Genomic DNA, 47390 nt, shown 5'->3' with positions numbered 1-47390 from the left:
TCGCATTCCTGCCGGCATCATTCTGATGATGCGTTCCAACGCGCGTAACTGGCGTTACTACACGGTACCCCAGAAAGCCTTGAACAACCGCCAGATCTACATCCCGCGGGGCAAGACCCTGGGTGGCTCTTCAGCGGTGAATGCCATGTGCTACACCCGCGGCCACAAGTGGGATTATGACCACTGGGCATCACTGGGAAATGAAGGCTGGAGCTTTGACGATGTCCTGCCGGTGTTCAAACGCTGTGAACACTATGAGCCCGGGGAGAGCGAATTCCACGGCACCCACGGCAAGCTCAACATTGCCGACCTGCGTTTCACCCATCCTGTCAGCCGGGCCTTTATCGAAGCCGGCGTCCAGGCGGGCCACCCCGCCACGGATGACTTCAACAACGATGTCCAGGAAGGCATGGGCATGTACAAGGTGAATCAGAAGGACGGGGAGCGTTGTGGCGTATCCCGCGCCTATCTGCACCCGGTCATGGACCGGCCCAACCTGACCATCATGACCGGCGCCCTGGTAAACCGGGTTCTGTTCGACGGCAAGCGTGCCATCGGCGTGGAAGTGGAACACAACGGCCAGATCCGCACTCTCAAGGCCGACAATGAAGTGATTCTCTCCGGCGGTGCCATCAACTCCCCACAGATTCTCAAGCTCTCCGGCGTGGGCCCGGCGGCGGAACTGGCCGAGCACAACATCCCGCTGGTGCACGAACTCCCTGGCGTGGGCGAAAACCTGCAGGATCATCCGGACGCCCTGGTGGTCCACAAGAGCTTGCGCAAGGACACCCTGAGCCTGGCGCCGGGCGCCCTGCTCACTACCGGCCTGAAAGGCTTTATCGATTTCTTCTACCGTCGCACCGGACAGCTTACCTCCAACGTGGCAGAGGCCGGCGGCTTCATCAAATCCCGTCCGGAAGAAACGATCCCGGATCTGCAGCTGCACCTGACCGCCGCCAAACTGGATAACCACGGCCTCAACCTGCTGTTCAGCATGGGCTATGGCTATTCCGGCCACGTCTGCATTTTGCGTCCCAAGAGCCGGGGCAACATCACCCTTCGCGATGCCAACCCGCGCTCCCCGGCCCTGATCGATCCGCGCTTCCTGGAACACCCGGATGACATGGAAGGCATGGTCCGCGGCGTCAAGGCCATGCGCAAGATCATGGCCCAGGATGCGCTCAACGACTGGCGGGGTGATGAAATCTTCCCCGGCAACGATGTGGAAAGCGACGAGGACATCCGTAACTTCCTGCGTCAGAAATGCGACAACATCTATCACCCGGTGGGTACCTGCAAGATGGGCAACGACGACATGGCGGTGGTCGACAGTCAGTTGCGCGTGCACGGCCTGGAAGGCCTGCGCGTCATCGATGCCTCCATCATGCCCACCCTGATCGGCGGTAACACCAATGCGCCGACGGTGATGATTGCCGAGAAAGGGGCTGACGCCATTCTCGGGGAGTAACCGCTGCAAGCCTCAAGCTACAACGCGGGCCGGGCCGTGCTAATCAGATAGCGCCCTGCCCGCGTTTTTTTGTGGTAGGTTGCCCAGCCCCTCGCCGTTGGAGCCATGCTCGCATGGCGAATAGGTTCGCAGGTTGCTCCAGATTGGGGAGAAATGCATAGACCTGTCGAGCCCTGAGATTCCTGATCGCCCAGCGGGCGATTTCCGCGCAAGCGCGGTTCGCGGCTCAAGCTCCGCTCCTACAGAGGCTTCGTAGCAATGCCAGGGTCTCGGGAATTTCCCAACCTTTGCCTATCCAAATAGCCTGGCTTTGTAGCTTTCGACTTTTCACCTTCCTGTCATCTTTCTTTTACACACTGCCTCTTTTCGAATATCGCCTGATCCGATTGGGGGGATTTATGGTGGATGAAGTATCGTCTCCGCGTGCACAGCTTGTGGAATTGTTGTGGCAGCTGAAGCAAAATTTTGATCAGGAAAACGACAGCAGCCTGCGGTTTGTTCATTTCAATACGCTTCTCAACGACCCGGCCTATCGTGCTGAAGTGATTCAGCGGGCGGTCAATAGCGAGAACAAAAAAATCCGTAACCTGGGTCTGAAACTGCAGGATGCCAATCGCGACGGCATGCTGCTACACAAGCGGCCCTCAGCTCCCGGCTCCTCGCTGCCCATCACCAACCCGGACATCGCCGAAACCCTCGGCCATTCCTCCCTTGCCAGCAGCCGCAACGCAGGATTTCACTGGATGTACGCCTGGCTGGGACTGGCTGCGATCATGCTTGGTGTGATCGGCTACTTTGCCTATCAACCTCTGCACCAGATGATTGCCGGCAAACAGGTAATAAAAGGCGCTTTATTGGGTAACCAGACATGGCATGCCGGCACCACCTGGATTCTGGATGGCATCGTCTATGTGGAAGCCGGTGCCAGCCTGACCATCGAACCCGGTACCCGTATCGAGGGCCGACCCGGTTCTGCCCTGGTGATTACCCGCGGCGCGACCCTGTTTTCCCGGGGCCAGGAGACGGCTCCCATCGTCTTTACCAGCCATCAGCCTGAGGGGAGCCGTTCAACCGGCGACTGGGGGGGGGTGGTCATGCTGGGAAGCGCGCCGGTGAACAGGGCCGACGCACAGATCGAAGGGGTACCCCACGGGGATACCCGGGGCGCCTTCGGCGGAAGCGATGCCGGCTCGTCCTGCGGCATCATGGAATATACCCGCATCGAATTCGCCGGCTTCGAGGTATATGCCAACAACGAGCTCAATGGACTCACCCTGGGCGGCTGCGGTGATGGCACCATTGTTCGCCATGTCCAGGTACATCGCGCCCTGGACGACGGCATCGAAGTGTTTGGCGGCACCGTGGACTTGCAGAACATCGTCATCACCGGTGCCGGCGACGATTCCCTGGACTGGGATATGGGGTGGCGTGGCCGGGTGCAGTTTCTCGCCATTCAGCAACATGCGGATACCGGCGATAATGCCTTTGAGGGGGACAACCAGTCCGGCAACCCGGATGCGTCTCCTGTTTCTGCCCCGACCATGTACAACGTGACCCTGATCAGTCCCCGTAGCCACGACAGATACCACCGTGCCATGACACTCAAGGCTGGCTCCGGCGGGCATTTCCACAACATCATCATCGATGGCTTCTCCGGTGAAACCATCGACCTGAAAGGCACGGAAACCGTAGCGCGCATTGAGCAGGGAGAATTGAGTTTCCAGAGCATGATGGTAAACCGGGTGGGCAGTCGCGGGCTGACCTTCTTCGACCCGGAAACCGGTGACAACGACGATGATGGTGATTTTGACGAGCGCCGTTACTTCCAGAGCAGCGCCGTGGCCGCCCAGTTTGGCACCGACCCGCTGTTGACCCGTGACGCCACCAGCGCCTCCCACCCGGACTTCGCCCCCACCTCCCGGTCTCCGGCCCGCAACGGCGCCAGCCCCATTCCCCAGGGAGAATTCTGGGACGAAGCCGCCAATTATCTGGGGGCAGTACGCCCCGGTAGCGTACAGAACTGGACCGACGGCTGGACCGCCTATCCGCTGAACTAGGAAAGCCTCTGAAAATTTCGTGGGAGCCATGCTCGCCATGGCGAAAAGCCTCAGCAACATCGAGCATGTTCGCCATGCAAGCGTGGCTCCTACAGGGAGACGGGGCGCCAGGGCCACCAGCCTAATTGGCGAAAAAACGTGCAATAACTCCTGTACACGCGTATACTCCCGCGTCCTCGCCGACGCTCGCTCGGCCCCTCCTCCCAATCCATAGGTAACACATGTCAGATTCCCGTTCCGGGTTCGCCGATTTAGGCCTGCCCGAGGTATTGCTCGCTGCGATTGCCCGCCAGGGCTTCCAGGAGCCGTCGCCGATTCAGGCGCAAGCCATCCCGCTGTTGCTCGATGGTCACGACCTGCTGGGCCAGGCACAAACTGGCACAGGTAAAACCGCCGCTTTCGCCCTGCCACTGCTGGCACGGCTGGATGCATCCCTGCGTCAACCACAAATGCTCATTCTTGCCCCCACTCGCGAACTCGCTATCCAGGTGGCCAAAGCCTGCGAAGAGTTTGCCCAGGGCATCAAAGGACTCAAGGTACTGCCGATTTATGGCGGCGGTGAATACCGTACGCAGCTCAAGGGCCTGCGTGACGGCGCCCAGGTGATTGTCGGTACTCCCGGACGTGTCATGGACCACATCGAACGTGGCTCCCTGAACCTGACCAACCTGCAGGCACTGGTACTCGACGAAGCAGATGAAATGCTCCGCATGGGCTTTATCGACGATGTGAAATGGGTACTTGAACGGACCCCGGACGACTGCCAGCTGGCATTGTTCTCCGCCACCATGCCACCGGTGATTCGCAAGGTGGCCGACCAGCATCTGAAGAACCCCAAGCTGGTACGCATCGACAATGGCGGCGCCACCACCGGCACCAGCATTCGCCAGCGTTTCTGGCCGGTCGCCGGGCTGAACAAACTGGATGCCCTGTGCCGCATTCTGGAAGCCGAAGAGCACGATGCCGTGATCGTCTTTGTGCGAACCAAACAGGCAACCCTGGAACTGGCGGATCAATTGAACCGTCGCAATTTGCGCGCAGAAGCCCTCAACGGCGACATTCCGCAGCAACAGCGAGAAAAAACCGTTCAACGGCTGAAAGACAAGCGTTTTGACCTGCTGATTGCCACGGATGTGGTGGCCCGGGGCCTGGACGTTCCGCGCATCACCCATGTGGTGAACTACGACATGCCCGGTGACCCGGAAGCCTACGTACACCGTATCGGCCGTACCGGCCGTGCCGGTCGCGAGGGTGACGCGATCCTGTTCGTTTCCCGTCGTGAGCAACACGTGCTGCGTCAGATCGAGCGCACCACCCGCCAGAGCATCGAAAAGATGACCCTGCCGTCCGTGGACGACCTGAACGCCAAGCGCATTGCCCGTTTCCAGGAGCAGCTCACCACCGTACTGGAAGGCAGCGGTCTGGACGAAACCCGCGCTCTGGTCAATCAGCTACGCGACAGCATGGATGTCAGTGACAACGACATGGCCACTGCGTTGGCGGTGATGATGTTCAAACGTGAACCGCTGATTCTGAAAGAACCGAAAATGATCAAGGAAACCCGCTCCCGTCGCGAACCGGCCCACGCTGCCGGCGGCCGCCGCGAGGATCGTGCCCCCCGTGGCAACAGGGGCAAAAGCGACAAGACCATGCGTCGCTACCGGATTCAGGTCGGCCATGACCACGGTGTCAAGCCGGGCAACATTGTTGGTGCCATCGCCAACGAAGCCAAACTGCCCAGCCGCCTGATCGGCCCGATCAAGATCCACCAGGACCACAGCACCGTGGAATTGCCGGAAGACCTGTCTCCCCGCCAGCTCCACGTGATCCGCACCGCGCGGGTCTGCCAGCGTTCTCTGGATCTGGAAGCGGTTTAAAACCGTCGCGAGGACCGAGTTGAAAGAAGCAAAAACAGTCTCCAACGGATTGCTGTTCTTCGTTTCTCGAAACTCGCTCCTCGTAACGCGTTATCAAGACCCGGAAATCCGGAAGCCCACCTTCAAACTCACCTGATAATGCCCCACCTTGCCATCCACGATATGGCCGCGGGTTTCGGTCACTTCGAACCAGTCCATCATTTTCAGGCTTTCCCTGGCAGTGGCCAGAGCGTTGTCGATGGCGTCCTCAATGCCGGTTTTCGATGAGCCAACCAGTTCCACTTTCTTGTAAACGTGATGATCGGACATTTCGCTCTCCTTTTCTGTCCTCGGTCACTTCATCTGTGACACTCAAGACCCGGGATTACAAGGGTCACCTCCATGACATTGTTTAAAGATTAATCAAAAAACCATTGAAACCGGGGCGCACTTCCCTCAAAACAGACAGGGAAAGCACTTTCCTTTCGAGAAGGAGGTCATGCGATGGATATGCACAAAATGACGCCCTGGAACTGGTTGCGCCAGGAAAGCAGCCGGGAACGGCCGTTGCCGCAACGTCAACCTCGCCATCCGCTGTTGCGTTGGGAACGAGAGTTCGACAACTGGTTTGAACAGATGCTGGGCGATATGGCCTGGACGACGCCAGCGCCCCACGCCGAACCCAGCATCCCGTTTCGTCCCAACCTGGACATTCTTGAGCGTGATGATCATTACCTGATTACCGCAGAACTCCCGGGTGTGGAAAAAAAGGATCTGCGCATCACGCTTCATCAGGACGCCCTGACCATTGCTGGTGAAAAGCAGGAGGCACTGAGCTCGGAGCGGGATGGCTATCACTACAGCGAACGCCGTTTCGGCCAGTTCCAGCGCCTGCTCAATCTACCCACCGATGCGGATGGTGAGGCCATGGAAGCGGTGTTCCACAATGGCGTGCTGTCGCTAACCATTCCCCGCCACGAACACCATGGACAAGCCAGCAAGACCATCGAGATTCATTAAGACAGGGCAACCATGACTTCCCGTAGGGTGCACTGAGCCTAAGCGAACTGCACCAATCCAACGCCCGATGGTGCAGTTCGCTTAGGCTCAGTGCACCCTACGGAAATGAAAAACTCTTTCCCGGTGCCAACCCTGTCACACGGCCGATCGTAAACCGTCGTACCATGGGCTTCCTGATCCGGAGGTTCGTGATGCGCATCGTTGTTGCCCTGCTGGTATTGTTCTCCCTGCCTTTGCACGCAGATGAAATCCGACTCAGCGATGATCTGCAGGTCTACCCGCTGACCCAACACACCTGGGTGCACCGTTCCTGGGAAGTCATTCAGGGTCAGCGCTACCCCTCCAACGGACTGATTATCGTCGAAGAGAACGCCCTCACCCTGATCGACACCGCCTGGGGAGACGCCCCCACGGCGTTGTTGTTAGACTGGATCGAACAGCAGTTCGGCAAGGTGCCGGATCGGGCCATCCTCACGCACTCCCACGACGACCGCATGGGCGGCGCCAGAACGCTGGCGGAACGGGGGATTCCCGCCTGGGCGCATCCAGCCACTCTGGCCCTCGCCCGCAACGATCCCGATACCTTTTACGATCCGGACATTCCCCTGCCCCGGCTCCTCAAGGCTTTCACGGAGCAATCACGGATCACGTTCGCTAATCTGGAACTCTATTACCCGGGCCCGGCGCACAGCCCTGACAACATCCTTGTCTGGTATGCCCGCGATGAGGTATTGATCGGCGGGTGCGCTGTAAAGGGAGGCTCGGCCACTGCTATCGGCCACGTGGAAGGCTCGGACGCCAGCCACTGGCCTGTTGCCATGGACAATGTGTTGGCTCACTACGGTGATGCCAGTATCGTCGTCCCCGGCCATGGAGACATCGGCGATGCCAGCTTGCTTACCCATACTCGTAACCTGGCCGCGCGGGCTCTGGAGAATCCGTAACGCCCTGCTAACGGGGATGTTTGTCACCGCTGCCAGTTCGGCTGCCCTGGCTGACAACGATACGGTTTTGCGTTTCGACACCCCGGTGCAAATTGACGGTGAGGCCCGCTTTGATCGCGACAGCCCGCTGCAGCCCAACGCCAGCAGCTTTCGCATCCGGGAAGCCAACACGCTCAGCAGTGACAGCGGAGAACGCTGGGCCCTGGTCACCCTGGAGAACCGGGATGGAGGCAAGCGACTGCTGCAGAACAACTATCTGGTAGCAGAATTTGCCAACGGAGAGCGGCGCCACCCTACCGGCCTGGAAGGCTCCTTTGCCGCCGGGGAATCGCAACGCAAGATGGTTTTCTTTGGCTATCACCGCTTCCCCATTCTGCGTATCTTCACGGCACGCTGAGCATTATTTTTCCGGGATCAATAACGCATCAAGAGGCTGGCGGTCCGGCCGGAACTGGTTGATGCGGGTATCTGCCTCGTAACCCAGCGACAACCCGCACAGCAACTTGTAGTTGTCTGGCAACCGGAAATGCTGCTCCAGCGGCGAGCGCCACAGCCCCAGCGCCCCCTGGGCACAGGTGCCCAGGCCCGCATCGGTGGCCGCCAACATCAGATTCTGCAGAAAGATACCGGCATCCAGCGCACTGTAGACACCCAGACCTTCATGGATAAAAACAAACAACGCGACCGGAGCATTGAAGAAACGAAAGTTGTCACGCATCTGTTCATGGCGAGCTTGTTTGTCCTGCCGTCCGATATCCAGCAACTCATAAAGCCTGCGTCCGGTAGCCACTCGGCGGGGTTGCAGATCATCGGGATAATTCACAACCGGGCGAAAATCGCCGTCGGGAATGCCGTCCTTGCGCAACCAGGCCAGCACTTTTTTTGTCATGGGGGCTTTCTGTAGCGCCGCCAGTTTGTCAAAGCGCGGAGGCAATTCCTCTCGCAGACTCTCCAGTACCTTTCCCCGGGCAATGGCGATCTGATAAGGCTGGGTATTGGACCAGCTTGGGGCCGTGGTGGCAGCGGCAAGCAGCGCTTGCAGCTGGTCATCGCTCACCGGCTGATCGGTAAAGGCACGCACACTGTGGCGAGCCCGTATCACATCACTGAATTCCATTAACGTCTCCTGTTGCTGGTCATATCATGGCAGATGCCTACAATACGCAGCCATGACCAAGTCCGTCCCTACCCTGCAACGCAGCGCCAATTTTTCCCGTTGCCGCCAATATCGCTATGCCCTGTGGCGACACTGGGGCCCCGGGGATGATTTTTTATTGCTGATCGGTCTGAATCCGTCCACTGCCGACCATCGTCAGGATGACCCGACCATCCGCCGTTGCATGGGCTTCGCCCGGGACTGGGGCTACTCCGGCCTGTGCGTGGCCAACCTGTTTGCCTACCGGGCCACCTACCCGGAGGACCTGTTTGCCACCGACAACCCGGTGGGCCCGAAAAATGACCGATGGCTGCGCAAGCTGGCCCGTCAGGCGGACCTGGTCGTCGCAGCCTGGGGCAACCATGGCCGATTCATGAACCGTGCTCGCATCGTGTCTGATCGATTACCCGCCATGCACTGCATTCGCCTCAACGGCTCCGGAGAACCGGCCCACCCGCTTTACCTGCCCAAACATCTCACCCCCACACCCTGGAAGGTCCGCGAGCCAAGCCCCCTGAGAGCCTCTGAGTAGCGCCGTCCATACTCAGCGGTTCCCTTGTCTTCACCTTCACTCCGGGCGCAAGATAATAATGATATTCGCTAACATCATGGATGACCGCCTTGGGCCCTCATACCGTCAACAATATTCGCCGTGCACGCTGGCTCGCTTACGGTGGCTTGATCCCTTTCTACGGCCTTGCCGTACTGGCCTGGATAGAGACCTGTCGAGAGTGGGCACTGCAAGGCATCGCGGCCTATGCCGCCATCATCATTGCCTTTCTGGGTGCCGTTCACTGGGGGAGAGCCCTGCAGCAATTTGACCGCGGCAATCAGTTCCCCACCTTGCTATTCGGCATCATGCCGGCGGTACTGGGCTGGTTTGCCTTGCTGCTGCCGCTGGAGTTTTCCCTGCCCATGCTGGCTGCCGGCCTGGTTTTTGTCTGGGGCACCGAGCAGATGGTGTTCACCGAAGCCTTACCCGACTGGTATCGCCACTTGCGACACCAACTGACCGCCGCCGCCGTGATTGCCGTTTTGATAGGCTGGGCCGCCACCATGATCCCCATGTTCTGATACTCCCCTCAATGCAGTTTCTCCCGCTTTTCCCTGCACCGTTTGCCGCACAAGCGTAGCCACTTCGCACCGACACAGATAGACTGATTCAAATTCACAAGGAGACGGTGATATGTCCTTGTTTCCCCGATATCGGGTCTGTCTGAGTCTGTTTGCTGCGCTTTTTTTGCTGACGCCTGTGACTGCTGCCGAGCGGCCTCTCAAGTATCAGACCGATATTCAGCCTATTTTTGAAACCAAGTGTCTGGCTTGCCACGGCTGTTACGACGCTCCCTGCCAGTTGAAACTGGAAGCCCCGGAGGGGCTGGACCGGGGCGCCAGCAAGAACAAGGTCTACAATGGTGTGCGCACCGAATCCGTGCCGCCTACCCGCCTCTTTGAAGATGCATTCACCACCGCGCAATGGCGCGACAAGGGTTTCTTTTCGGTAATCGACAGCACCCACGGTATGGAGTCATCGCTGCTCTACAACATGCTCGAGCTGGGCAGAGAGCAGCGTTTTGCCGACAACGAAAAATTACCGGATGACATGGTATTGGGGCTGAAGCGAATCAACAGCTGCCCGACTCCGGCAGAATTCGACGATTACGCCGACAAGCATCCCATGGGCGGTATGCCCCTGGCCGTCACCGGCCTCACTGACCAGGAGTTTGCTACCGTCAGAGAATGGCTGCAGCAAGGCGCTCCGCTGTCTTACCAAACGTTTTCTCTGTCAGAGGATGAGCAGCGCCAGATCCTTGCCTGGGAGAAAATGCTCAACCAGCAAGACAAGCGCCATCAACTTGTGGCTCGCTGGCTCTACGAGCATCTGTTCCTGGCCCACCTGTATTTCGGCAATGACAGTGACAGCAAACCGGCTCATTTCTTCAAGCTGTACCGCTCCAGCACCCCTCCAGGCGAGCCGGTGAAGCCCGTTGACAGCGTGCGCCCGAATGACTTGCCCCCCGAGCACTTCTGGTACCGCCTGGCACCGGTGCGCGGTAGCCTGGTCCACAAGACCCACATCACCTTTGCCCTTAACGATAAAAAACTGGCTCGCACCCGCGAACAGTTCTTTGCCGGCGACTGGGAAGTGGAAAAGCTGCCTGGTTACAGCTATGAACAACAGGCCAATCCCTTCCTGACATTTGCGAATATCCCCGCGCGAGCGCGTTATCAATTCATGCTGGATGAGGCCGAATACTTTGTGCGCACCTTTATCCGAGGTCCGGTATGCCGGGGTCAGGTGGCCACCGATGTGATACGCGACCAGTTCTGGGCCGTGTTTCAGGATCCCGATCACGACCTCTACATCACCGACGCCAATTACCGCGCCAAGGTCAGTGGTCTTCTGGGTCTGCCGGGCCAGGAAGACAATTTGCTGTCACTGGGTCCCCAGTGGCTCAAGTACAGCGAAAATCGCAATGAATACCTGAACGCCCGGCACCAGGCCTATGGTGAAAAGGACCCGCAGGGACCCACCTGGGAGAGTCTCTGGGATGGCGACGGTGAAAACCGCAACGCCCTGCTGACCATCTTCCGCCACCATGACAATGCCTCGGTGCGCAAGGGACTGATCGGGGATCTGCCCCTGACCACCTGGGTGATGGACTACCCATTGTTCGAGCGCAGCTATTACAACCTGGTCGTCAACTTTAATGTCTTTGGTTCCGTCTCCCATCAGGCCCAGACCCGCCTCTACTTCGACCTGATCCGTAATGGCGCTGAACAGAATACCCTGCGTTATTTCCCCCGTGAGCTGCGCACACCGGTGGTGGAAAGCTGGTACCAAAACACTGGCAAGCTGCGTCTGTATGTGAGCTACGCATCAGTGGATACCAAGCATCCCACCGGCATCCAGTACCAGACCCGTACCCCGGTGAATGAATTCAACGATGCCCTGTTGAAACGTTTTGCCGCCATCAACGCCCGTCCTGACCCGATCAATCGGTGCGATGGGGAAGACTGTCATCGCAATGATATTGCTGACTGGTTAAAAGCGCCGGAAACCGCGCTGGTGGGTATTGCTTCCACCCTGGCCCAGGACCTGAAAGCGGTGAACTTCATGCCCGAAGTCACCATGCTGCGCGTGGAAAATGACAACGGTGAGCGGGAGATCTATACCCTGATTCGCAATCGGGCCCACACCAATGTGGCCTTCATGCTGGGGGAGTCGCTGCGCTACCAGCCCCCGCTGGATAGCCTGACGATCTACCCCGGTGTTCTGGCCAGCTATCCCAACTTCATGTTCAACGTGAAAGCGAAGGAGGTAGAGGATTTCGTGTCCGCCATGCAGGCGATCAAGAAAGAAAAGGATTTCACGGCACTGACCGCCCGTTTCGGCATCCGACGAACCCATCCACAGTTCTGGACCTACTTCCACGACCTGACCCGCTACCTGGAAGAACACGAGCCTACCGAAGCCGGGGTCCTGGACATGAATCGCTATGAAAATCTCTAGAGACAGCTGCAAGCCTCAAGCCAGAAGCTGCAACGCGGGTTGGGCCGTGCTAATTGGATGACGCCCTGCCCGCGCTCAACGGTACGACCCGGGCTGTAGGAGCGTCGCTCGCGGCGCGATTCGGCCACCAGTGCAGCCACCTTCCCCCCGTTGGAGCCATGCTCGCATGGCGAATAGGTTTGTGGTGGCACCGGATCGGGATGGTTTGGATAGACCTGTCGAGCTCTGCGATTCCTGATCGCCCTTCGGGCCGCACGGAACTACGTGCGTTACTCCGCTGCGCTCCGTTCCTACAGCGGCTTCGTAGAAATGATAGCCGTTACCAGCTTCCCTTCCATACCCTTCATCGCCCTTAGTTACCAGGCCTTTGGCGCCAACGTGTTGCTACTTGGCCCGACCCATCGGTCACACTGGTCAATGTGACTGAGCCCCTCCGGTCCATAATCGAGTGCAAATAGACACAACAACGAGGCGAACTCTCATGGCAAAAGATGCAGTTGGTTATGCGCTGACCGCGCTTAACCGCCTGGCCAGCTCGGAAGTGCTGGACAAGATCGGCATGCGCAAGACCGTGGAACGGCTTGCCTACACGCTCACCAAAAGCGGCTTCCAGGTGCTCACCACCACGGCCCGCACCTTCAAGTCCAGCAACCAGGGCAGCAAGCCGGAACGGCTGAATGCCCCGGGCCATACCCGCGACCTGTTCGATCTGGGTATCACCGACGAGCAGCAGATGATTCGCGATAGCGTGCAGTCCTTTGCCCGCGATGTCTTGCGTGACAAGGCCGAAGAAGCGGATGCCGCCCAGAAGACCAGCGATGAGGTGATTGCCCAGGCACTGGAACTGGGCCTCAACTATTTTGCGGTACCGGAATCCCTGGGCGGCGCAGCCACCGAGCGCTCCACCGTCACCAGCATGCTGGTAGCCGAAGATCTGGCCCACGGCGACATGGGCCAGGCCGTGGCGATCCTTGCTCCCATGGGTGTGGCCAATGCCCTGACCCAGTGGGGCACCGCGCAACAGCAGGATAAATACCTGAGCACCTTCGCGGAAGAAAGCCCGCCCAAGGCCACCATTGCCGTGTGCGAGCCTTATCCGCTGTTCGACCCCATGGCACTCAAGACCACCGCCCGCAAGGACGGTGACAGCTATGTCCTCAACGGTGAAAAGTCCCTGGTGCCGCTGGCCGCCGAAGCAGAAATCTTCCTTGTGGCCGCCCAGGCCGATGACGGCCCCGCCGTGTTCATCGTGGAAGGTGGCAGCGACGGTCTGGTGGCCGGCGATGATCCTTCCATGGGCATCCGCGCCAGCGGCCAGCGTCCGCTGAAGCTGGACAATGTGCGCGTGCCGGTGGAAAACCGCCTGGGTAACGGTGATTTCGATTACCGTGCCTTTGTTGACTTGGGCACCCTGGCCTGGTGTGCACTGGCCGTTGGAACCTGTCAGTCCGTGCTCGACTATGTGGTGCCCTATTGCAACGAGCGCACCGCCTTTGGCGAGCCCATCAGTTACCGTCAGGCGGTGGCGTTCATGATTGCCGACATCGCCATCGAGCTGGATTCCATGCGCATGCTCACCTACCGCGCTGCCAGCCGTGCCGAACAGGGCAAATCCTTCCAGCGTGAGGCCCATCTGGCCCGCACCCTGGTCAAGGACAAGGCCATGAAGATCGGCACCGACGGCGTGCAATTGCTGGGCGGTCACGGCTTCACCCATGAATATCCGGTGGAGCGCTGGTACCGGGATCTGCGTGCCATCGGTGTCGCCTTCGGCGGCCTGCACCTGTAAGGAGGGAGACAACCATGAATATCGAAATTCCCAAGAAGTTCAAACCCCTGATCAACAACGCCTATCAGGTGGCCCAGAGCACCCTCCGCCCGATCTCGCGCAAATACGACCGAGGCGAGCACGAATATCCGAAAGAGCTGGATATGCTGGCGTCGGTGCTGGATGGCTTCAACGAGGGTGATCCGGCCAACTCCGCCGGCGCCGCCACCACCGGTAGCGGCAAGGTGCAGGACGACGGCAGCGTGAAAAACGGCGCCAATATGGGCGTTTGCCTGGGTGCCATGGAAATGTGCTACGGCGATACCGGCTTCCTGCTGGCCATGCCCCGCCAGGGCCTGGGCAATGCGGCCATCGCCGCGGTGGCCAACGACGAGCAACTGGAGCGCTTCAAGGGCAAGTGGGCGGCCATGGCCATCACCGAACCCAGCTGCGGCTCCGATTCCGCGGCCATTCGCACCACCGCCAAAAAGGACGGCGATCACTATGTGCTGAACGGCGAGAAGATCTATGTGACCTCCGGCTCCCGGGCCGACTGTGTGGTGGTCTGGGCATCACTGGATCCGAAACTGGGCCGCGCTGCCATCAAGTCCTTTGTGGTGGACTGGGGCACCCCGGGCATGGAACTGGCGCGTCTGGAGAAGAAGCTGGGCATCCGTGCTTCCGACACGGCGGCCATTAACTTCAATGACTGCCGCGTACCGGCAGAGAACCTGCTGGGCAGCCCGGAGATCGATACCAAGAAGGGCTTTGCCGGGGTCATGGAGACCTTCGACAACACCCGCCCGCTGGTTGCCGCCATGGCCATCGGCTGCGCCAAAGCTTCCCTGGAGCGCATCAAGGAACTGCTGAAGGACAGCATGACCTATGATTACGGCAAGCCGGTGGACAACTGCTCCGCGGTGGAAGCGGAAATCTATCGCATGGAAGCGGACTGGGAAGCGGCCTACTGGCTGGCCGTGAAAGCCGCCTGGATGGCCGATAACAAGAAGGCCAACACCCTGGAAGCCTCCATCTGCAAGGCCAAGGCCGGGCGCGTGGGCAATCAGATCACCCTGCGCTGCGTGGAACTGGCCGGTAGCATCGGCTACACCGAAGACGAACTGCTGGAAAAGTGGGCCCGCGACTCGAAGATTCTGGATATCTTCGAAGGCACCCAGCAAATCCAGCAACTGGTCATTGCCCGCCGAGTACTGGGATTGAGCTCCAAGGAACTGAAATAATCCCACTCCCGGCAGTCATGCCGACCTGAAAGCCGCACCTCCGGGTGCGGCTTTTTTGTTGCGGGTCCCCGCCCTCTCCGTCCGCGCTTCCATGTCTTTCCTATTACTCACCACGGCTTTTATCGGCCGAAATCCCTAATGCATAAAGAGACATAACGATGATGTTGCGGTGACATCGTCTGTGCCACCATCCAGGGTGCCTCTGCAAGGAGTTATGCCGAGGCTCCCTGGTCGATGGAATGTAAAAAAACACTACACCCCGGTTACAGCTTTACTGACATTGCACAACAGGTCGGGCCAGTACGCCGCAGTAAGGTGTACGTGTAACAATAAAAAGGAAGGGATCCCCATGTCAGCACTGAAACTGCATCTGCTCGGTGCCGGTCTGGCGGGCTGTATGTTGCTCGGTCAGACTGCACACGCCAACCAGCAACAGGCCACCGTCATTCTCAGTCAGAGTTGCGAATACATGCTGCTCAATACCCGTGGCGGCATGGTGCTGGTCAAGCAACTGGACGGCACCACACCCCAGGCAGGCGACACCCTGAAAGGCAATATCGTTGCCGGCGACTTCACCAAATTACAAAACACCCGGGATCAGGCGTCCATGCAGGTCTGGGTGGATCTGGTGGATCCGCACAGCAGCAAGGCCCTGAGCCAGTACGGTCGCTACTGTACCTGAGCGTAGACTCGCCTGAACGAAAAAGGCCGCCCTGTTGAGTCGGCGGCCTTGAGACAGTGCGTGCGAAAAACTCCGCCTGCACTCAGTTCCTCACGGCGTATTTACCTGCCCCCAAAAAGAAAATGGCAACTGCGGTAAACAGGAAAAAGCCCTGTAATTCCAGCGCCCAGCCTCCGGTCTTGCTCAATGCAAACAGCTCGCCCATGTGCACCAGCACCAAAGCCACCAGCATATTGCCGGCGATCAGCACTGCGCCAATACGGGTATGCACGCCCAGGATCACCATCAACGGGGCAATAATTTCACCGATAAAAACCCCATAGGCCAGAAAGCCCGGCAGACTGTGAGATGCCAGCTCCGCTGAAATCCAGCCCACCCCATGCTGCAGCTTGCTGATACCGTGCAACAACATCAGTAACCCCAGCATCAAACGCAGCACCAACTTGCCGATATCCGGATTGTTGACCATCTTTACTCCCAGTGAAGAATTTCGTTGCCCGTCATTCAACCGGTTCGTCCGGGAAAAGAAAAGTGCCATCACCCTCAATACCATTATCTTCATGGCCCATTGAGCTCTGCCACGCCCCGTCCCATACTTTCGCTTTTGCGGCGGAGAACGGGATGAGCACTTTTCGTTACTGGCAGACACCCCGCGCCGGCAATATGGCGCGGCTGACGCTGCATACCGGTAACCTGCCCGCCCTGGCGGACAACCATGTCCGCATCAAGGTCCATGCCGTCGGCCTGAACTTTGCCGATATCTTTGCCCTCACCGGGCTCTATTCCGCCACCCCGCAGGGCGCTTTTATCCCCGGCCTGGAGTTTGCTGGCGAGGTACAGGAAGTCGGCCAGCAGACACAAGGGGTTGCCGTGGGCGACCGGGTCATGGGCGTCACCCGCTTCGGTGGCTATACCTCCGTCATCGACAGCGAAGCGGATTATCTGATCCCGCTGCCCCCCCAGTGGGACTATGCCCAGGGCGCCGCCTGGCCGGCACAGACCCTGACCGCCTGGTACGCCCTCACTCACCTCGGTGCCCTGCAAGCGGACCAGCAAGTGCTGATCCACAGCGCTGCCGGTGGTGTGGGCCTGCAGGCCATGAAACTGGCACAGGCGCTGGGCGCCCGCGCCACCGGCACGGTAGGTAGCGAAGAGAAAGCGAGCTGGCTGCGGCAACAAGGGTTTGCGGATGTACTGGTACGGGAGGCAGACTTTGCCCGGCAACTGCAACGGGATGAACGACGCTTCGACCTGGTGCTGGATGCCATCGGCGGCAAGGTCCAGAGCGCCAGCTTCGACGCCCTCAATCCCATGGGTCGGCTGGTAGTTTTCGGTGCCGCCGAGTTCACTCCCAGCCACAACCGCCCCAACTACCTGAAAGCCGCCTGGCGCTATCTGCGCCGCCCCCGCTACGACGTGATGGAGATGATCAGCAGTAATCGCTCAGTACTGGCGTTCAACCTGATCTGGTTATGGGAACAGAAAGACAGGATGCAGGCGCTGCTGGAAGAATTGCAAACGATTGCCCTGCCACCGCCCCACGTAGGGCACCGCTTTGCCTTTGACGATGCCCATGGGGCATTGGCTCTGCTGCGCTCGGGGCAGTCGGTGGGCAAGGTGGTGCTGGAAACATCTAATCCCGTTGAACCGTAGGAGCTATGTTTGCATGGCGAACAGAAACCAGAAGGAAAACTATTTGTTCTTTCGGGAATCAGCGATCAGCAAGAAAATAAAAAAGCCGACGGCAATAAAATGAAATAAGGCCACCCAACCAAAACCCATATTTTGGGCCACCTCAAAGATCCAAAGAGAACTCCTCCTCTGAGATAATGGTTCATCAGGCTCACTAAAATAATACAGCCCCTGCACCAAGCCAAAAAAAGAGATCACCAAATAGCCAAATTGCCTGGCGGCCAACGATTTCACTTACCTTTCCCTGCCATTCCTTGGCGCTTTTATGAATTTGCAGTAAATATTATCTATTTTCTCTCGTAGGATCGTCGTCAGCGACACTCTTACGGGAAAAGCTGGCGGATCTGTTCAGCACTGGTGGGACGCACCACACGGTCTATTTCCTGACCGTCACGAACCAGAATCAGCGTGGGCCACAGTTTGACTCGGTAACTACGCCCCAGGGGACGGCCCGGGCCATCGGCAATCTTTTCGTGGTTCACCTCTGCTCGGGAGGCCAGGACGGTTTCAATGTCCTTCTGGGCCGCGATGCAGTAACCGCACCAGTTGGCACCGAACTCCAGCACCCAGGTGCCCGACCGTTGCTCCACGGCGTCGCGGCTGAGAGTTTCCTCTTCGTAGGTCTTCACATAACTCATTTCATAATTGCTCGCGCAGAAATTCCACAAAGGCCCGCACCTTGGCCGGGGTATGCCGCCCCGGCGGGTAGACCGCGTAAATGCCACCTCCGGGAAGATCCCAGTCAGGCAGAACTCTTTCCAGCTCGCCCCGCGCCAGTGCTTCTGCGGCAATGGAGTCCGCCAGCACCGACAGGCCCGCCTGTTGCAGCAGCAACTGCTTGGTCACTGCCGTGGTGTTGGCTTTCAGAGCCCCCTGCATGCGTACTGTGCAACGCTCGTCTGCCCGGGAAAAAGTCCAGGTCAACGGTGACGGTAAAGGAGTAAACGTCACCCAGGGCAAGGCAGCCAGATCCCGGGGATGACTGACCGGCCCATGGTTTGCCATGAAGGCCGGCGACGCCACCAGAAACTGCTCGAACTCGCCCAGGCGAGTGGCGCGCAGGGACGAATCCTTCAACCAGCCCAGGCGAATGGCCAGGTCGATACCTTCTTTGACCATGTCCGCCACGCTGTCACCGGTTCGCAACTCGATCTCCAGTTGCGGATGACACTCACTGAAAGCCACCACCGCCGGCGCCACCACCTGGGCCGCGAAATCCTCCGGCGCGGTAATGCGCAACTCTCCCTGCAGGGTCTGCTGGTCGGTCTCCACCTGATCCAGCAAGCCTTCCAGCTCGGCAAACAGGGGCGTCAGCCCGGCCAGCAGCCGCTCACCGGCTTCGGTGAGCTGCACCTGGCGGGTTGTGCGTGTCACTAGCGCCACGCCCAGGCGCTGCTCCAGCCGCTTGATGGACAGGCTGACCTTGCTCTTGTTGCACCCCAGCTGTTCCGCCGCGCCGGTAAAGCTGCCCGCCCGGGCCAGCGCCAAAAACAGGGGCAAGGCATTAAGATCGTATTCCGCTTCCACGCCAGTCTCACTGTTTAGAAATCAACAACACTGATTTACTTATTAGGCTATTTTTCCAATCAGTGCAAATGCCGATACTGCTCGAAACACATCGAATCAGGAGATACCCCATGAAGATTGTATTGATCGGTGCCAGCGGTTTTATCGGTTCAGCGCTGCGCGAAGAAGCCCTGGATCGCGGCCATCAGGTGACCGCCCTGGTCAGTCACCCGAAAAAGCTGAATGCCACGGCCACCAACCTGAGCGTCAAACAGGTAGACGTACAGAACACCGCGCAACTGACTGAAGCGCTCACCGGCGCAGAGGTGGTTATCAGCTCCTTCAGCGGCCACGCCCAGGACGATATCCGTGGCTACTATGTGCAGGGGGTGAAATCCATTATCGCGGCAGTGAAAGCCGCTGACGTGCCTCGCCTGGTGATCGTGGGCGGGGCCGGATCCCTGCGGGTAGCGGCGGACACACGGTTGATCGACACCCCGGCCTTCCCGGAGGAGTACAAAGCCACCGCTCTGGGCGCCCAGGATGCCCTGGCCCTGCTGCAGGCAGAGTCAGCATTGAACTGGACCATGCTGTCGCCGGCAGCGGAAATCTTCCCCGGTGAGCGCACCGGTCAGTTCCGTTTGGGCCAGGATGATCTGCTGGTGGATGACCAGGGCAACAGCCGGATTTCTGTACAGGATTATGCGGTGGCACTACTGGATGAAGTGGACCATCCGCAACATGAACGTCAGCGTTTCACCCTGGCCTACTGAAAACTGAAAAGCGGAGCGGTAACGACCACCGCTCCCCTTCCGGCTTTCTTTTATGGTTAGATGCGGAAAACGGCAGAAAACGGATAGCCCTGTGACTGAACAACCGGTAATCACCGAGACCCTCGACGACCTTTTCATCATCACCCTCAACCGCCCCGAAAAGCGTAACGCGGTGGATCGCCCCACTGCGGATGCGTTACGAACCGCCTTCGAGACCTTTGAACGCAACGCTGACCTCAAGGTGGCTATTCTCACCGGCGCCGGTGGCAACTTCTGTGCCGGCGCCGATCTGTCCGCCCTGTCGGATCCGCAACGACGCAATGAGATCGATGAAACCGGCAGCGGCCCCGGGCCCATGGGACCCACCCGCATGCTGCTGAGCAAACCGGTAATTGCCGCTGTCAGCGGCTTTGCCGTGGCCGGCGGCCTGGAGTTGGCGCTGCTGTGTGACTTGCGGGTGGTGGAGACGTCAGCCACTTTCGGCGTCTTCTGCCGACGCTGGGGGGTCCCTCTGATCGATGGCGGTACCGTGCGTTTGCCACGCCTGATCGGCCATAGCCGGGCCATGGACATGATTCTCACCGGCAGGCCGGTGGCCGCCGATGAAGCGTTGCAGATTGGACTGGCCAACCGGGTGGTCGCCGACCGCATGGCGCTGGATGAAGCCATTGCCCTGGCCCGACAAATCGCCGCCTTCCCGCAACACTGCCTGCAGGCTGACCGGCTTTCTGCCTATCGACAATGGGATCTGCCCCAGGAGGAAGCCTTGCGTCAGGAAGGCGCTGGCGGATATCCGGTTGTGTTCGAAGAAGCCATCGGTGGCGCCGAACGTTTCCGGCAAGGCGCCGGCCGACATGGGAAATTTGAAGAGTGAGTTTTGTGGAATGACCACCCTGGCAGTGAAATACTAGCAGCCGATCCGGTTGCTCTGGCCAAGGTTCGCCATGCAAGCATAGCTCCTACAGCGCCATCAGCGCTTTTGCAGAAATGAAACGCGGGCACAGCCTGGCAGTTTTAAACACCAGACTCGCCCGCGCTTTTTTACTTTCAACTTTGAACGTTCAACTCAACCGAATCAGCGAATCACCACGAAGAACACACCACCGTTACGATTGACCCGCAACAGCAGAGTGCCATCCTTGTCGTCGATGGCATTACGCAGTTCCGCCGTATTCTGCACATCCTGACGGTTGGCATTGATGATCACGTCACCCCGGCGCAGACCCGCGCGCCAGGCCGGTGAACCCTGCTTCACCTCATCCACCAGCACGCCGCTTTCAGCATGTTGCAACTCGCCTTTACGCAGGTCCCGGAGGCTGGCGCCCTCCAGATACTTGGAAACGGTCTCACCGCTGGATGCCTGCTCGGAGGACTCGCTGATCACCGCAGTCATCTCGCGCTTTTTGCCATCACGCAGCACCGTCAGCTTCACCTTCTCGCCTACCGGCGCCATGCCGACCTTGTTACGCAGATCCGCGGCACGCTTCACCGGACGGTCATCCACGGCAATCACCACATCGCCGCTTTTGATACCCGCTTTTTCCGCCGCGCTCTCTTCCATTACCTGAGTGATGACCACCCCACTCTTGCGCTTGACCCCGAAGGCTTCCGCCAACTCGCTGGTGAGGTCCTGGATGGTCACCCCCAGCACGCCGCGGCGCACTTCGCCATGCTCAATCAACTGATGCATCACGTTCTCGGCCATTTCCGTGGGGATGGCAAAGCCGATGCCCACATTGCCGCCGGCGGGGGCAATAATGGCAGTATTGATCCCCACCAGTTCGCCATTCAGGTTGACCAGGGCCCCACCGGAGTTACCCGGGTTGATGGAGGCATCGGTCTGGATAAAGCTTTCATAGCCTTCAATGCCCAGGCCGGTCCGGCCCAGCGCGGAGACGATGCCACTGGTGACGGTCTGCCCCAACCCGAACGGGTTGCCGATGGCCACCACAAAATCACCGACCCGCAGCCCCGTGGAATCGGCAATGGCAATCTGAGTGAGATCCTCGGCAGATTCCAGCTTGAGCACTGCCAGGTCCACTTCCTCATCGGTACCCACCAGCTCGGCGGACAACTCACGACCATCGGTGAGGGTCACCTCGATGGAGTCCGCGTTCTTGACCACATGGGCATTGGTCAGTACGTAGCCCTCCCTGGCATCCACGATAACGCCGGAGCCAGCACTGGCGGCACGGCGCTCCCGTTGCTGGTGCTCGGGGATATTGAAAAAGCGACGGAAAAAAGGATCTTCCATCAATGGATTTCGGGCAGTGCGGATCCGCGTTTCGATGGCGATATTGACCACCGCCGGGGAAGTTTTTTCCAGCATCGGCGCCAACGATGGCAGCGCCTGGCCGTCACCCGTAGCCGATGGCAACGCCGCCCGGGCCGGGGAAAAGGCGATGACACAGAGTGTCAGCATCCAGACAGCAGGGTATAGCGGATTCTTGGAATTCAACAACGTCGTTCCTCCTGTATTGAGAAAACACACCAAAAGCGACTTACAACGGTGGAGGCCTTCCCTCCTCCCTACGGCAGATGCAGGGGCCGCCGGGGCGGATAGCTACGCCGTACAGCTCTTCTGACATTGCTTCATGGCGACGGTTCCGAGGCAAACACTCGTACCCCGTTATACTCGCTGGATTCTCCCAGATCCGGCCAGGTACAGGACTGCCACTGGCCCAGCAGCCGGTAACCGGGCGGATTCAGGTCCGGCACCCGGGAGTCGGCCAGCAGCACCTGACTGGCCTGCTGGAAGCGGGCCAGCAGGGGCAGATTCTCCCGGTCGTAAAGGATATCCGCCGCGGTCACCAGATCCGCCACCGCCAGGGCACTGTCCAGATCCTGGCTGAGTTCCAGATTCACCCGGTTTTCCGCCGCATTCAGGGCGGTGGCCGTAAGTGCATCCTGGTCCAGATCACAGGCAATCACCCGACTGGCGCCGGCCATCGCCGCGGCAATCGCCACCACCCCGGAGCCCGGCCCCACATCCACGACACAGCGCCCTTGTACCCACTGCGGGTTCGCGAGCAGAAATTCCGCCAGCACCTGACCGGATGCCCAGCAAAACGACCAGTACGGCGGCTCTTCCATGATCGCGTTGACGATTTGCGGGTCCAGCGCCTGTTCGGGAAACAGCTCATCCAGCAGCCACAAACGGATTTGCGGTGTCTTCGGCAAAGCCTGGCAGGACAGGGATACCGCCGGTAATACGCGGTGGAGCCGTTCATGCAAGGCGTCAAGGCCTACTCTTTCCTGATTGCTTGTCATACCCTAGGGCCTTGTTTCGCCAATCCAAATTGTCCAAGAGAATAACAAAATGACCGGCAGACAGGCATGGATCGGTCTCACCGCCCTTCTCCTCACTCTGGTGAGCCCATTACAGGCACGGGAAATCTGGACCGAGGGGGTCCCCGATCCCTACTTCGAGCATTTCCTGGATTTCTACAAGGCGGACCCCAGTGCCATGGGCCGCTGGGCCTCCGGCCTGCGCAACATTTCCACCGATCAGCTTGATCGCACCCTGAAAGCCCTGGATACCACCCAGTTCACCTACCTCTACCCCATGGAGATGAAGGGCTTCCAGCTGGCCAGACATAACGGCATCCCCACCGGGGAATTGTCACTGATGGCGGTGCGGGCGGGCAAACTGGTTCCGATTCCTTTCCAGATCGACGAATTCGACAAGACCGGCCTGATCTGGATCGAGGGTCACAATGATCACAAGCCGGAGGGCAAACCCGGCATCTTCGATGATTTCGATGAGCTGGCCTTCATGTTTCGCGATGGCGGCTGGGACCGTTTTGATCCCCGGCAACATTCACTGAAAGAAGGCAGGATGCTGGAGGAAATCCGCCTGGATTCCCCCCGCAACCAGCCCCGCTATATTTACCTGGTGCGTAACAACAGCGAGCGCTCACGGGCGGACTATGTGCAGGTGGACCTGGACAAGGGCCGTATCGAGACCACACTGATGCAGATGGACTACGAGCCCAAGGATTTCACCCAGATCAAGGGTATGTCCCCCCGGCTGGGTCCACACAAGGACGAAAATGTCATCGACAACATTTACGTCAACATCAGTACCGGCATTTTCAACCAGAACCTGCGGGTGGATCTGGATACCCGCAAGAACATCAAGGCCACTCCCATTGCCGTCAAGGACGGACCGGTGCGGGCATCCATCCTGGTCAAGGCCCGCATCTGGTATGCCTACCTGCCGACGTTTTTCAGCCAGAAATTCCAGGTGGATTTTTACGAGCAGTCGGTGACGATTCCCTCCCGTTTTGCCATCGGCAGCGTCAAGGTATTGAAGTTTTTCATGATGTTCCTGCGCGAACCCCGCATTCACTTCGCCATCGATTTTCACAATCTGGATGGCGCCCGCATTACCTATGATTCCGTGTATGGCAAAGGCCAGTACGGCACCGTGGATGGCGAGATGAGTGATTTCGAGCGGACTCTTGGCGCTACCCGCCTACCCGGCGACTGGCTGCATATGGACTCCAATCAGGGTTGGGAAATGTTTTTCAGCAACCACATGCCGGTGGTGCCTGATGGGTTATTCGATGCTTTCCTCAACGGCATGACCATGAACATGTTCTATGAGGACGACAAGGCAAGCATCACCGATTATGAACGTCATCCGGGGGCAACCCCACGACTGGGTTTTGAAAGCGAAGGCATGCCAGCCACGGTCATTGATCTGATGGGTGCTATCCCCAAACTGGATTATCTGGACATGGACAGTCTGGGCGAGGCGATTCTGGCGTTGGCGGACGCAGAGGATGATGGCGCCTTTAAAAAATACGATGAGGTAGTCAATCAGCGCTTGCGAGAACTGAAGAAGGAGGATCGTTTTGCTTCAGTGGATGATCTGGCTGATGCCTTCCTGGCCGACCTTAACCGGATGAACTTTTCCGGTATTGCCCGTGATGATTTAAACCGGCTCATGCGTCAGGCCATGCTGGACACCATCAAGCACGTGGATCAGGTGCACCATGGCAAGGTTCTGCAGCGCATGGTTGAACTGGCCAAGGAGAGCAACATCGATATTCGCCGGCTACGATACGCCACCATGGACAACACCCTGTGGTTCCCGGCCTGGGTAGGCGAAGGCGGTGCCGCCGATTTCCACTGGCAGGTCAGTCATGCCCCGGTGGCCAAACCGGTGACAAGCGACGCGGTGGCCGTTTCAGGAGAGGACACCGCCAAGGACAAACAATAGCGAACAACCGCGCGCGGATTTCATTGAAAATGGATAACGCACGGAATCTCTCCTCCTTGCCCACACCCAAGGGCCGCGCCAGGATATTGCGCGCGGCCTTGGGGTTTCCGGTCCATTCACGACGTTGATCGCGTCGTTATCAATGACAGTCCTGATCCTTCTTCTTGAGCAGCGCGGAAAGTGCGGCACTATCTTTCACCTGCCCCTCGTCATCCAGCTCCGGGTAGGCAATGCCCTCGGCATCGCAAAGGCGGGCAATTTTTTCATGCCCCCAGCGGAACAGCAGCTCGTGGTAGCGGGCCGGATCAATGCGAGGCTGATCATAGAACCCTTTCGCCCGGCGCTGCTCGCAGGCTTCCGCCAGAATAATGGCTGCTGCCACACTCACGTTGAAGGATTCCACCATGCCCATCATCGGAATGATCACATGCTGATCCACCGCCGCCGCCGCCTCATCGCTGACGCCAAACTTTTCCGTGCCCAGCAACAACGCCGTGGGCCGGGTGAAATCCACCTCGCGATACGGGACGGCGGTATCGGATAGATGCGCCGCCAACACCTGCACCCCCTGACCCTGCAATTCACGAATCACACTGCCGCTTTCGTCCCGCTTGTGCACCTTTACCCAGCGCTGGGAGCCCATGGCAGTGCCAGCAGCCATCCGCGCCCGGTTATTGGGCAAGATCGCGTGCACATCAAGAATCCCCACCGCATCGCAGGTGCGCACAATGGCAGCAATATTATGGGGTTTGTGGACGCCATCCATGATCACGGTGAGATCAGGCTGGCGACGGTCCAGGGTGTCGCAAATACGGCGATAGCGTTCCGGGGTCATGGGCTTTCCTCGTGGCTGGCCGCGGATTGTATAGGCTGCGGGCGAGCAGGCAAAATCCGGCGCCCGAGCCCCATGCCTTAACGCTTGCCGAGACTGACCTTAAATCATTCGTTGCGAGCATTTTGGACACTACCACGGGGCTTTCAATCCGCTAGGCTTATGCTCCAGAAAACCGCAATCTTCGGAGGTTCCATGCCCGAGACTCCATCCCGCCGCCTGCCCCTGGACGGTGTCCGTGTTATCGAGCTGGGCCAGCTGCTGGCTGGCCCTTTTACCGGCACCCTGCTGGCCTATTTCGGTGCCGATGTGGTGAAGGTGGAACCCCCTGGCGGTGACCCCATTCGTGGCTGGCGCAAGCTGGACGAGGACGGTACCTCGTACTGGTGGCGCAGCCTGGGGCGCAACAAGAAATCCGTGACCCTGGATCTGAAGTCCGAGCAGGGCAAGGGACTGGTGCGCAAGCTGATGAGCAGCGCGGATGTGGTGATCGAGAACTTCCGCCCCGGCACCATGGAAAACTGGGGCCTGGGCCCGGACAGCTTTGCCGATGACAACCCGGGGCTTATCTACACGCGCATTTCCGGCTACGGCCAGACCGGACCCTACGCCAGCAAGCCCGGCTATGCCTCGGTGTGTGAGGGCATTGGCGGCCTGCGATATGTCAATGGTTTTCCCGGCGAGCGCCCGGTGCGCCCCAATCTCTCCCTGGGCGACACCATTGCCGGCCTGCACGCGGCCCTGGGGATTCTGCTGGCTCTGTTTGAACGGCAGCAAAGCGACAAGGGCCAGGTGGTGGACGTGGCCCTGTATGAATCCGTCTTCAACCTGCTGGAGGGCGTGATCCCGGAATTTGATGGTGCCGGGGTCATCCGCGAACCGGCAGGCTCCACCGTCACCGGTATCGTGCCCACCAATACCTACCGCTGCGCGGATGGCAAGTTTGTGGTGATTGGTGGCAATGGCGATTCCATCTTTAAACGGCTAATGACCACCGCCGGCCGACCGGACATGGCAGACAATCCGGCCATGGCCAGCAACGCCGGACGGGTGGAACACGAGGCTGAGATTGATAGTGCTCTTGATAGCTGGTGTCGCAGCCTGCCCAGCGAGCAAGTCCTGACTCTGCTGGAGGAAGCCCGGGTCCCGGCAGGTCCCATCTACTCGGTTTCCGATATGTTCAACGATCCCCACTTCCAGGCCAGGGGCCTGTTCCAGCAGGTGGAAATCAACGGTAAACCTCTCAAGGTCCCCGCCATCACTCCGCGCCTGACCGACACCCCCGGGGAAACCCGCTGGCCGGGCGGCGAAGTCGGCAGTCATAATGAGGCGGTATTGCGTGAGGAGTTGGGGCTGAGCGACGAGGAGTTTGCGGCGTTGAAGGCGGACGGGGTGATCGGGTAGGAGAGCAGTTGAAAGTTCAAAGTTTAAACGCGGTGATGGCCTTCCCTGACAACAAGGGCGAACGCTTTCAGGAAACACGGATGTAGGAGCGCCACTTGAGGCGCGAATTACCCCCCGTGGCTGTTCGCGCCTCAAGCGGCGCTCCCAAAGTAGCTTAGTAGAAGATCTCTTCCTGCAGAGAAACGCGGCCACCCTGCTCTCCGTTTGGCAACGAACATCAACCGCGTTTCAACTTTGAACGTTAAACTTTCAACTCACGCCTTTTGCTCAACTGCGCATACAGATTATCCATCACCCGAAAGGCAATATGCCGCGCCCGGTCGGTATAGGGGCCGGCGAAACGGCCGTCGAGATTATTCATGAAATGCTGCAGCCAGCGTTCATGATGCTCGCCGGTCAGGGACTGCTTGTCATCCAGGGCCCGGTGCTTGGCCATCATGTGACGCCGGTATTCCCGCTCCCCCAGCAGCATCTTGTACCAGTACTGGCAGATGATGGGCAGATGCTGCTGCAGATCAATGGCAGCCACATCCAGGAACATGGGCGCCATCACCGGATCATCCAGCAACCGGCGATAAAAGCCATGGACCATGGCATCGATATTCTCCCGACAATCCAGATCGGCCAGCGCGCTGTCTTGCTGCGGGGAAGTGCCGGGTTGAAAGTGCTGAACAACGGTCATTGCAATATTTTTGGCTCATGGGTTCCCGGCACCTGCCGCGCTGAAGCATCAGGCCGGGAGCGTGATGGGATGCCTTACCAGTCGATACGACGGGTGAGGATGTCCTTGTACATGACAAAGTCACCCATCAGGCTGTACCAGGGGTGCTTGAAGGTAGCCGGGCGATTTTTCTCGAAAAAGTAATGCCCCACCCAGGCAAAGCCATAACCCACCACTGGCAGGGCAAACAGCCACCAGGCACTCAGGGCGCCGACAACGATGGCCGCCAGCAACACCAGCAATAGCGTGGTGCCGACCACATGTAACCGGCGGCAAGTGGGGTTACCATGCTCCTGCAGGTAATAGGGGTAAAATTCAGCGAAACTCTGAAAATCGGACTGCTTGATGGTATTCACGTAACCTCCTGAAAATGCTTCTGTTATTCTGGGTATCACGCCCTTAATCCTGCAAGGATCATGGGACAAAATCTTGTAACCTGCGGCTAGCCCCTGCGGCTCACCGCCATTGTACCGCAGTGACCTCTGCCCGCACGGCCAAAACATTGTGATCTGGCGCCATGAGGATGGCACGGGTGGCCATTGCAGGACCGCCTGCCACGTGGACAATGTCGTCCTTTCACAATAAACATCACGTCGACATATATCCCGTCATTTCGGGCCCGACACGACCTGTTATTCGAGATCCTTATGGCTTTACGTCCCCGCATCAACCGAATGCTCAGCGCCCACGGCACCCCTATTCCCCGCAGCCTGGATGGCCTGATCCGCCAGGGACAGGAAGCCCTGCCGGAGAAAACCGGCATGGGATCCGAGCAGGTAGAAGCCATCTGGCGGGCCACTCGCAAACTCTACCGGGGTGGTATGAGCCCGGCCATCAGCCTGTGCCTGCGACGCCATGGGGAAATCATGCTGGACCGCAGCATCGGCTATGCCGACCCGGAGAGCCAGCGAATCATGACCCCGGACACCCCGGTCTGCCTGTTTTCCGCTTCCAAGGTGGTGGCCGCCATGATGGTCCATCATCTGGTGGAAACCGGGCAGCTGGACCTGGACGACCCCGTCACTCGCTACCTGCCCAAATATGGGCAGAACGGCAAGGGGCGCACAACCATCCGCCACTTACTGACCCATCAGGCCGGTATCCCCCGCCCCCCTGCCCAGGTGGAACCGGACATTCTTTACCGCCCCCAGGAAATCATCGATCTGCTGTGTGCGGCCAAACCTTCTGGTCTCAACAATCAGGCCTACCATGCCATTACCGCCGGCTTTATCCTCGGCGCCATTGTCGAGGCGGTTACCGGCGAGGATCTTAATGCCACCCTGGATCGGGTAATTCGCCAGCCCATGGGCATGAAATACTTTACCTTTGGTCAGACCGGCCCGGAACGTGCTCGGGATGTATCCACTGGCGTGCCCATGAAACTGGTGGATTTGTTTCTGACCTATGCGGTGGGAGGCAGCATCGATGAGGTAGTGGAAGTCACCAATGATGACCGCTTTCAGGGCATCATCGTGCCGGCAGGTAACCTCTATGCCACCGCCGAAGAAGCCAGTCGATTTTTTCAGATGCTTCTCAATGACGGGTATTACGAAGGTCAGCAAATATTCAAACCGGAAACCGTGGCTCGCGCTCTGCAGCCGGCCTATCACCGCCCGCGCTTCGATCGCAGCCTGTTTCTCCCCCTGAATTTCTCCAGCGGCTTCATGCTGGGAAATCGGGGCATGGGTATGTTCGGCCCGGGCGCTCCCCGCGCCTTCGGTCACCTTGGCTTTATCAGCATCTATTGCTGGGCGGATCCCCAGCGGGCACTGAGTGGTGCACTGTTGACCACTGGCAAGGGCGTGGTCGGTCCACACCTTCCCGCCCTCTTTGGCCTGCAGCACACCATCAACCGCCATACCCGTCTGCGCGAGGGCAATTCACCCGTCACTGCCTGAAGGACTCGGGAATCGGCATACCCCGCTGGCACTGGGTACAGGTGACAACCGTACCCAGATGCCTGGCTCGCCCGGCCTCACTGGTGACCCAGGGACGGTTCATAAACGGAGGCTGATGGCGAACATGCTGGCGATGACCGCATGACAGGACCATTACCCAGTCCTGAGATTCATCCTGAATAAAAGCGGTCACTGTGACTGGCTTGCTCATTATCTCACCCAAAAAAATGCCCGCTGATGCGGGCATTTTTCTTTTCTTGTGGTTTGCTGGGGCAATCAAGCCGCCTTGAGAGACTTCAGCCGCTTACTCTCTGCGGAGAGCCCCATGTACAGGCTGACGCACATCAGCAATAGCACAAACGTGAACGGCAACCCCGTCGCCACAGAGCCTGACTGCAAGGCTTTCAGCGCTTCCTTGCCACCGCCGTAAAGCAGTGCACCGGCAATAACACCTTCCATCACGGCCCAAAATACCCGCTGAGGCACGGGTGCATCCAGCTTGCCACCAGCCGTAATGGAGTCAATCACCAATGAACCAGAATCCGAAGAGGTCACAAAGAAGACCAGCACCAACGTGATTGCCAGGAAGGAAATGATGCCGGACCACGGCAAGTTCTCCAGCATCTGGAAAAATGCCAGGGACACATCACCAATGCCATTGGCCAGTTCGCCCACGCCATTCACTGCCTGATCCAGACCCGTGCCACCAAACGTGGACATCCAGATAATGGTGATGACCGTCGGCACCAACAGTACAGCGGTGACGAACTCTCTTACGGTACGGCCTTTGGAAATACGCGCAATGAACATACCGACGAAAGGTGACCAGGAAATCCACCAGGCCCAGTAGAACACGGTCCAACCATGAAACCAGGTGTCATCTTCACGGCCAACCCAGTTACTCAGCGGAATGATATTGGACAGGTAATCCACTGCTGTTGTGCCAAACCCGGTAATGATAAGCATCGTTGGGCCTGCAACAATCACGAAGAACAGCAGGAAAAGCGCCAACGTCATGTTGATGTTACTGAGTAGTTTGACGCCGCCATCAAGACCCCGCATCACGGATATCACTGCAATTGACGTCACGCCGAAGATGACCGCCAGCTGCATATTGATCGCATTGGGCGTATCGAACAGGAAGTGCAAGCCCCCCGAAGCCTGCTGTGCGCCCAAGCCGAGGGACGTGGCCAGACCAAAAATGGTGGCAACGACCGCAAGCGTATCAATGATATGACCTGGCCAGCCCCAGCAGCGCTCCCCCAAAAGAGGATAGAAGGCGGAGCGGATAGTCAGCGGCATTCCCTTGTTATAGGCAAAGAATGCCAGGGACAGGGCTACCACCGCATAGATGGACCACGGATGGAGACCCCAGTGATACATGGTTGCGCCCATGGCCAAGTGCCTGGCCTCTTCCGTATTGGGCGCCACACTCAGCGGCGTTCCGTACCAATCCGTATAATAGGCCACAGGCTCTGCCACACTCCAGAACATCAAACCGATACCCATACCCGCCGCAAACAACATGGCGAACCAGGAAAGGGTGGAAAATTCCGGTTTGGCTTTCTGGCCACCCAGGCGAATTTTGCCGGTGGGCATCACGGCTATGGCAATACAGAACAAGACAAAGATATTGCCACTGACCATGAACAACCAGTCGAAATGTTCGATGGCCCACGCCTTGGCGCCATTAAGCATGCCGTTGGCACTCTCCGGGAATGCCAGGGTGCCGACAACAAAGGCAATCACCAGTACGGCACTGATAAAGAAAACAGGATTGTGCAGATCCATCCCCAGGACCTGCACATTATCCTGGCCGACATCATAGTCGGTCTCGTAATCAATACTCATGTTAGCTCCGTATTCCGTCTTGCTTCAGGGTGCGCAGTGAATGCCGCAACTCACAGCCAGTCGGTCCGGACGATGTCAGGGTTGCTTCCCCGAAACATGCACTCCTCAAAAGGCACTTCATCATCTGAACCCGAGTAGGCGGCCCCGCAGGGCCGCTACCGGCAATCAGAAATAAAAATCAAACGAGGCGTAGACGGCGCGGAAATCCGCTTCGTAAATGTCGCCATTACGATCTACATCCCCATCAGACCACAGATATTCCAGATACAGCCAACCCGGGCCGTACTTGTAGCTGACACCGGGTGCGTAGAACTCCACATCGTCGGCGTTGTTGCCGCGGGTATCGGTGCTTGCCACACCCGCGTCCAGGTAATAGCTCCAGCGATTCTGGTTGTAAATCAGCTGAGCCATGTGCACCTGGGTTTCCACTTCTTCATCGGCTGGGGCAGCTACGCCCGCCAGAAAGGCATCCATGCCGCCGAAATCGCGCATGGTATCGATGAACTGATAACGGGCTGTGAAGTCATTCATGGTGAAGGTGTAGTGCAGATTCAGCGCTTCATGATCACCCTCATCATCCCGTGCTTTGGCCTCAGCCGCAGTCAGGTCCTGCAAACGCCCTTTCTGGTAGGAGAGCCCTACGGTGTGGCCATCCATGAAATTCCAGTCACCATTGACCACACCGGTCTTGATTTTGCGGTAGGACGTGGCGCTACCCCAGTGACCGTTGTCATCCACGGTATCGGTACTGGTTTCACCCCAGTCATCCTGGTGGTAGTAGGCCACATCGTAGCTGAAGGCATTCAGTGAAGAGCTGAGCTTGAAGCCCACATCCATCTGATCGCCGTAACCCCCCAACACCCCTTCACCGGGCCAGAAGTTGACGGTTTTCCAGCCGAAAGGAACCTGGCTTTTCCCCACTGTGAGCAAGGTTTCGTCGTCAAACTCGTAACCAATCCATGCCTTGTGCATGGTGAAGGTATCACCGGAGTTGTTGTTGGCCGGATCGGTGAAACCGCCGGTGCCAATGCGGCCTTCTGCACTGAAGCGCCAGGGCCCATGGGAGCCATCGTCATTGGCATAGAGAATCAGGGCAGGATCCGCGAAGTTACCCCCGGTGGTGTTATCCAGATCTTCATCAAAGGCGGACGATGGACCGGAAAAATCGGAGTCCGTGACATATTGATAAACCCACCAGACACCAGCGCTGAGCTCGGCCCCCGCATGGGCATTGAGTGGAATGGACGCAGCAAGCAGACAGCTCAGGTAGCCAGTGCGCTTTGCAAAAGCACGCTTATTCATTTAACGCTCCCTTCTCTGATTTTCTTTACAGACTAAATATTGACCAAGCAAAGTCAAATCACCGGGTGATACCCGATTGTGTGCAGACACAAAAACTTCGAACTAAAACGATGACAATACAAGGAGAGGAATAGCCGCAAAGGGCTATAGAACAGGCAAAAAATCAGCCCGGAAAAGACAATATACAGGTAGGTGGTTTCAATAATCTCGACACGGAGTCGTGGTTCCCTTGCTTCCCGACAAGAAAGCGCACCCTAACATATTCTTGCCAGATTGTTTCTCGCAATCGCCAAAACAAATGCAAAATTCCCGGTTTATTGGTTGCAGCCCTGTTCACAAAAGCCGCACTTAAATACCGGTAAGTAGCCGGGGCATGAAAAAAATCACAGCAAAAATTAAAAAAAAACGGAGCGCCATGCGCTCCGTTTTTGGGTCGAGCGTTGTTGCAGATCAGGACATATTGGAGAGGATGGCACCTTTCACTGCGTCCAGATCTGCATCGATGGTGACCATGCGGCTGTCCTGGCACTGGGCGATGGCCGTATCAGGATCTTTGAGACCATTGCCTGTCAGGGTGCAGACAATGGTGGAGCCTTCGGGAATTTTTCCGGCCTTGATATCGCGCATGGCGCCACCCAGAGATGCCGCAGACGCCGGCTCACAGAAAATGCCTTCCTTTTCGGCCAGCAGCTTCTGCGCCGCCAGGATTTCCTGGTCGCTCAGCTCGTCGAACCAGCCGCCGGATTCTTCCTGCAGGGCCCAGGCCTTGTCCCAGGACTGCGGGTTACCGATACGAATCGCCGTGGCAACGGTTTCCGGTTCTTTCACCGGTCCGCCGCGCATGAACGGGGCTGCCCCTTCAGCCTGGTAGCCGACCATCTTCGGGGCGCTGTTCACCACGCCGGCTTTCTTGTATTCGCTGTAACCCATCCAGTGGGCGGAAATGTTGCCCGCATTGCCCACCGGCAGGCAGTGGAAATCCGGAGCGCGACCCAGCTCTTCGACAATCTCGAAAGCCGCGGACTTCTGGCCCTGGAGACGATAGGGATTAACGGAATTCACGATGGTTACCGGCGCCTTCTCGGCAACCTGTTTGACCAGTTCCATGCCCTGGTCGAAATTACCGCGAATCTGCATGATCACTGCGCCATACATCATCGCCTGGGCCAGCTTGCCCATGGCAATCTTGCCTTCCGGAATCAGCACGAAAGCGGTAATGCCGGCACGGGCCGCGTAGGCCGCCGCTGCTGCAGACGTATTGCCGGTGGACGCACAGATAATGGCTGTGCTGCCCTCTTCCACGGCCTTGGTCACCGCCATGGTCATGCCCCGATCCTTGAAGGAACCGGTGGGGTTGAGGCCCTCATACTTGACGTAGATATCCACGTCCTTGCCCAGCATTCGGGGAATATTCTTCAGACGGATCAGGGGCGTATTGCCCTCCCCCAGGCTGATAATGGGCGTGTCATCATTCACCGGCAGGTGGTCACGGTAGCGGTTGATCAGGCCGGTGTAACGGTCACGAAAAGGCATGTTCAAATCTCTCTTAAAAAGCGTCTGAAGTCTGACGTCAAACGTCGGACCCGGTATTTCAGGCGTCCAGAGTTTCCACTCTGATGCGCATTATATCGCTATCCACGGTGTCCAGGGCACCGATCTTGGCCAACGCCAGATTCATGTCTCCCTCGCGCACTTCGTGAGTCATCATCACGATGGGTACCAGCCCCTGATCCACTTCCCGCTGCACCATGGCATCAATGCTGACATTGTTGTCACTGAGGATACGGGTCACATCGGCCAGCACCCCTTTCTTGTCCTGCACGTGCAGGCGCAGGTAGAAACAGCAGGTCACATCGTCGATGGTGAGGATCGGCTCATCGGACATGTGGTCCGTATGGAAGCCCAGATACGGTACTCGTTCGTCATGATCCACGGTCAGGGCGCGGCCCAGTTCGATGATGTCCGCCACCACCGCAGACGCGGTGGGCTCAGCGCCGGCACCGGCGCCGTAGAACATGGTCGGACCCACGGCATCGCCGTGGATCATCACCGCATTCATGACGCCATTGACCGCGGACAGCATGGTTTCCTTGGGCACCAGGGTCGGATGCACACGCAGTTCAATCCCCTTGCCGGTGTCCTTGGCGATGCCGAGATGCTTGATGCGATAACCGAAGTGCGCCGCGCTGGCCACGTCCTCGGTGGTAATGCGGCTGATCCCTTCGGTGTAGACCTGGGAGAACTGCAGCGGAATCCCGAACGCAATGGATGCCAGGATGGTCAGCTTGTGGGCCGCATCAATGCCTTCCACATCGAAGGTCGGGTCCGCTTCCGCATAACCCAGCTGCTGGGCTTCGGCCAGCACATCATTGAAGTCACGACCGCCCTCTTCCATCTCGGTGAGAATGAAGTTGCCGGTGCCGTTGATGATACCCGCCAGCCAGTTGATATGGTTGGCGGCCAGCCCTTCGCCCAGGGACTTGAGGATGGGGATCCCCCCGGCGACGGAAGCCTCGAAGGCCACATCCACGCCGTTATCCTGGGCCGCCTGGAAAATTTCATTGCCATGTTCGGCGATCAGTGCCTTGTTGGCGGTCACAATATGCTTGCCGTTCTTGATGGCGGTGAGCACCAACTCACGGGCGGTATCGATGCCGCCGATCAGCTCCACCAGGATATCGATATCCGGATCGGTGGCCACGGCGAAGATATCCCGGGACAGGCGAATACCCTGGGTGTCGCAGGCGGGGTTGTCCCGACGCGCACCGATGTGGGTAATTTCGATCGGACGTCCCACACGGCGGGCAATATCCCCCGCATTGCGTTTGAGAACGTTGACGGTGCCTGAGCCCACAGTGCCCAGACCAGCAATACCCACCTTCACCGAATCCACAGCCTATCCTCGTTTCATTTATCAGGGTGACAAAAGCCCAGCAACGGCTTTTCCCGACGCCCGCGGCCTAGTGCCGCAAGAGCATTTCTCAGCCCAGCAAACCGTCCTGGCGAAACATCTTCTTGATGCCGCGGATGGCCTGCCGGGTACGTTGTTCGTTCTCGATCAGCCCGAAACGGACATGATCGTCGCCATAGTCGCCGAAGCCAATGCCCGGAGAGACAGCAACGCCAGCATCGACAAGCAGTTTTTTGGAGAATTCCAGCGACCCCATGTCACGATACGCCTCGGGGATTTCTGCCCAGACGAACATGGTGGCACGGGGCCTTTCTACCTGCCAGCCGATCTCCGCCAGCCCATCCACCAGCACGTCCCGGCGCTTGCGGTACATCTCGCAGATGTCGGCCACACAGCTCTGGTCCCCTTCCAGGGCGGCGATGGCGGCCACCTGAATCGGCGTGAAAGTGCCGTAGTCCAGATAGGACTTGATCCGTGCCAGGGCGTGGATCAGTTCCTTGTTGCCGCAACAGAACCCCACTCGCCAGCCGGGCATGTTATAGCTCTTGGACAGGGAGAAGAACTCCACGGCCACCTCTTTCGCCCCTTCCACTTCCAGAATGGACGGGGCCTTGTAGCCATCAAAGACGATATCCGCATAGGCCAGATCATGAACCACCCAGATCTGGTGCTCACGGGCGATGGCCACCACCTTCTCGAAAAACGCCAGATCCACACACTGGCCGGTGGGGTTGCCGGGGAAATTGAGCACCAGCATCTTCGGCTTGGGCCAGGATTCCTTGATCGCCCGCTCCAGCTCCACAAAGAAATCCACCCCTTTCACCATGGGCACGTGGCGGATATCCGCGTTGGAGATCACGAAACCGTAGGGATGGATCGGATAACTGGGGTTGGGCACCAGTACCGTATCCCCTGGCCCCATGGTAGCCAGCGCCAGATGCGCCAGACCTTCCTTGGAGCCGATGGTAACGATGGCTTCAGATTCCGGATCCAGGTCCACCGCATAGCGGCGCTGATACCAGTCGGCAATGGCCTTGCGCAGGCGCGGAATACCGCGGGACTGGGAATAGCGGTGAGTATCCCCGCGTTGCACCGTTTCGGTGAGCTTGTCGATGATGTGCTTCGGGGTGGGCTGGTCCGGATTGCCCATGCCGAAATCAATAATATCCTCACCCCGCGCTCGCGCTGCTTTCTTCAAATCACCAACGATATTGAAGACATAGGGCGGCAGACGACGAATGCGCTGGAAATCTGTTTCCACGACAGCACCTTGGGTGAGGGAAAAATGAAGGCGGACACATTAACGGCGCATCTCTGCGCCGTCAATGTATTCACGCTGTATTCCCGGGCCGAAAGCGCCGGATTACGCGGGGTCCAGCCCGTTAGTTGAGTCGCTGGAGAAGCTGTTCCGGGGTCACATAGCCCCCCAGTTGCTCGCCTTCGGTGGAATAGATGGCCGGGGTGCCACGGACGCCGAAGGTATTACCCAGCTGATACTGCTCATCCACCGGTTTGGCGCAGTCGCTCAGCTCAGCCTGGATCACTTCGTTGTTCAGCTTGGCATCGGTGAGTGCCTGGGCCCGATCCTCCGCGCACCAGATATGGCGCATGGCCGCTGCGGCTTCGGTGGTCGCACCGCCACGGGGGAAGGCCAGGTAGTGAACGGTCACGCCCGCAGCGTTGTACTCGTCAATATGGCGGTGGAGTTTGCGGCAGAACCCACAGCTGATATCGGTAAACACATACACCTCGGCCGTCTCGTCATCCGCCGCGTAGGTAATCATGTCTGCCGGGTCCAGCTCCTTGATGCCCGCTTTGCGCACCTTCTCGAAGCGCTCTTCTGCCGGGTTGACCACCTCGCCGTCCTTGATCTCCAGCAGCTTGCCAATCAGGATGTGACGACCATCTTCGGTCATGTAAACACTCTCACGACCGTTCACATCCAGTTCCACCATGCCCGCCATCGGCGCAGCACGGACTTCGGTCACTTTCATCCCCTCAAAGGCTTCCTCGAAAGCCGCCTTGGCCTGGTCGCCATTCACGGCATTATTGCCAGCCTCTGCGGAACCCGTATCCGCACTGCAAGCCGTCATCAGCCCCGTCAGTACCACTAAAAACCACTTGTTCATTTTGTCGTTACTCCTTCAGCTGATGTCTTGGAGCCCGGCGAGCGGGTCAGGTTCCCGAACGGGGGTGATGTTTCTGGTACAGATCCTGTAAGCGCTGCTGCGCCACATGGGTATAAATCTGGGTGGTGGACAAGTCACTGTGGCCAAGCAACAACTGCACCACTCGCAAGTCTGCCCCGTGATTCAGCAGATGGGTGGCAAACGCATGACGCAGTGTATGGGGTGAGAGTTTTTTTTCCACCCCGGCGACCATAGCCATTTGCTTGATACGATGCCAGAACGTCTGGCGGGTCATACAGGTGCCTCGTCTGCTGGGGAACAGTAGCTCCTGATTGTCCCCCAACAGCAAAGGCCGCGCCTCACGCAGGTACCGGGCCAGCCAATGAAGTGCCTCTTCGCCAAGGGGAACCAGTCGCTCCTTGTCTCCCTTGCCGATCACACGAACCAGTCCCTGGCGGGGATTGATCTGGCTCTGAGTCAGGGTAACCAGCTCGGTGACCCGCAACCCGGTCGCGTAGATAAGCTCAAGCATGGCCCGATCCCGCAACCCCAGTGGGGTGGACACATCCGGGGCCGCCAGAAGCGCCTCCACATCGGCTTCGGTAAGGGTTTTGGGTAGCGGCCGGCCGGTTTTGGGGCGCTCGATCAACAGCGCCGGGTCCTCTTCGATGCGCCCTTCCCGCTTCAACCATCGGTAAAAACTCTTCACCGCTGACAATTGTCGGGCGACCGAACGGGCTCCCACTCCCTGCTGATGGCGGTCCGCGAGAAATTCCAACAACTGGTAACGCTGGCATTGCAGCAAATTGGCATGCTGGCCCTGCAGCCACATGGCCAACTGGCGGATATCCCGCCGATAGCTCTCCAGGCTGTGCTCACTGAGCCCTTTTTCCAGCCACTGCTGATCCAGCCAGCTGTCGATCAGGCGCCCATGGTCATCGGTTAACTGATTCATTCCTGAATAAAGCCCTAAACAGCAATAAAAAACAATGGGTTAACGACATTCTGCATGGCCGCTTCGAACTGTCTTTTACCAAAAATTACGCCCGGAGCGCGCCACATTAACGACAGCGGCCGCCTTTTGCGGCAACAATGGGTCTGTCCTTACAACTGACAATCAGCTACCAAGGAGAGGAAATATGGGCATTCTATCGTGGATTGTGTTTGGTCTGATCGCCGGGATCATTGCCAAGTGGATCATGCCGGGCAAGGACCCGGGTGGCTTTATCGTCACTATTCTGATTGGTGTGGCCGGTGCCTTCGTGGGCGGCTGGCTTGGCTCCATCACCGGTATCGGCGGCTCCATGGGCGATTTCAGCCTGGGCAGTTTTGTGACCGCCATCGTCGGTGCATTGGTGTTGCTGGCGCTCTACCGGATGCTCAGAAAAGCGTAAATCTCCCCCCTTGCGGTTTCGCTCTCCGCGAAACCGCAACCCAACCGCGACAGCCATGATAAAACCATTAGAAGAACTCTATCGGCTCATCGGTCAGCAAATTAATGGCAGCCCCCGGGAAAAAGGCATTTTCATCTGCTGGATCGGGCAGCCCATCTACTGGGTCATCTTCCTGGGATGTGCCGCAGGACTGACCCTTTCCGTCTTTATTGAGGGCGTCTACAACCCCCTGCTTTGGGCTGGCTTGGCGTGGGGTCTTATTGCCAGCCTGATGTGGCTGGCCATCGCCCTGTTCGGCAGCAGCACGCCCATGTCCGAGAGCGGGGAAACCCGGTTTGCCAATTTCACCATCCTGCTTTTCGGGCTCAGCGGCATCGTCTCGTTGTTACTGGTAGGCCCATTCAATCTGGTTACCGGCATTGTCCTCACCGGCTGCGTCCTTATCGGCCTGCTGCTGTTTCCCGCGCCCCAGATCACCCTGGTTTTCGCCTGCTCCATGGCCGCCATACTCGCCTACGCCATTGCCGTCAGCCTAGATAGCACGCTGTATCGGCCCTTGCTTTCCCCCGTGGACTACCGCCCGGCACAGGTCTGGTATGACATGATGACAATCATGGCGGCTGGCCTGATCATCATTAAAGATTCCTTTACGGTTGCCGCACTCACGTCTACCTGGCGCCATCGGGAAGCCTCCACCTTTGACCGCTCCATACGTGACCCTCTCACCGGTGTGGTCAATCGCGGGCACTTGTTACAGACCCTCAACCAGCAACTTTCCCTGCCAGTGCGCAATCGCAAAAGCCTGGCTGTGGTGCTCATGGATGTGGACCATTTCAAACAGATCAATGACCGTTACGGCCATGCCATTGGTGACCAGGCTCTGATTCATGTTGCCGAGACGCTGCAGGACAATCTTCGCGACAATGACCTGCTGGGGCGTTACGGGGGCGAGGAGTTTCTGATGCTGCTGCCCGGGGCCACCCTGCCCCAGGCGCAAAATGTTGCCGAGCGGTGTGCCGAGGCGCTACGTCGCAACACAATGCCGATTGCCGGTTCTCCAGCCATCAAGCTCACCGCCAGTTTTGGTGTCAGCAGTACCGGGGATGCATCTGCGATAGATGCCCATACGCTGATTGAGGAAGCAGACCGGGCCATGTACACCGCAAAACACCAAGGGCGAGACCGCGTGGTGACCTATTCACGGCCGCAGTGACCCGAAGCGTACGCACCCTCTGTCCTCTGTGACTGACACAAAAAAGCCGCGCCCTTTCGGGAGCGGCTTTTTTGTGTGGAGCATTCTGTCTGGCCAGAGGTCGATTTCGCATGCCCTACAGCAAAGGCTAAACCGACATTCGCTCGCGACAGAAGATACGCGCAGGATCTTAGCGGATTTTTTCCTTGATCCGGGCAGACTTGCCAGAGCGGTCGCGCAGGTAGTACAGCTTGGCGCGGCTTACATCACCACGACGATTCACTTCGATGGAATCGATCAGCGGGCTGTGCAGCTGGAATACACGCTCAACGCCCACACCGTGGGAGATTTTGCGAACGGTGAAGGCAGAGTTCAGGCCACGATTGCGACGTGCAATCACAACGCCCTGGAACGCCTGAAGACGCTCACGGCTACCTTCTTTTACTTTCACTTGTACGGTGACGGTGTCACCGGCGCCGAATTCCGGCAGATCGGATTTCAGCTGGGCTTCTTCGATGCCCTGGATAATCAGGTTCTTGCCACTCATGGCAGTGCTCCTAGTCTGTCGTTTTTGCTGTATGCGGCGACTGCTCGGCGATGTATTCGTCCAGCAGCTGCTGCTCTTCAACGCTCAAACCCCGCGCCCGGCGGGCTTCCAGCAGGTCGGGACGCTGTTGCCAGGTCCGTCCCAGCGCCTGTTTCAGACGCCAGCGGCGAATCAGCTCGTGATTGCCGCTCAGCAGTACCGGGGGTACTGCCTGCCCGTTGTACACCTCCGGGCGGGTGTAGTGAGGGCAATCGAGCAGGTGTTCGAATTCACCGGAAAACGAATCCTGCTCGGCGGAATCCTGGTGTCCCAGCACTCCGGGTAACAGTCGGCTGACCGCATCGGTCAACACCAGCGCCGGCAATTCGCCGCCGCTGAGCACGTAGTCGCCGATGGAGATCTGTTCATCCACTTCGGCCTCGAGCAAACGCTCGTCCACGCCCTCATAACGCCCCGCCAGTAATACCAGACCGGGCTTTTCCGCCAACTCCGCAGCTTTCGCCTGGGTCAGCGGCTGCCCCTGGGGGGACAGATAGATCACGGTGGCCGCCGGATTGGCTGCGCGGGCCGCCTGCAGGGCTTTCGCCAGCGGCTCCACCTTCATCACCATGCCTGGGCCGCCGCCAAAGGGGCGATCGTCCACGGTACGGTGACGATCTTCGGTGAAATCCCGAGGGTTCACGGTGTCCAGCTGCAATTGGCCGTTTTCCACCGCGCGCCGGGTCACACCGAAGTCAGTAATCGCTTTTGCCATTTCCGGGAACAGGGTTACCAGCGTCACCGAAAAAGGCATTTAAAACTCCGGATCCCAGTCCACCGTCATCCGGCCTTCGGCCAGATTCACTTCGGTGATCACATCGTCCGGCAGCCAGGGAATCAGGCGCTCGCGCCGATCCAGGCTGTTGCTGTCGCCGCGTACCGCCAACACATCGTTGGCACCGGTTTCCAGCATGCGTACCACCTTGCCCAGATCCATGCCGTCCACGTGATGAACACGCAGGCCGATCAGGTCGCGCCAGTAGTACTCCCCCTCCCCGGAGGTGGGAAGCAGATCACCGGGAACCCCGATGTCTTGCCCCACCAGGCTTGCCGCCGCTTCACGATCGGTGATTCCCTCGATCTGCGCGATAAGCCCCTTGCCCTGGGGGCGAAAGCCGGTCAGTTTCACCGGCTTCCAGTGGCCACCCTGTTTCAGGTGCCAGGGTTGATACTGCTGGAGGTTGTCCATGGGATCGGTATAGGAATACACCTTTACCCAGCCCTGGATGCCGTGCACCCCGAGGATGCGACCGACCACCTCCAGCTTAGAGGACACTTGCCCTCCCCCTGCCATCAGGCTTCCTTACGGGCCTGCTTAGCCAGGGATTTGACACGGTCAGACAGCTGCGCGCCTTTGGCAACCCAGGCGTCCAGGCTTTCCAGGTTCAGCTTGAGAGGGATTTCACCGCCGCGGGCGATGGGGTTGTAGAAACCCAGCTGCTCGATGAAACGGCCGTCACGGGCGTTACGGCTATCGGCAACAACAATGCTGTAGAACGGGCGCTTCTTGGAACCGCCACGGGCAAGACGAATAATTACCATGGTCCATTTACCTTTTATCAATCCGGTTTCCCGGCCTATCTCGTGATAAGCCATCGTATCCGCTTGAAAGCCAGCCCTGACACACAGGGAAGGCCGCGAAGGGCGCGAATTATACAGAGAGAAACAGCGGGCAACAAGCTCCACGCAACACGCCCTCCATCCTCTCCGTAGCAACGCAGCGTAGCGTAACAACGACCGAAGGTCGGCCCGGAGGGTGGGCGAAGCGAATAACGTCGCTGGCGGCGCGATCACCCAACGCCAAAAAAGAATGGTTTACCACAGAGCGCACAGAGATCACCGAGGAAAAACAAGGGGTTCTCTCTGTGTGCTCTGTGCCCTCTGTGGTGAAATTGCTTTTGCCGGAGGCTTGGCATCGCGCCGCCAGCGACGCTCCTACGGCTGAGCCCAAACGCAACGCGGGCAGAGAGGCGGCTTAACCACCCACTCTGCCCGCGTTGCAGCTTGCGGCTTGAAGCTTACCGCTTTTACATCGGCGGCATACCGCCCGGGCCGCCCATGCCCCCCATTCCGCCAGGGCCACCGGGGCCGCCATTGCCCCCCATCATGCCTTCCATGCCCCGCATCATGTTCTTCATGCCACCCTTGGTGCGCATCTTCTTCATCATCTTGGCCATCATCTTCTGCTGTTTCATCAGACGATTGAGGGCCGGGATATCCAGGCCGGCGCCGGCGGCAATGCGCTTCTTGCGCGACCCCTTGATCAGATCCGGGTTACGGCGCTCTTTCGGGGTCATGGAGTCGATCAGCGCTTCCATGTGTTTCATCTGCTTCATGGCCGCCGGGTCCTGGGCCGCCTGCATCATGCCGCCCATACCGGGCAGCTTGTCGAGCAGACCTGCCATGCCCCCCATGTTGCGCATCTGCTGGAACTGGTCCTTGAGGTCCTCGAAGTCCATGGCCTTGCCTTTCTTGAACTTCTTGGCAATTTTCTCGGCCTTGGACTTGTCCAGCTTGCGCTCGGCTTCTTCCACCAGGGACAGCACGTCGCCCATGCCGAGAATCCGGCTGGCGATACGGTCCGGGTGGAACGGCTCCAGGGCATCGGTCTTCTCGCCCATACCGATAAACTTGATCGGCTTGCCGGTAAGGTGGCGAACCGAGAGAGCGGCACCACCGCGGGAATCACCATCCGCCTTGGTCAGAATCACACCGGTGAGCGGCAGGGCTTCATTGAAGGCCTGAGCCGTATTGGCGGCATCCTGACCGGTCATGGCATCGACCACGAACAGGGTTTCCACCGGGCTGATGGCCCCGTGCAGGCGCTTGATCTCACTCATCATGTCTTCATCGACATGGAGTCGACCGGCGGTATCGACGATCAACACATCCATGTAGCGACGACGGGCTTCTTCCAGGGCGCCGTTGGCGATATCCACCGGGTCCTGATCGCCGGTGGAGGGGAAGAAGTTGGTCTCCACCTCCCCCGCCAGGGTTTTCAACTGCTCGATCGCCGCCGGGCGATACACGTCGGCGGATACCACCATGACCTTCTTCTTCTCGCGCTCCTGCAGGAAACGGGCGAGCTTGGCCACGGAGGTGGTCTTACCGGCACCCTGCAGGCCGGCCATCAGGATAATGGCCGGCGGCTTGGTGGCCAGGTTAAGGGCGTCATTGGCGTCGCCCATGGTGTGGACCAGCTCGTCATTGACGATCTTCACAAACGCCTGGCCGGGATTCAGGCTCTTCAGGACTTCCTGGCCCAGGGCCTTTTCTTTCACCTGTTCGACAAACTCTTTCACTACTGGCAAAGCCACATCGGCCTCCAGCAGTGCCTTGCGCACTTCGCGCAGGGTGTCGCGGATATTGTCTTCGGTCAGTGAGCCCTGACCTGCCAGGTTTTTAAGCGACGATCCCAACCGGTCGGTGAGATTCTCGAACATGGGGTTACCTCCAAATACACCGTGTCTGCGGCTGGCCTTCGCCACCGCAGGGACAGGGGCGCGATTATAGCCTTCCTTGACCGCCAACGTCATGGGGCAGACACCGGCAGAAAATGAGAATGATTGTTGATAGTCAAGTTATGCCTATGCCAGACTTCAGCGGCCCGCCACTTTATTCGGGTAATGACGACGGATAACAACGACCTATGAACCTTTCCGTGATCAGTGGTTTTGCCGCCTTTGCCCTGTATCTGGTTGCTTGCCTGATCCTTTACCGGCAGTACCGCGGGCAACAGCGCCCTTCCCGGGTCTCCGTGCTGCTCCCCGGGAGTCTGGCCGTGCTGGCCCATGGACTCTGCCTGTGGCAAATCATCCTGACTCCCCAGGGGCTGCAACTGGGTGTGTTTCCGGTGGCGTCCACGGTGGCTTTCACCGGCGCTATCGTGGTGCTGCTTTCCAGTCTTTACCGCCCGTTCGAGTGGATTTCCTCCCTGGTCTATCCGTTTGCCGCACTGACCATCCCGGCCATGCTGTGGGTCAATACCGGCTACATTGCCCACCCCTTGTCCCACGGCCTGGGGGTGCATGTGCTGTTTTCCATTCTTGCCTACGCCGTGTTGGCCATTGCCGCCTGCCAGGCGGTGCTGCTTTGGGTGCAGGACCGGCAGTTGAAGAGCGGCCATATCCGCGGCGTGATGCGGGTTTTCCCACCCATCCAGGTGATGGAATCCATGCTGTTCGAAGCCATCTGGCTGGGGCAGATCCTGCTTACCGTGGCGATCTTCAGTGGCTTCCTTTACGTGGACAACCTGTTCGCGCAGAACCTGGCACACAAGAGCATCCTGACGCTGGTGTCCTGGGTGGTATTCGCGATCCTGCTCACCGGCCGCTATTTGCGCGGCTGGCGGGGGCGCACTGCTATTCGCTTTACGCTGGGTGGTTTCGCGGTGCTGCTGGTAGCCTTCTTCGGCAGCCAACTGGTGCTGGAATTTATTCTCAAGCGGTGAGGCAGCAACAAGCTTCAAGCCACAAGCTGCAACGCGGGCTGGGCCGTGCTGATCGGATAGTGCCTTGCCCGCGTTTTTATAAAAGCTGTCCGTAGGAGCGTCGCTCGCGGCGCGATTCGGCGTTGATTGTGGCAACGCATTGCTGGGAAACCTGTCGAGCTCTGATATTCCTGATCGCCCTGCGGGCGATTTCCGCGCAAGCGCGGTTCGCACCTCAAGAGGTGTTATTCGCTGCGCTCACCCTTCGGGCCGCACGGAACTACATGCGTTACTCCGCTACGCTCCGTTCCTACAGCGGCTTCTTAGAAATGGCGGGCGAGGTTGATGATATTCCCCACTCTTTCCTACCCCAACAAGCGAAGCGCGTTGCTTGACACCTCCAGCCCCCAGCCCGAACAATAGCGGGCCGATTGGCGGATAAACGATATTTCCTTTGGATACCTACTCTGACGGGTGGCTGATAGGCGCCCTGATTGCCCTGATTCTTGGCTCTGCCTTCTTCTCCAGCAGTGAAACCGGCATGGTGGCGATCAACCGCTACCGACTGCGTCATCTGGCCCGCCAGGGTAACAAGGCCGCTTCCCGGGTGGAGGGGCTGCTCAAGCGTACCGACCGGCTCTTGTCCGTCATCCTGATCGGTAACAATTTCGTCAATAATTTCGCTGCTACTGTGGCCGCCATTCTGGCGATCCGCTGGCTGGGCGACAGCGGGGCTGCGGTGGCGCCGGTGGTGATCACGATCATCATGCTGGTGTTTGCCGAAATTACCCCGAAGACCTATGCAGCCATGAAGCCCGAGCGCGTGGCCTTCCCCGCCAGTGTGCTGCTGAAACCCTTGCAGGTACTGCTCGCCCCCCTGGTGTGGATGGTCAACGGCGTCAGCATGATGCTGCTGCGGCTGGGCGGCATCCGTCCCCATGACCAGGACGACGATCACCTGAGTCCGGAGGAGCTGCGTACCGTGGTCAATGAGGCCGGCGGCCTGATCCCGGAAAATCACCAGAAGATGCTGCTCAATATCCTCGACCTGGAAACGGTGACCGTGGAAGACATCATGGTGCCCCGCAACGAGATGGTGGGTATTGATCTCGAGGATGACATGCACGAGATCCTCACCACCCTGCGCGCCAGCCAGCACACCCGCCTGCCGGTTTTCAACGGTGACCCGAACAACATGATTGGCCTGCTCCACCTGCGCAAGCTCAGCCGCTTGTTGCTCAAGGATGACATCAACAAGGCAGAGCTGATGCAGCACACAGTGGAGCCCTACTTTGTCCCCGAGGGTACCTCCCTGCACCAGCAGCTGATCAACTTCCAGAATGCCAAACGCCGTATCGGCATCGTGGTGGATGAATACGGCGATGTGCTCGGCCTGGTGACCCTGGAAGACATTCTCGAAGAGATCGTCGGCGAATTCACCACCGACCTGGCCGCCAGCAGTCCGGACATCCACCCCCAGGACGACGACAGCTATGTCATCGATGGCTCCGCCACCCTGCGCGAAATCAACCGCAGCCTGGACTGGGAACTACCCACCGATGGACCCAAGACCCTCAATGGCCTGATTCTGGAATACCTGCAGGACATCCCCGATGCCAACATCTCGATAAAGATCGATCAATACCAGATCGAGATCCTGCAGGTGAAGGACAATATGGTGAAGGCGGTGAAGGCCAGGAAAGCAATTAATAGTTAATAGTGAATAATTAATAGTTGCGCGAACATACTTCCTGCTGATTTAAACCTAAGAGGCCGCGCCCAAGTTTTGGGCGCGGCCTCTATGCTTTCAATAACTGACGCCGCCTCTCGCGACGTT

46 protein-coding genes are annotated in these 47390 nt (G+C 58.6%); 22 read left to right on the top strand and 24 right to left on the bottom strand.

Annotation, left to right across the window (positions count from 1 at the left end):
• From A3714_RS10450 to A3714_RS10440, 3 genes are all read left to right on the top strand, one after another.
• The coding region (locus A3714_RS10450) for a GMC family oxidoreductase (protein WP_063527177.1) at nucleotides 1–1468 on the top strand (1468 nt) is incomplete at its 5' end.
• A 398-nt stretch (nucleotides 1469–1866) separates the two neighbouring features.
• The gene (locus tag A3714_RS10445; protein WP_063508210.1) at nucleotides 1867–3525 is read left to right on the top strand and encodes a hypothetical protein; all 1659 of its coding nucleotides are present in this window, start codon (nucleotides 1867–1869) and stop codon (nucleotides 3523–3525) included.
• A 221-nt stretch (nucleotides 3526–3746) separates the two neighbouring features.
• Complete coding sequence (locus A3714_RS10440; protein WP_063508211.1) at nucleotides 3747–5402, top strand: DEAD/DEAH box helicase; 1656 nt, start codon at nucleotides 3747–3749, stop codon at nucleotides 5400–5402.
• Nucleotides 5403–5495: 93 nt separating this feature from the next.
• Here the strand turns inward: A3714_RS10440 and A3714_RS10435 are convergent, their stop codons facing one another.
• Nucleotides 5496–5711: a dodecin gene (locus A3714_RS10435; RefSeq protein WP_062817007.1), complete on the bottom strand. Its 216-nt coding sequence runs from the start codon at nucleotides 5709–5711 to the stop codon at nucleotides 5496–5498.
• 174 nt (nucleotides 5712–5885) lie between these two features.
• Between A3714_RS10435 and A3714_RS10430 the strand changes: the two genes are divergently transcribed.
• The 3 genes from A3714_RS10430 to A3714_RS10420 all read left to right on the top strand — a co-directional run bounded on the left by A3714_RS10430 (nucleotide 5886) and on the right by A3714_RS10420 (nucleotide 7742).
• Nucleotides 5886–6401, top strand: coding sequence for an Hsp20/alpha crystallin family protein (locus A3714_RS10430; protein ID WP_062817006.1), 516 nt, complete (start codon nucleotides 5886–5888; stop codon nucleotides 6399–6401).
• Between the two features lie 191 nt (nucleotides 6402–6592).
• Nucleotides 6593–7345, top strand: coding sequence for a subclass B1 metallo-beta-lactamase (gene bla, locus A3714_RS10425; RefSeq protein ID WP_063508212.1), 753 nt, complete (start codon nucleotides 6593–6595; stop codon nucleotides 7343–7345).
• Nucleotides 7346–7361: 16 nt separating this feature from the next.
• The gene (locus A3714_RS10420) at nucleotides 7362–7742 is read left to right on the top strand and encodes a hypothetical protein (RefSeq protein ID WP_062817004.1); all 381 of its coding nucleotides are present in this window, start codon (nucleotides 7362–7364) and stop codon (nucleotides 7740–7742) included.
• 3 nt (nucleotides 7743–7745) lie between these two features.
• Here A3714_RS10420 and A3714_RS10415 read toward each other — a convergent pair whose 3' ends face one another.
• Nucleotides 7746–8462: a nitroreductase gene (locus tag A3714_RS10415; protein WP_063508213.1), complete on the bottom strand. Its 717-nt coding sequence runs from the start codon at nucleotides 8460–8462 to the stop codon at nucleotides 7746–7748.
• A 52-nt stretch (nucleotides 8463–8514) separates the two neighbouring features.
• Between A3714_RS10415 and A3714_RS10410 the strand changes: the two genes are divergently transcribed.
• The 6 genes from A3714_RS10410 to A3714_RS10385 all read left to right on the top strand — a co-directional run bounded on the left by A3714_RS10410 (nucleotide 8515) and on the right by A3714_RS10385 (nucleotide 15706).
• Entirely contained in the window at nucleotides 8515–9033 is a 519-nt protein-coding gene (locus A3714_RS10410) for a DUF1643 domain-containing protein (RefSeq protein WP_062817002.1), read from the top strand.
• A gap of 89 nt (nucleotides 9034–9122) precedes the next feature.
• A complete protein-coding gene (locus tag A3714_RS10405; RefSeq protein ID WP_231866199.1) occupies nucleotides 9123–9575 on the top strand; it encodes a DUF3429 domain-containing protein in 453 nt (150 codons plus the stop codon).
• Between the two features lie 112 nt (nucleotides 9576–9687).
• Nucleotides 9688–12015, top strand: coding sequence for a fatty acid cis/trans isomerase (locus A3714_RS10400; protein ID WP_063508215.1), 2328 nt, complete (start codon nucleotides 9688–9690; stop codon nucleotides 12013–12015).
• Between the two features lie 481 nt (nucleotides 12016–12496).
• On the top strand, nucleotides 12497–13804 hold the full coding sequence (locus A3714_RS10395; protein WP_063508216.1) for an acyl-CoA dehydrogenase family protein: 1308 nt from the start codon (nucleotides 12497–12499) through the stop codon (nucleotides 13802–13804).
• Nucleotides 13805–13818: 14 nt separating this feature from the next.
• Entirely contained in the window at nucleotides 13819–15024 is a 1206-nt protein-coding gene (locus tag A3714_RS10390) for an acyl-CoA dehydrogenase family protein (RefSeq protein WP_063508217.1), read from the top strand.
• Between the two features lie 349 nt (nucleotides 15025–15373).
• Entirely contained in the window at nucleotides 15374–15706 is a 333-nt protein-coding gene (locus tag A3714_RS10385; RefSeq protein ID WP_062816997.1) for a hypothetical protein, read from the top strand.
• Between the two features lie 82 nt (nucleotides 15707–15788).
• On the opposite strand, the gene A3714_RS10380 is transcribed toward A3714_RS10385, so the two are convergent.
• On the bottom strand, nucleotides 15789–16175 hold the full coding sequence (locus A3714_RS10380; RefSeq protein WP_062816996.1) for a DoxX family protein: 387 nt from the start codon (nucleotides 16173–16175) through the stop codon (nucleotides 15789–15791).
• A 152-nt stretch (nucleotides 16176–16327) separates the two neighbouring features.
• On the opposite strand from A3714_RS10380, the gene A3714_RS10375 reads away from it, so the two are divergent.
• Nucleotides 16328–17359 (top strand): zinc-binding dehydrogenase, encoded by a 1032-nt coding sequence (locus A3714_RS10375; protein ID WP_063508218.1) that lies wholly within the window; start codon nucleotides 16328–16330, stop codon nucleotides 17357–17359.
• A 39-nt stretch (nucleotides 17360–17398) separates the two neighbouring features.
• Here A3714_RS10375 and A3714_RS10370 read toward each other — a convergent pair whose 3' ends face one another.
• The 3 genes from A3714_RS10370 to A3714_RS10360 all read right to left on the bottom strand — a co-directional run bounded on the left by A3714_RS10370 (nucleotide 17399) and on the right by A3714_RS10360 (nucleotide 18925).
• Nucleotides 17399–17632 (bottom strand): hypothetical protein, encoded by a 234-nt coding sequence (locus A3714_RS10370; protein ID WP_063508219.1) that lies wholly within the window; start codon nucleotides 17630–17632, stop codon nucleotides 17399–17401.
• An 89-nt stretch (nucleotides 17633–17721) separates the two neighbouring features.
• Nucleotides 17722–18036, bottom strand: a complete 315-nt coding sequence (locus tag A3714_RS10365; RefSeq protein ID WP_063508220.1) for a thioredoxin family protein — start codon at nucleotides 18034–18036, stop codon at nucleotides 17722–17724.
• A gap of 1 nt (nucleotide 18037) precedes the next feature.
• On the bottom strand, nucleotides 18038–18925 hold the full coding sequence (locus tag A3714_RS10360) for a LysR family transcriptional regulator (RefSeq protein ID WP_063508221.1): 888 nt from the start codon (nucleotides 18923–18925) through the stop codon (nucleotides 18038–18040).
• A gap of 110 nt (nucleotides 18926–19035) precedes the next feature.
• On the opposite strand from A3714_RS10360, the gene A3714_RS10355 reads away from it, so the two are divergent.
• Both A3714_RS10355 and A3714_RS10350 read left to right on the top strand, forming a co-directional pair.
• Nucleotides 19036–19677 carry an NAD(P)-dependent oxidoreductase gene (locus A3714_RS10355; protein ID WP_063508222.1) on the top strand — a complete coding sequence of 214 codons (642 nt, stop codon included), beginning with the start codon at nucleotides 19036–19038 and terminating at the stop codon, nucleotides 19675–19677.
• 91 nt (nucleotides 19678–19768) lie between these two features.
• On the top strand, nucleotides 19769–20551 hold the full coding sequence (locus A3714_RS10350) for a crotonase/enoyl-CoA hydratase family protein (RefSeq protein ID WP_063508223.1): 783 nt from the start codon (nucleotides 19769–19771) through the stop codon (nucleotides 20549–20551).
• 201 nt (nucleotides 20552–20752) lie between these two features.
• Here the strand turns inward: A3714_RS10350 and A3714_RS10345 are convergent, their stop codons facing one another.
• Both A3714_RS10345 and A3714_RS10340 read right to left on the bottom strand, forming a co-directional pair.
• Complete coding sequence (locus A3714_RS10345; protein ID WP_063525646.1) at nucleotides 20753–22099, bottom strand: DegQ family serine endoprotease; 1347 nt, start codon at nucleotides 22097–22099, stop codon at nucleotides 20753–20755.
• A 170-nt stretch (nucleotides 22100–22269) separates the two neighbouring features.
• On the bottom strand, nucleotides 22270–22947 hold the full coding sequence (locus A3714_RS10340) for a 50S ribosomal protein L11 methyltransferase (protein WP_063510058.1): 678 nt from the start codon (nucleotides 22945–22947) through the stop codon (nucleotides 22270–22272).
• Between the two features lie 49 nt (nucleotides 22948–22996).
• Between A3714_RS10340 and A3714_RS10335 the strand changes: the two genes are divergently transcribed.
• Nucleotides 22997–24904 (top strand): hypothetical protein, encoded by a 1908-nt coding sequence (locus A3714_RS10335; RefSeq protein WP_063510057.1) that lies wholly within the window; start codon nucleotides 22997–22999, stop codon nucleotides 24902–24904.
• Between the two features lie 139 nt (nucleotides 24905–25043).
• Here the strand turns inward: A3714_RS10335 and trmH are convergent, their stop codons facing one another.
• Nucleotides 25044–25739, bottom strand: coding sequence for a tRNA (guanosine(18)-2'-O)-methyltransferase TrmH (trmH, locus tag A3714_RS10330; RefSeq protein ID WP_063510056.1), 696 nt, complete (start codon nucleotides 25737–25739; stop codon nucleotides 25044–25046).
• A 192-nt stretch (nucleotides 25740–25931) separates the two neighbouring features.
• Here trmH and A3714_RS10325 point away from each other — a divergent pair, with 192 nt between their 5' ends.
• Nucleotides 25932–27140: a CaiB/BaiF CoA-transferase family protein gene (locus tag A3714_RS10325; protein WP_063510055.1), complete on the top strand. Its 1209-nt coding sequence runs from the start codon at nucleotides 25932–25934 to the stop codon at nucleotides 27138–27140.
• A gap of 241 nt (nucleotides 27141–27381) precedes the next feature.
• On the opposite strand, the gene A3714_RS10320 is transcribed toward A3714_RS10325, so the two are convergent.
• Both A3714_RS10320 and A3714_RS10315 read right to left on the bottom strand, forming a co-directional pair.
• Nucleotides 27382–27822 carry a group III truncated hemoglobin gene (locus A3714_RS10320; protein ID WP_063510054.1) on the bottom strand — a complete coding sequence of 147 codons (441 nt, stop codon included), beginning with the start codon at nucleotides 27820–27822 and terminating at the stop codon, nucleotides 27382–27384.
• A 74-nt stretch (nucleotides 27823–27896) separates the two neighbouring features.
• Nucleotides 27897–28217, bottom strand: coding sequence for a DUF962 domain-containing protein (locus tag A3714_RS10315; protein ID WP_062816984.1), 321 nt, complete (start codon nucleotides 28215–28217; stop codon nucleotides 27897–27899).
• A gap of 291 nt (nucleotides 28218–28508) precedes the next feature.
• Between A3714_RS10315 and A3714_RS10310 the strand changes: the two genes are divergently transcribed.
• Entirely contained in the window at nucleotides 28509–29759 is a 1251-nt protein-coding gene (locus tag A3714_RS10310; protein WP_063510053.1) for a serine hydrolase, read from the top strand.
• On the opposite strand, the gene A3714_RS10305 is transcribed toward A3714_RS10310, so the two are convergent.
• The 8 genes from A3714_RS10305 to xerD all read right to left on the bottom strand — a co-directional run bounded on the left by A3714_RS10305 (nucleotide 29749) and on the right by xerD (nucleotide 38907).
• Nucleotides 29749–29970 carry a DUF3565 domain-containing protein gene (locus A3714_RS10305; RefSeq protein ID WP_063525786.1) on the bottom strand — a complete coding sequence of 74 codons (222 nt, stop codon included), beginning with the start codon at nucleotides 29968–29970 and terminating at the stop codon, nucleotides 29749–29751. The two genes, A3714_RS10310 and A3714_RS10305, sit on opposite strands and share 11 nt — an antisense overlap.
• Before the next feature lie 65 nt (nucleotides 29971–30035).
• Nucleotides 30036–31610 carry a BCCT family transporter gene (locus tag A3714_RS10300; RefSeq protein WP_063510051.1) on the bottom strand — a complete coding sequence of 525 codons (1575 nt, stop codon included), beginning with the start codon at nucleotides 31608–31610 and terminating at the stop codon, nucleotides 30036–30038.
• A gap of 165 nt (nucleotides 31611–31775) precedes the next feature.
• Nucleotides 31776–32912: a hypothetical protein gene (locus tag A3714_RS10295; RefSeq protein WP_063510050.1), complete on the bottom strand. Its 1137-nt coding sequence runs from the start codon at nucleotides 32910–32912 to the stop codon at nucleotides 31776–31778.
• 450 nt (nucleotides 32913–33362) lie between these two features.
• The gene (gene thrC / locus A3714_RS10290) at nucleotides 33363–34445 is read right to left on the bottom strand and encodes a threonine synthase (protein ID WP_062816980.1); all 1083 of its coding nucleotides are present in this window, start codon (nucleotides 34443–34445) and stop codon (nucleotides 33363–33365) included.
• Between the two features lie 58 nt (nucleotides 34446–34503).
• Nucleotides 34504–35805 (bottom strand): homoserine dehydrogenase, encoded by a 1302-nt coding sequence (locus tag A3714_RS10285; protein ID WP_062816979.1) that lies wholly within the window; start codon nucleotides 35803–35805, stop codon nucleotides 34504–34506.
• 88 nt (nucleotides 35806–35893) lie between these two features.
• Nucleotides 35894–37084: an alanine transaminase gene (alaC, locus tag A3714_RS10280; protein WP_062816978.1), complete on the bottom strand. Its 1191-nt coding sequence runs from the start codon at nucleotides 37082–37084 to the stop codon at nucleotides 35894–35896.
• Nucleotides 37085–37205: 121 nt separating this feature from the next.
• Nucleotides 37206–37952 (bottom strand): DsbC family protein, encoded by a 747-nt coding sequence (locus tag A3714_RS10275; protein ID WP_063510049.1) that lies wholly within the window; start codon nucleotides 37950–37952, stop codon nucleotides 37206–37208.
• A gap of 46 nt (nucleotides 37953–37998) precedes the next feature.
• Nucleotides 37999–38907, bottom strand: a complete 909-nt coding sequence (gene xerD / locus A3714_RS10270; protein ID WP_063525874.1) for a site-specific tyrosine recombinase XerD — start codon at nucleotides 38905–38907, stop codon at nucleotides 37999–38001.
• A gap of 184 nt (nucleotides 38908–39091) precedes the next feature.
• Between xerD and A3714_RS10265 the strand changes: the two genes are divergently transcribed.
• Together A3714_RS10265 and A3714_RS10260 are read left to right on the top strand one after the other, a co-directional pair.
• Nucleotides 39092–39346 (top strand): GlsB/YeaQ/YmgE family stress response membrane protein, encoded by a 255-nt coding sequence (locus A3714_RS10265; RefSeq protein ID WP_062816975.1) that lies wholly within the window; start codon nucleotides 39092–39094, stop codon nucleotides 39344–39346.
• A 55-nt stretch (nucleotides 39347–39401) separates the two neighbouring features.
• Entirely contained in the window at nucleotides 39402–40559 is a 1158-nt protein-coding gene (locus A3714_RS10260; protein ID WP_063508808.1) for a diguanylate cyclase, read from the top strand.
• A 169-nt stretch (nucleotides 40560–40728) separates the two neighbouring features.
• Here A3714_RS10260 and rplS read toward each other — a convergent pair whose 3' ends face one another.
• The 5 genes from rplS to ffh all read right to left on the bottom strand — a co-directional run bounded on the left by rplS (nucleotide 40729) and on the right by ffh (nucleotide 44567).
• Complete coding sequence (gene rplS, locus A3714_RS10255; protein ID WP_062816973.1) at nucleotides 40729–41085, bottom strand: 50S ribosomal protein L19; 357 nt, start codon at nucleotides 41083–41085, stop codon at nucleotides 40729–40731.
• Between the two features lie 10 nt (nucleotides 41086–41095).
• A complete protein-coding gene (gene trmD / locus A3714_RS10250; protein WP_062816972.1) occupies nucleotides 41096–41878 on the bottom strand; it encodes a tRNA (guanosine(37)-N1)-methyltransferase TrmD in 783 nt (260 codons plus the stop codon).
• A complete protein-coding gene (rimM, locus tag A3714_RS10245) occupies nucleotides 41879–42418 on the bottom strand; it encodes a ribosome maturation factor RimM (RefSeq protein ID WP_062816971.1) in 540 nt (179 codons plus the stop codon).
• Nucleotides 42418–42666, bottom strand: a complete 249-nt coding sequence (rpsP, locus tag A3714_RS10240) for a 30S ribosomal protein S16 (RefSeq protein WP_062816970.1) — start codon at nucleotides 42664–42666, stop codon at nucleotides 42418–42420. Before rpsP ends, rimM begins: the two co-directional genes overlap by 1 nt.
• A gap of 485 nt (nucleotides 42667–43151) precedes the next feature.
• Nucleotides 43152–44567 (bottom strand): signal recognition particle protein, encoded by a 1416-nt coding sequence (gene ffh / locus A3714_RS10235; protein ID WP_062816969.1) that lies wholly within the window; start codon nucleotides 44565–44567, stop codon nucleotides 43152–43154.
• 206 nt (nucleotides 44568–44773) lie between these two features.
• Between ffh and A3714_RS10230 the strand changes: the two genes are divergently transcribed.
• Both A3714_RS10230 and A3714_RS10225 read left to right on the top strand, forming a co-directional pair.
• Nucleotides 44774–45574, top strand: coding sequence for an inner membrane protein YpjD (locus A3714_RS10230; RefSeq protein WP_063525720.1), 801 nt, complete (start codon nucleotides 44774–44776; stop codon nucleotides 45572–45574).
• Nucleotides 45575–46007: 433 nt separating this feature from the next.
• A complete protein-coding gene (locus tag A3714_RS10225) occupies nucleotides 46008–47270 on the top strand; it encodes an HlyC/CorC family transporter (protein WP_062816967.1) in 1263 nt (420 codons plus the stop codon).
• Nucleotides 47271–47390: the final 120 nt, after the last annotated feature.

Origin of the sequence: Alcanivorax sp. HI0007, from assembly GCF_001635525.1 — a bacterium.
GTDB lineage: Bacteria > Pseudomonadota > Gammaproteobacteria > Pseudomonadales > Alcanivoracaceae > Alcanivorax.
The sequence above is the reverse complement of the archived record's forward strand: the minus strand, read 5'-3'. Positions and strand labels throughout refer to the sequence as shown.

Coding starts and splice junctions, on each gene's coding strand:
- xerD (WP_063525874.1), bottom strand. CDS start 38,907: ATGAATCAGTTAACCGATGACCATGGGCGCCTGATCGACAGCTGGCTG.
- bla (WP_063508212.1), top strand. CDS start 6,593: ATGCGCATCGTTGTTGCCCTGCTGGTATTGTTCTCCCTGCCTTTGCAC.
- trmH (WP_063510056.1), bottom strand. CDS start 25,739: ATGACCCCGGAACGCTATCGCCGTATTTGCGACACCCTGGACCGTCGC.
- A3714_RS10260 (WP_063508808.1), top strand. CDS start 39,402: ATGATAAAACCATTAGAAGAACTCTATCGGCTCATCGGTCAGCAAATT.
- A3714_RS10435 (WP_062817007.1), bottom strand. CDS start 5,711: ATGTCCGATCATCACGTTTACAAGAAAGTGGAACTGGTTGGCTCATCG.
- A3714_RS10430 (WP_062817006.1), top strand. CDS start 5,886: ATGGATATGCACAAAATGACGCCCTGGAACTGGTTGCGCCAGGAAAGC.
- A3714_RS10440 (WP_063508211.1), top strand. CDS start 3,747: ATGTCAGATTCCCGTTCCGGGTTCGCCGATTTAGGCCTGCCCGAGGTA.
- A3714_RS10265 (WP_062816975.1), top strand. CDS start 39,092: ATGGGCATTCTATCGTGGATTGTGTTTGGTCTGATCGCCGGGATCATT.
- A3714_RS10445 (WP_063508210.1), top strand. CDS start 1,867: ATGGTGGATGAAGTATCGTCTCCGCGTGCACAGCTTGTGGAATTGTTG.
- A3714_RS10420 (WP_062817004.1), top strand. CDS start 7,362: ATGTTTGTCACCGCTGCCAGTTCGGCTGCCCTGGCTGACAACGATACG.
- A3714_RS10310 (WP_063510053.1), top strand. CDS start 28,509: ATGGCTTTACGTCCCCGCATCAACCGAATGCTCAGCGCCCACGGCACC.
- A3714_RS10335 (WP_063510057.1), top strand. CDS start 22,997: ATGACCGGCAGACAGGCATGGATCGGTCTCACCGCCCTTCTCCTCACT.
- A3714_RS10390 (WP_063508217.1), top strand. CDS start 13,819: ATGAATATCGAAATTCCCAAGAAGTTCAAACCCCTGATCAACAACGCC.
- A3714_RS10415 (WP_063508213.1), bottom strand. CDS start 8,462: ATGGAATTCAGTGATGTGATACGGGCTCGCCACAGTGTGCGTGCCTTT.
- A3714_RS10320 (WP_063510054.1), bottom strand. CDS start 27,822: ATGACCGTTGTTCAGCACTTTCAACCCGGCACTTCCCCGCAGCAAGAC.
- A3714_RS10295 (WP_063510050.1), bottom strand. CDS start 32,912: ATGAATAAGCGTGCTTTTGCAAAGCGCACTGGCTACCTGAGCTGTCTG.
- rpsP (WP_062816970.1), bottom strand. CDS start 42,666: ATGGTAATTATTCGTCTTGCCCGTGGCGGTTCCAAGAAGCGCCCGTTC.
- A3714_RS10395 (WP_063508216.1), top strand. CDS start 12,497: ATGGCAAAAGATGCAGTTGGTTATGCGCTGACCGCGCTTAACCGCCTG.
- A3714_RS10365 (WP_063508220.1), bottom strand. CDS start 18,036: ATGAGTTATGTGAAGACCTACGAAGAGGAAACTCTCAGCCGCGACGCC.
- rimM (WP_062816971.1), bottom strand. CDS start 42,418: ATGGCAGGGGGAGGGCAAGTGTCCTCTAAGCTGGAGGTGGTCGGTCGC.
- A3714_RS10385 (WP_062816997.1), top strand. CDS start 15,374: ATGTCAGCACTGAAACTGCATCTGCTCGGTGCCGGTCTGGCGGGCTGT.
- A3714_RS10325 (WP_063510055.1), top strand. CDS start 25,932: ATGCCCGAGACTCCATCCCGCCGCCTGCCCCTGGACGGTGTCCGTGTT.
- A3714_RS10300 (WP_063510051.1), bottom strand. CDS start 31,610: ATGAGTATTGATTACGAGACCGACTATGATGTCGGCCAGGATAATGTG.
- A3714_RS10400 (WP_063508215.1), top strand. CDS start 9,688: ATGTCCTTGTTTCCCCGATATCGGGTCTGTCTGAGTCTGTTTGCTGCG.
- A3714_RS10345 (WP_063525646.1), bottom strand. CDS start 22,099: ATGCTGACACTCTGTGTCATCGCCTTTTCCCCGGCCCGGGCGGCGTTG.
- A3714_RS10375 (WP_063508218.1), top strand. CDS start 16,328: ATGAGCACTTTTCGTTACTGGCAGACACCCCGCGCCGGCAATATGGCG.
- A3714_RS10410 (WP_062817002.1), top strand. CDS start 8,515: ATGACCAAGTCCGTCCCTACCCTGCAACGCAGCGCCAATTTTTCCCGT.
- A3714_RS10355 (WP_063508222.1), top strand. CDS start 19,036: ATGAAGATTGTATTGATCGGTGCCAGCGGTTTTATCGGTTCAGCGCTG.
- ffh (WP_062816969.1), bottom strand. CDS start 44,567: ATGTTCGAGAATCTCACCGACCGGTTGGGATCGTCGCTTAAAAACCTG.
- A3714_RS10380 (WP_062816996.1), bottom strand. CDS start 16,175: ATGGTCAACAATCCGGATATCGGCAAGTTGGTGCTGCGTTTGATGCTG.
- A3714_RS10230 (WP_063525720.1), top strand. CDS start 44,774: ATGAACCTTTCCGTGATCAGTGGTTTTGCCGCCTTTGCCCTGTATCTG.
- A3714_RS10305 (WP_063525786.1), bottom strand. CDS start 29,970: ATGAGCAAGCCAGTCACAGTGACCGCTTTTATTCAGGATGAATCTCAG.
- trmD (WP_062816972.1), bottom strand. CDS start 41,878: ATGCCTTTTTCGGTGACGCTGGTAACCCTGTTCCCGGAAATGGCAAAA.
- rplS (WP_062816973.1), bottom strand. CDS start 41,085: ATGAGTGGCAAGAACCTGATTATCCAGGGCATCGAAGAAGCCCAGCTG.
- A3714_RS10275 (WP_063510049.1), bottom strand. CDS start 37,952: ATGAACAAGTGGTTTTTAGTGGTACTGACGGGGCTGATGACGGCTTGC.
- thrC (WP_062816980.1), bottom strand. CDS start 34,445: ATGCCTTTTCGTGACCGTTACACCGGCCTGATCAACCGCTACCGTGAC.
- A3714_RS10340 (WP_063510058.1), bottom strand. CDS start 22,947: ATGACAAGCAATCAGGAAAGAGTAGGCCTTGACGCCTTGCATGAACGG.